We start from the raw sequence: 56,062 nt of genomic DNA, 5'->3' as shown, positions 1-56,062 counted from the left end.
AAGCTCGTGATCACCCTTACCTTGACGATGGAAACTACATCCCTTTTCTCTTAGTAAGTCTTTTAGACTCTTTAGTAAAACTTCCCATTAACAGGCTAGAGCCAGGTGTAAAAGCTCTTTTCTCTTGCTGGAAACCTCAATTGGGATTTCTCTGCCAATGTGAACCCCATTCAATTCTAACAACTCCGGGAGCATCACTCTTAGCTTTTTCATCAGATCCTCTTGGGTATCCGCCTCGGTAACCAGACCAGGCACATCCTCGCTGGTTGCCACCCAAACACAGGCTTCTTCATCCCAAAATACATCTATATGTAATTCTTTACCAATCAACATGTTAGCCTCCGGGGCTGCAATAGAAGCTTCTTAGTAATACTTAATAAGCTTAATATATAAATATATATATTTGCATCCTACTATAAGCAGAAAGCAATATCGGCACCATAATAGCTAACCCAAACAAAGAAGCGGCAGGAAACCGCAATCTCTTACCATTTTGACACCGTCAAATAAGAATAATTCTCAGTTTATCCCTGCACGCTCGGACAGCGGCTAAAGTTTCAGACTTTCTGACATCCGGTAATCCTCTTCAACAGCGCAGGCGTTCGGACGTGTCCAAACAGGTACGGCTTGAAACCCTCCAATCTAGGGTAATGCTTCTCTCTAACTCTGCAGGCTATTGGGACATGTCCCAATAGCTTTTTGACAGCCAAAAAGGGGCTCTTAACTGTTTGATTAAATCTATGATTTTCCCTGAAAATATCAGTTTTTGCCACGCCCTTGACACGCCTAAATCCTCGTGTTTATCATGGCTTCGTGCTCTTGAGCACCGTCCCGACAGGCTGCGGCGAGACGTTAAATGCGCGCAAGAGCCATATAAGACCACGGTTTTAAAGCCTGGCAATGGCAGAGACGGCGCGAACGAACCTATGAGGTTTTCATCGCTTTTACCTCTTCCATTACTCTTCCCATCAACAAAGTCAGTCCCTTGCTTCTAATTCTGCCAGGTAACGCCCCAAACTTAACAACAACCGGCTATAACGGGGAGCCGCCACTACATGACAAACTTCAGCAAAATCCTTACTTTCTTGTAAACTCCTGACAAGCCAGTCTAGGTCCTCTTGAAGGGAAATCTCCACTCCCTGCCCTGCCGCCATCAACCCCCTGTGCAAATTTTCAGCCGCTGCCTGTAAATGGCTGCACCCCTGAGGATCGCGCCTCTCAAGCAATAACCGTTCACCGTATTGCAGGTCAGCAAGCCAATAATCCAATCCCTGGAAATCAGTGGTTGCATCGGCGGGAGCGGGCCCTGGTGCTGCTAGGAGGGAAAACTGTTGGGTGTAGAGTCGATATCCCCGCTCGGCCTTGCTGGCATGTTCCACGGCAAGGGGAAACGTCTCGGCCAACTGCAAAGCCATCCAATAGAGATCCTTATCCTCTCCCTGTTTAAGCTCCAGCTCCAGTTCGGATAAGGGCTCGGTACGATCATTGGAACGAATATGCCCCTCATCCGCAGCCAACTCAATGGTGCTTCCATCCCTTATCCGTAAAATCCAACTGGTACGCCAAAAATCTGTTTCAAATACCGGGACTAACCGGGCGGCGAGCTCCGCCTCTCCAAGCACCCCCACCTTGGCTTCTGCCGCTAACCGTTCCAGGTTGGGGCTATTATTTTCCACCTCACTTTCCCATTCCTGGCGACGATGGAGTCCAGCTCCCCCAGAACTGGCGCCTTTGACGGTCTGGACCCAGCGATGGTCTATCCGGCGCACCCGCAACCCCACCCCTTGTTTTAGGAGCCCTAAATCAGGGGTATCGAAATAGATGCTTTGCAGGTGCTTGCGTATCGGCCCCTGATGGCCATGCCTCCTCACCAGGGAATGTTCACTCACTTTGGGCAGGTACGCTGGGGCCAACCGCAGCTTGATTTCACTCTCTATAGGCATGACTACTTGGCTTTCAGTCGATAACCCGCTGCCTTCACATAGCTGGCTTCCTGAACCAGATCGGCCTCAGTCAGCGGATGTTGAACCAACCACCCTTCAGGAAATTTAAGCTTTAAAGTGTTCTGATCCACCTTGAATATCAAATGAGGCAACGCAGTGGAGGAACGATTACGATTAAGCAACACCGCCAACCGCAACAATAGGCAAAGACGCAGCGTAGGCTGGCGAAGATCTTCGGGAAGCCGCTTTAATTTGGCGGCTGGCAACTTGCGGCGATGCCCCCGCACCAGAAACGCCAAGACCTGTTGCTCCTGTTGGGAAAAACCAGGCAAGTCACTATAGGCCAAGAGATAGGCACCATGCTTATGGTATTGGCCATGGGAAAGGGCCAGCCCCACCTCATGGAGTATCGCCGCCCACTGCAAAGACAAAAAATGCTCTTCTTCTTCAAGCTCCCAGGTGGAAGCCACCCCTTCCAACAACGCCAGGGCAGTCTCTTTAACCCGAGAGGCATGGGACTGATCCACATGATAGCGCTGGGCTAAATCAGCAACAGTGCGGCTACGCACATCCTCATGGCGAATCCGGCCAATGAGATCATACAGCAACCCCTCCCGCAGGGCGCCATCCGATACTGTCATGCGATCAATACCCAGACTCTCAAAAATGCCTTTAAGTATCGCCACGCCACCGGGAAATACGGGTCCTCGCTCCGGGCTTAGCCCCTCCAGCTTTAGCTGTTTAACATGACCCGTCTCCGCCATAAGATGGGCAAGGGCCTTTAGGGAGGCCGCCGTAATCGTTCCACTGCCGCACCACCCTTGGGCCGCCACAACTCGGGCTACGGCCCGGATAGTTCCCGAGGCCCCTATGGCTTCCTCCCACCCTAAATGGCGAAATTGCTGCTCAATGTCTTGCAACATCGTCCGGGCCCCAATCTCAGCTTGTTGCATGGAAGCTTCATTTAAGATTCCCTTGGGGAAAAAACGGCGGCTATAATAGACGCAACCCATTTCAATGCTTTCCCGATAACGCCCCTCCTCAGCACCCTCACCGATAATGAATTCCGTGCTTCCTCCGCCAATATCCACCACCAACCGCCGGGCGTCATCAAAATCCAAGGCGTGGGAAACCCCTAAATAAATCAACCGAGCCTCCTCATCCCCCGCGATAATTTCAATGGGATGGCCCAAGGCGGTACTGGCGCGCTTCAAAAATTCATCGGCATTCCGCGCCTGCCGTAGGGTATTCGTGCCCACGGCCCGAATTGCCCAAGGAGGGAGGTTCCGTAAACGTTGCCCAAAGCGAGCTAAACAACTCAGAGCCCGCTCCTGGGCCGCCTCGCTCAAATGTTTGTCATTATCTAAGCCGGAGGCCAGTTGAACCATCTCCCGCAAGCGGTCTAGTACCTGTAGCTGACCTTCTCTCACTACGCGGGCAATGATCATATGAAAGCTATTGGACCCCAGGTCTATGGCGGCCAGGGTATCGGGATGCCGCTGGCTTAACACAAGTCACACTCCATATTTAGCCCCACCTTACCCCAGGAAAAAAAACGACATTATGGGGCAAGTCTAATCCTTTTGTCTTTCTAGTCCTGAAAGTACGTCTCTAGGCGGCTGGGAGGAGAGGAAATTTATTCCTCGTGGACAATTTGCTCCATACTTTCCAAACTGGTATGGCGTACATCCTTGCCCTTGACCAAATAAATGACATATTCGCAAATATTGCAGGCATGATCGCCAATCCGCTCTAGAGCCCGGGCCACCCAGATAAGTTCCACTGCCCAGGAAATATTGCGGGGATCTTCCATCATGTAGGTAATCAACTGGCGCAGGATACTCTCGTAGCGGGCGTCTACCTGGGTATCTTGCGCCGCCACGCTGAGGGCGGCCTCCGGATCCATACGGGCAAAAGTATCTAAAGAATCCCGCAACATCCCCAGGGCATGATTAGAGAGGGATCTTATCAAACCAAAAGTATTCGCCGGTCTTTCCCGCTCCGATAAACGAATCGTAGTCCGGCCTATGCGCTCGGCCCCATCTCCGATCCGTTCCAAATCAGCAACGGTTTTAATTACCGCCATCACCAACCGCAAATCACCGGCAGTGGGTTGGCGACGGGCTAAAATCTGGGTGCACTCCTCGTCAATGGACACATCCATGGCATTGACCCGGTAGTCCTTACTAATCACTTCTTCGGCCTTTTCCACATCTCCATTCACCAAAGCATCCACGGCTTCGGCGATCTGCCGCTCGACGAGTCCGCCCATAGCCAGGACCCGGTTCCTGATATCTTCAAGCTCCTTATCGTACTGCCGGTAGGTATGGGGCGTAGTGCTATGGGGCATCATTCACTCCTCGTGCCTTAAGAGCGCCGACAATCATTAACCGTAGCGCCCGGTAATATAATCTTCGGTCTGCTTCTTTTTGGGATTAGTAAATAAGGTACTGGTATCGCCAAATTCAATCAATTCCCCCAAATACATAAAAGCCGTATAGTCAGAAACCCGTGCGGCTTGCTGCATATTATGGGTAACGATCACAATGGTATACTCATTCTTCAGTTCATAGATCAATTCTTCGATTTTGAGGGTAGAGATGGGGTCCAGGGCGGAAGCGGGCTCATCCAAAAGCAATACTTCCGGCTCAATGGCGACGGCTCTGGCAATCACCAGCCGTTGCTGTTGCCCCCCGGAGAGGCCCACCGCATTGTCATCTAGACGGTCTTTGACCTCATCCCACAGGGCGGCCCTTTTGAGGGATTTTTCCACCACTTTATCTAAGGTGCGGCGGTTTTTAATCCCCTGCAAGCGCAGCCCATAGGCGACATTCTCATAAATAGATTTGGGGAAGGGATTGGGTTTTTGGAACACCATGCCAACACGGCGCCGCAGATCGGCCACATTGACAATTTTGTCGTAAATATTTTGTTCATGGAGGAATACTCCCCCTTCGATGCGGACCCCATCAATCAGATCGTTCATACGGTTAAAACAGCGCAGCAGAGTAGACTTGCCGCACCCGCTGGGGCCAATAAAAGCGGTCACTCGCCGCTTCGGAATCACGAGATTGATGTGTTTAAGGGCCTGCGTACTTTGATCGTAGTAGAGATTGAATTCTTTGACCTGCAGACAGGGCGTTTCATCCTCTAGTCTAAGCTTTTCAACGCCGCGCTCGATTAACGAGATATCAACCCCATGGGCCTGCGGCGCTTTATCATTAGTCTGCCGGTTCATGATATTAACCTTTTCTTTAACTCTCTGCTGCACGGTATTTTTCTCGAAGTCGGTTGCGAATCATAATGGCGGTGAGATTGAGGCCCACGATAATCAAGACTAACAGCAAGGCCGTGGCATAAACCAGGGGGCGAGCAGCTTCCACATTAGGGCTTTGGAAACCCACATCATAGATATGGAAACCCAAGTGCATAAACTTGCGGTCCAAATGCAAGAATGGAAAATTCCCATCCAAAGGCAAAGAAGGGGCCAATTTCACTACCCCCACCATCATCAGTGGCGCGACTTCGCCGGCAGCCCGCGCCACGGCCAAAATAAGCCCGGTCATCATGGCGGGAGCGGCCATGGGCAACACGGTGCGCCATAAAGTTTCAGCCCGAGTGGCCCCCAATGCCAGACTCCCCTCCCGAATGGAACGGGGAATACGGGATAACCCCTCTTCTGTCGCCACAATAACCACAGGCACTGTGAGGATAGCCAAAGTCAAAGAGGCCCAGAGTAACCCTGGAGTGCCGAAAGTCGGTGCCGGCAATGCTTCTGGAAAGAACCAGCGATCCACGTTCCCTCCCAGAAAATAAACAAAGAATCCCAGGCCAAATACCCCATAGACGATTGAAGGCACCCCTGCCAAATTATTGACTGCAATCCGAATAATGCGTATTAGCGGCCCTTGTTTAGCATACTCCCGTAAATAGACCGCTGCCACCACCCCAAAGGGAGTGACGATGACGGACATAATGAGGACCATCATCACCGTCCCAAAGATGGCAGGAAAGATCCCCCCCTCCGTATTGGCCTCACGGGGATCCTCGGTTACAAACTCACTGAGCTTTGCTAAATAAAAACGACTCTTGTCTCCTATCCCCATGCCGTTAGGACGATAGGCCCGCACCACTTTTGCCAAGGGAATTTCCACTACCCGGCCATCGGCAATCTCCGCTGTCAGGCTATCTCGCCTAATTTGCTGATACAGTTCATTGAGCTTTTTTTGAACAGTGGCGTAGGCTTTTCGGAGTTCTGCCTCCTCGGCCTCCACCTCTGCATAGGACTGGGGATCAGTTACCCCCTCAAGTTCCAACCCCCGACGGCGTAAACGCAATTGCTCCAACTGATAATTGATGGCACCAATGTCATGCTTTTCAATATCCTCAATTTCAACATGAAGCTCATTGGCCCTAGCCAGGCGTTGTTGCAAGACTTCCCAAACATTTTCACCTTCGGCGACCACCCTATCCTGCTCCTTGACGGACTGAAGATAGCCATAAAAATGGCCCCATTCCCGCCGCTCAACCGCCATCAAATCCTTGGGATAGCGCTCATTGTTGACCAATGGCTGCACAATCCATAGAAAATCAAAACCGAAAAAATCCCGATTGCCGATTTTGAGCAGGTTCCGAGTCACAATAGGGGGAGCCTCGGGCAGCGTATAACCCCTATCCAGCAAGCGCTGGCGGGCAACCTGCTCTTGGTTGACCACTTCCCCTATCAAACGTACGACTTCCCCGTCCCGCTGAGTGTACTCAATCTCCGCAATCTGCGCTGGCCAAAAATGCCCCAATCCCTTGACCGCGATAAGAACCAGTAAACCCGCCACCATGACCACACTGGCACTCACTGCTCCCGCACTCAACCACACCCACGGCGTACCCGATTTAAACCACTCTTTCATTCGTTTTAAGCTCTTTGCTTGCCAATTCTTTTCTAACCACTACAAACTACTGTACTTTTTCCGTAACCGCTGGCGCACGATCTCGGCCAGGGTATTAAAAACAAAAGTCGCCATAAATAAAACCAGTGCAGCCAGAAATAAGATACGGTAGTGAGTGCTGTTGACTTCAGACTCCGGCATCTCCACGGCGATATTTGCAGAAAGGGCCCGGAAGCCTTGGAAAAGATTAAAATCCATAATGGGCGTATTACCCGTCGCCATCAATACGATCATAGTCTCGCCAACTGCTCGGCCAAGACCAATCATCACGGCAGAAAAAATACCGGGGCTGGCGGTCAAAAGCACCACCCGCACCAAGGTTTGCCAGGGCGTGGCGCCTAAAGCCAGGGATCCAAAAGTAAGATGCTTGGGGACACTGAAAATGGCATCTTCAGAGATTGAAAAAATCGTCGGGATCACGGCAAACCCCATAGCGAACCCTACCACGAGGGAATTGCGCTGATCATAGGTAATCCCTAAGTGAGTGGTGATCCACTGAGACATGTCGCCGCCGAACAATGCCATTTCCAACGGCTGACTCAACACCATGGCAAGGGCCCCCATGCCCACCACGACGGGGATAAGCAGTGCCGCTTCCCAACCTTCCGGAACCCAATGGCGCACCCGGCTAGGCAGTCGGTGCCATAAATAAGCAGCGATAAAGATACCCACAGGCAATAACAACAAGAGGGCGAAGATCCCGGGGAGATGGCTTTCAACCAGGGGGGCCAACCAGAGACCGGCCAAAAAACCGAGAATGACCGTAGGCAGTGCTTCCATGATCTCAATGGTGGGCTTCACCAACCCTCGCATTTTAGGGCTCATGAAGTAGGCCGTATAAATCGCCCCCATGATGGCCAGCGGAATGGCAAATAACATGGCATAGAAAGCCGCCTTGAAGGTACCAAAAGTCAGGGGAGTCAAACTAAACTTTGGCTCAAAATCATTACTCGCCGATGAGGATTGCCAAATAAATTCAGGCTCTTGCCGACTTTCATACCAGACTTTTCCCCACAGGGCTTGCCAGGAGACCTCCGGGTGCTCATTATCTATCTTCAAGAAATGCACATTGCCCTGGGAATCGCTGGCCAGCATCGCGCTCGCCCTAGGCGAGATCCCCACCGTCGCTAAAGGAGCCTCGCTGAGGCGGGTGACCCGCAATGTCTGGTGTGCCGTGGTGTGGTAAATGCCAACGTGGCCTGAAGTATCCGCCGCTAAAAAGCCTTTACGGGCATGCTCGGAGGCAATGGCCGTAATCGGCGCCTGCTGAGAATCGAAAGTCCGAATTTGCTCCAAGGTATAGTTATTATTTTCATCCCGCACCGGAAACCATTGGGCGATCCGGCCGGAAGAATCTCCTACCAAGAGGGAAATGCCGCCGGTGAGAAAGGACAAGGCAGTGATTTCAACCTCCTCTGGAACCGCCTTCACCCGCTGCACCAAGCGTGGCGCCTCCTTATCCCTCACCTGATAGTAGCTGATATAACCCTCCGAATCAGCCAAATACAATTCCTCTTGCTGCCCATCGAGAACCAGATGAGTCACTTTAAGGGGAGACAGATCCAGCGATGCGGTCACCCGCTCAATGGTCACTTCATCATCAAGAAAGGACTGCTGCAGAACAAAGTTCACCAATACTAGACGCTCATCCCCGGTGACGGCAGCCACAGTGGTCTGGTCCTCATCGGATTGGGCGCTAATGAGGCGTAGGGGTTGCCCCTGGGGATCCACCGCCAACAGCCCTTTATCAAGAGGGTACTCTACCCGAGGGGTAATGGTGCGAACATCGTCGGGATAAGAAATGTCATAGGCATGGCGCAACAGCAGGGCGCGGCCATCAGAAAGACCATAGATGGCTGCTTGACGGGAAGGATCGCCGGCCCCGAAGCTAGTCACGGTGACTCCCTCGGGCAACGGCAGGGGGGATTCCAAAATCACCTTGCCATTATTGGTAGAGAAGAAAATCCCGCGCCCCTGGTCAGTCAAGCGGAAGCCCACGTTATTATATTCATTCAAGGCCAGATGAAGGGTGGTTTCAGTACCCCCTCCCGGGGCTGAATACTGAGCCCCTGGCTCCACATGGGCCGGGCGAAACAGGGGGATAACCACATACAAGAGGTAAAAGAAAATCAGAACAATGGCAATAATAACGCCGATACCACCGGCAGCAATGTAATATCGAGCGAGATGGTCCTTGATTTCACGCCAGCGGCGACGGCGTATGGCCACCGGTGAATTCGGAGGGGGAACGACCTGTTCTTCAATTTCTGGGACTCTGGCAACCATTTCAGTCTATGAAAAAAACAACAAAAATGCGAAAGAAAAAACGCCTCGCTGGGCGAGGCGCTTCCCGTACATAGGGGTGCTTCGGGCACGGCTAATGGGCTTCCCTTACATTCCCCCAATTTTGGCAAGATCTTTAGCGGCCACCCGGGCGGGCAACGGAATATAACCATCTTTAATCACCACGCCTTGGCCCGTCTTAGAAAGCACCATTTTAATAAATTCCCGCTCTAAAGGCGGCAAGGGTTTGTTGGGATGCTTATTAACATAGACGTAAAGAAAGCGCGCCAGAGGATATTGCCCCTTCACGGCATTCTCCGAGGTCGCCTCCACATAAGGGGCATCCTTCTTGGTCGCTAGGGGAACCGCGCGCACCCCGGAAGTCCGGTAACCAATGCCAGAGTAACCGATACCATTAATCGATTTAGTCACTCCCTGAACCACCGAGGCAGAACCCGGTTGCTCATTGACTGTATTTTTGAAATCGCCCTTACAAAGGGCCGCTTTTTTAAAGTAACCATAAGTCCCGGAAACGGAGTTACGGCCAAAGAGCTGGAGACTGCGGTGGGTCCATTCGCCCCCTAGCCCCAGATCGCCCCACGTCGTAATATCTTTAGGATAGCCACATTTGCGAGTAGCAGAAAAAACCGCATCCACTTGCGGGATGGTGATTCCCTCAATGGGGTTGTCCTTGTTGACATAAACCGCCAGCGCATCGATAGCCACTCGAACGGGGGTCGGCTTATAGCCATATTTCTTTTCAAAGGCTTCCACCTCCTTGTCTTTCATTTTCCGGCTCATAGGACCGAGATTAGCGGTGCTCTCGGTCAGTGCGGGTGGCGCCGTTGAGGAACCTGCGGCCTGGATTTGAATATTCACGTTAGGATAGAGTTTTTTAAATTCTTCAGCCCAAAGGGTCATGAGGTTAGCCAAAGTATCAGAGCCAACGCTGGATAGATTGCCCGCGACACCACTGGCCTTGCTGTATTCCTTAAGATCAGGATCCACCTGCTCTGCCGCCACGCTATGGCTAGAAAACAGCGCGACCGAGGCAAACCCTAGAGCCGCAATGATGTATCTAATCTGCATGTACTCAATTCTCCTCAGCGTAGGACGCCTTTATTATTACGATTATTCTATTCATGGGATATGCTTTATTTTATGCAGGGATAAAAACCATCTCACAAATAAATGGTGCACCAAGCTCGTTACCAGTATACGACGATAATATGACATTTATATGACCCGAAAGACCAACTACTAGCCTGCCTCGGATAAATGTATTCTGGGCCGGTGACTTCGCTCAGCAGGAAAAAGGCAGCGAAATACGCTTCCCTTACCCAACTCGCTCTCAACCTCTAACCGGGCCTCATGGTGATTCAGGACATGCTTGACAATGGCCAACCCCAAACCGGTACCGCCCTTCTCCCGTGAGCGCCCTTTATCAACCCGATAGAAACGTTCTGTCAAGCGGGGAAGATGCTCGGCGGCGATTCCCTCGCCGGTGTCCCTTACCTCCAGGCAAGGCTGATCCGCCTGTTTAAACCAGTGAAGGGTAATACTTCCCTGGGCCGGAGTATAGCGAATGGCATTGACGACCAGGTTGGAAAAAGCGCTATGCAATTCCCGCTCATCTCCCCGTAGCCACAAGCTGGTCTCCGCTTTTAGTCGAATCTGATGCTGGCGATCGCCACTCAGCATCCGGGCCTCCCGACAGATTCCTTCCAACATCTCCGGAACCGCAACCGGAACCTCAGCCGGCTTTTTATTCCGGTTTTCCAGTCGGGACAACATCAAGAGATCTTCAATAAGGTGTTGCATGCGCGCAACCTGATCCTGCATGGTTTTAAAGGAACGGACCCAAACTTCGGGGTTGCCATTGCCCCCTCCTTCTAGCACCTCCAGATAACCCCGGAGAACAGTTAAAGGGGTCCGCAACTCATGGGAGACATTGGCCACAAAGTCACGCCGCATTCGCTCTAGCCGATGGAGTCGAGTAATATCCCGCACTACCAACAGACGCTGCCCTTGACCGTAGGGAACCATGCGGATATTGAGATGCAACTCGGGGTTAATAGGCGAAGGCAACTCAACGGTGCTGGCCACGTTGCGGCCAAGCGCCATCAACTCAACAAAATCCGGATGGCGAATCAGATTGGTGATGCGTTGGCCCACATCCCAGGGGGATTTCAGCCCCAAAAGCCGTCGGCTAACCTCGTTAGCCCATTCAATCTCATCGTCTTGGTTAAGGACGATGGTGGCATCGGGGAGCGCGGCCGTCGCCTTCTGAAAGCGCTTGAGATGGTGGGAAAGCTTGCTCTTGCGAGAACGGTGGCGCTGGCGCATAAAATCAATTTCACGGACAATTCCCTCCATTATCCCGACCTCACGGGGAGGCGCTCTCTTCTTTGGTTTTTGCAACCATCGATAAAGACGATAGAGTTGGCGCTGTTGCCATAGGGCATAGCCAAAGGCAAAGAGAAAGAGCCAAAAAAAGACTCGCCCCAAAAGGAGCCCTAAGCACAAGGCCAGTAACAGCCCCCACCCTAAACGCCAAAGATCTGCACGCATGGGTTAGGAGCCTCCTTTAGGAATGAGTAGAAAAGCGGTACCCTACCCCCCGTACGGTTTGGATGAGCCTGTCGTGGCCACTCGGCTCCAAGGACTTGCGTAACCGGCGGATATGCACATCCACCGTACGTTCCTCCACGTAAACATTGTCCCCCCATACATGGTCGATTAATTGGCCTCGGCTATAAACTCTTTCGGGATGAGTAATAAAGAAGTGTAACAGACGAAACTCGGTGGGTCCCATTTCCAAGGGGAGCCCCCCAATGCTTAGCCGATGACTGCTCGGATCAAGCTTTAGCCCATCAACCTCAACCACCTCCCGGCTAAGCAGCGGCGCGCTCCGCCGGAGCACCGCTTTGACCCGGGCTATCAGTTCCGTTGGCGAGAAGGGCTTGGTAATATAATCATCGGCTCCCACATTGAGTCCTCGAACCTTATCCTCCTCATCATCGCGAGCGGTCAGCATGATCAAGGGAAGACTGCGGGTATTGGGTTCTCGTTTAAGACGGCGGGCTAAATCCACTCCACTAATCCCCGGTAACATCCAATCTAGTAAGATGAGATCCGGGTGGGACTCATTGAGCCGTTGCCACGCCTGTTCGGCATCAGCCGCCGCCTGATAATTATAGCCTTCCTGGGTAAGGACGAATCCCAGCATTTCGCGAATTGCAGTTTCGTCATCAACGACCAATATTGTTGCAGGCACTTTTAGTCTCGTTTCTTAACACCGTTCAAAAAAATCCTAACTATCATTTCTTTAATATAAAATTATGACACTTAAATTATGACAACTTTATGACAACCTCAACAGTAAGCTATCTAAATCGTTTCGAGCCCATCAGCATTTTGTACCCCTGATCACACTTACTTTTGCCGCTATCTTCCGGGTCATAGATACGATAGTCAGCTCACAGTGCTCCGCAGAGCTCATCAACATGCGGTTGATCTAACCGACCAGTGGCTATTGGCAATAATTTAGACGTACCACTGCCTCTTTCATGTTATTGATATTAAAAACAATCTAACGAGCCTTAAAGTCGCTTTTGCCCAAATCCCATTAAGTTTATCTTCAGATTAACACCATAAACTCCCGTCATGGTCTCCCCTTTTAATTAAAGGATATTGGTGAGCCCTATAGACGATAGTTCAAGCTATTTCTTACGGGAGAATAGAATTTTGAAACTTCAAACCAAACATCTCCTTATTCATGGCGTTATTCTGGGTTGCATAAGCTTATTATACCCCCCTGCCTATGCCGGCACTGAGGCAATGTTGAAACTGCTTAAGGTATTGCGGGACCGGGGCACCCTCAGTCAAGATGAATTTGAAATGCTCCGCGATGCCGCTAAGGCTGATGAAGAGAGGGAAATCTCCGAACGAAGACAACCCAATGATGATAAAACGGAAATTTCTGGGCGAGAAAAATTCAAGGAAGAAGTGGCAGTAACTCGTCAGGATTCCATTAAAATTAAAACCGATTACAAAGGGTTAACGGTGGAGTCCGCCGACGGTGACTTTAAGTTCAACGTGGGGGGGCGAATTCAAATCGATGCCAATTTTGCTGACGAAGATCAAACCCGCTTAGGAAGCGGCGCGGAAATCCGCCGTGCACGTCTTAAGGTTGAAGGCACCATGTGGAAAATCTGGGGCTACAAGTTCCAGATGGATTTTGGGGAAGAAGAAACTGAAATAAAGGATGCCTATATTAAGTTTAAGGGACTAAAACCGGTCACCTTTACTCTGGGCCAGCAAAAACTGCCCTTTACCCTGCAGTCATGGACCAGCAACAATTGGCAGGTCTTCCAAGAGCGGGCTCTCCTTAATAGTTTTATCGAAGATGATGCGATCGGCCGCCGCCGCCTAGGACTTAAGATAAGCACTCATGGAAATAACTGGACAGCCCTTGCTGGTTTGTTTGGTGAAGGAGCCGATCATGGGGGCCAATTTAACGAAAGCTGGGCACCCATGGGGCGGGTCACCTTCGCTCCTATCGCCAAGGCTACTCGGGTGCTGCATTTAGGGGCTGGGGCCTATTACCGCCATTATGAGCACGATCCTGAGTTGGTTTTCTCAGCCCATCCCGAAGCCCACATAGTACCGAATCTCGTGAGTACCGGCGTGATTTCAGAGACCGAAGACGCCTTATTGCTGGGGGGTGAGCTTTCAACCGTTTGGGGTCCATTCCATGCCCAGGGTGAATATCTCCATGTCAAAGTGGGCCGTAAAAATAGCCTGCCTGAACCTAATTTTAACGGCTGGTATGTCCAGACTGGGTATTTTCTCACCGGGGAGTCCCGCAATTACGAACCTGCAAAAGGCCGTTATGGCCGGATTATCCCTCAAAGGATCGTGAGCCAAGGCGGTTGGGGGGCCTGGGAACTCGCTTTCCGCTATAGCACCATCGATCTGGAAGATAACGGCATTTTAGGCGGAGTAGAGAGTAATTTCACGGCGGGTCTCAACTGGTATGCGACCCCTAGTGTCATGTTCCGCGCCAATTATATCCATGCAGAGACCAACCCTAGCAGCATCGCTGCCGGAGTTGGCATTGCCGAAGATATCAATATCTATACCGTACGAGGCCAAATCGTTTTCTGATATCAATTTTATGTAATTTTGCATTGTATGGACTCAGTGTAAACAAATACTTACAGCTTTTATACATTGCATCCTTTTGCTAAATTGGTATGAACAACCCGCTCTCTTCTAAAAATTATCTCCTTTCCAAGGATTCCCTTCTGCCTTCCTTTCATCCTAGTGTAAATAGCTAACTATTTGATCAAGTTAAAACCCTCTCTCATTGTAATTGTTTTGTAACTTTACTTTCACATCTTCGTCATACCCCCCCGTTAGAGTCTTCTCCCTTTCTAAGGAGATGCGGTTCTTGTTGTAAAGAATAACTCAAGCAACTTGACATACGGGGAGCACAAAAAATTGAAATACGTAATCAAAAACCTGCTTATTCATTGTGCTGTTGTAGGTTGCACTGGCTTACTAGCCAACCCCGTCTACGGAGGCACTGAGGCCCTGCTGGACCTGCTTAAGGTTCTCCGGGACCGGGGCACCATCAGTCAGGACGAATTCGAAATATTACGGAATGCCGCTATGGCTGATGAAGAAAAAGCCGTTGCCAAGCAAAAACAGCTCAAGAAAGAAGTCGCCGAAGCCAATCAGGATTCAGTCAAAGTGAAAACGGACTACAAAGGACTGACGGTGGAGTCCGCTGATGGCGACTTTAAGTTCAATGTGGGGGGGCGTATCCAGGCCGATGCGAATTTCTTTGATGAAGATGAAAGCGACCTGGGAAGCGGCGCAGAAATTCGCCGTATCCGCCTCAAGGCCCAAGGCACCATGTGGAGGGTTTGGGACTACAAACTCCAAGTCGATTTTGCCGAAGGCGAGACTGAAATTAATGATGCTTATATCAAATTCAACGGGCTAAAACCCGTCAGCCTCACTTTGGGCCACCAGAAAGTCCCCATTAGCCTACAATCCATGACCAGTTCTAACTGGCAAGTCTTCCAGGAGCGAGCACTGATTGACGGCTTTCTCGACAATGAAGACATTGGTCGCCGCCGCCTAGGCCTTAATGTGGGTACCCATGGCAATAACTGGACGGTCAATGGCGGATTTTTTGGTGAAGGCACCGATGACGCGGGTAAATCCGATGAAAACTGGGGAGTAGCCGGCCGGGTGACCTTCGCCCCTATCGCCGAAGCCACTCGGGTGGTGCATGTAGGAGGGGCTGCCTACTACCGTAACTTCGAACACGACCCTGAGCTTGCTTTCTCAAACCGTCCCGAAGCCCATATTGCGGGGACTAGACTGGTGAATACCGGTGTCATTTCTGAGGCCGATGAGCTCCTATTGCTGGGGGGAGAACTTTCTACCGTTTGGGGTCCCTTCCATGCCCAGGGAGAATATCTTCGGGCCGAAGTCGGTCGGGAAAATGGACTGCCTGAACCTGACTTTGACGGCTGGTATCTCCAGGCGGGGTATTTTCTCACCGGCGAATCCCGCAATTACGAAGTGAATAAAGGCCGCTATAACCGGGTTATCCCCAAAGGCATTGTAGGGCAAGGGGGCTGGGGTGCTTGGGAAATTGCTTTCCGCTATAGCACCATCGATCTGGAAGATAACGGCTTTTTGGGGGGAGAGGAAGATAACTTTACCGTAGGCCTCAACTGGTGGGCCACCCCCAGCCTCTTATTCCGCGCCAACTACGTCCGTGCTGAGCCGGATCCCAACAGCGAAGCAACCGGACTAGGAGGCATAGATGAAGGCGTCAATATCTATACTTTACGAGCCCAACTCGTCTTCTAATCCTATTTTGCAGTTCACTGACGCACTCAGCTTTAAAAAAATCGCCTCCTTCGGCCCCATCTCCCTTTTTGATGGGGCTTTCTTTTTTACTATTACTCCGGATAATTGATGAGATCACCACAAAGGCACGAAGGACACAAAGAAACCAAAAACTTAAAATGGTTTGTTTCATTAGAAGCGAGCACCTCCCTCAGTTTCTCCCAACTGACTGAGATTCCTTCACCTTCGTGTCCTTTGTGTCTTGGTGGTAAAAAATCAGGCTAATACTCTCGCACCCTCCTCCTTTCCTAAGAAAAAGGAGGGAAAAGCACGTTAATTTCCGGAATTGGAATCCGATTTTACTGACTCAGGAATAAACTGTTCCCAGTGGCCCGCAGGATCGGCAATCACTAAAAAATAGGGATTGAGCAACGATTCCTTGGCATTATATCGAAGCGGCGCTCTACTAAAGTCAACGAGCATCCCCCCCGCTTCTTCTACCACGCACTGGGCCGCCGCCGTATCCCATTCCGAGGTTAATCCAAAGCGGGGATAAACATCGGCCTTCCCTTCCGCGACCAAGCAAATCTTCAACGAACTCCCCATGGAGACCAACTCATAATCCCCCACCTTATCTAGAAAAGCTTTAAGGTGTTCACCGGCATGGGAGCGGCTACCCACTACCCGAGCGGTGCCTCCCCTCCAAGGACGCACTTTGAGTGGGGTCGAAGCCCTATCCGTTTCCTTCTGGTAAGCCCCCTGACCCCTGGAAGCGTAATACAACACTTTCATTACGGGCACATAAACTACCCCCAAAACCGGTTGGTGATCCTCAATGAGGGCGATATTGACCGTAAACTCCCCATTACGCTTGACGAACTCCCGGGTTCCATCCAAGGGATCGACCAACCAGTAACGTTGCCAGGTATGACGTTCCGCAAAGGATATTTCCTTGGACTCTTCCGACAGCACTGGTATTCCGGGGGTTAAGGTTGCCAATCCCTGCAGGATGGTCTTATGGGAAGCGAGATCCGCTTCAGTCAGGGGCGAACAATCTTCCTTATGCTCTACCACAAATGCCGTATTATAGACAGCCAGGATCTGCTCTCCTGCTTCCACGGCAATCTCCATCACTGGCGCTAGCAATGCTCCTGGATCACTTCCTCGTGGCATTGATGTTTTCCTCTTGGGTTAGTTTTTCTTTCACCATAAACAAGGCTGCAATACTGCGGGCCTCGGTACAGTCTTCCCGGGCAAGCAGCGCGGATAATTCCGTCAAGCGCCACGGCACGACCTCGATCTCCTCGGGCTCATCCCCCAGGCGGCGCTCTTCATAGAGGTCCTCAGCCACTATCACATGGGTGGTGTGCCCCATATAGCCTGGCGCCACAGTCAAAGAAGTGAGATAAGTAAGGCGACCGGCGCCATAACCCACCTCTTCCATCATCTCCCGATTAGCTGCTGCGAGCAGCTCTTCTCCCGCTTCGACCCGCCCCTTGGGCAGGGCTAATTCATATCGATCAGTGCCCACTGCGTATTCTCGGATAAGCAGCACCGTATTCCGGTCAAGCAGGGGCACCACTAAAACCGCACCATGCTTCCCCGTTTTGAGACGTTCATAACGGGTTTCAACGCCATTGGAAAAATACAAATCGACGCTCTCCACCCGAAATAATCGCGTCTTGGCGATTGTCTCGGTGGCTACAATTTGCGGCTTATGACGTTCTTTATCAACCACGAAGCTAAATAATGAGACAGTTTTTTAAAAAAATACCACAACCCAAGGTTACATTAAGTATCTCGGCAAAATTTTGAGAAAAATGCGGTCGGTTTCGTGCTGTTCAACCCCGCCTCCGAGCCCACAAGTACAAGTAGCGTGCGCTGTGCGCACGAAGAGGCTGGAGTACTGAGTCACTTCTCCGGCACTTTAGCTTATTTAAAAGCACCGATAAATATTAGATGAGCCCCCCCTCAGGAGGATGAAGTTATTACAATATCAATCCAGACATTTCCAGAAACCAATCCCCCCCTTTCCATCATCATAGATGATCGAGAAGCCAATTACGGGCCGGCGACCGCCCTAACAGCAATGGAGGGGGTGTCCATCCAATTCCAGCGCCTCCCACTGGGAGATTATCTGATTGATAATCGTTTACTGGCGGAGCGTAAGACCTTGACCGATCTCATCGCCTCCATTCAGGATGGCCGTCTATTTCGCCAAGGGTGCCGGCTTGCGGCATCTCAATATCGAACCGTTATCCTTCTGGAAGGAACCACAGCCAATTTAGCTGGCAACAAGATGAGCCGGGAGGCCATTCAAGGCGCGATCATCACTTTGACTTTGATTTTAGGCATTCCCCTGCTTCGCTCCCGCCACGCTGAAGAGAGCGCCAAGTTACTGATTTACGCCGCCCAGCAAATGCGCCGCATCGCCACGGGAGCGCTGCCGCGGAAGGGGCGCCGTCCCAAAGGGAAACGACGCACCCAGCTTACCCTGTTACAGGGACTCCCTGGGATAGGTCCGGAACGGGCCCGGCAGTTACTCGCTCACTTTGGCAGCGTAGAAGCCGTCCTCAATGCCCATCTTGAAGAGCTGATGACCGTACCCGGGATTGGCAAAGAAGTAGCCCGTGGCATCCGCTGGGCCGTCAATGAGAGAGAAACCGAGTATTCCGTTCTCGATGATCCCGTGCTTTAAATATACTTGCTCAAGGCTTATTTCAAGCTTCAGGCCAAAAATTATCATCCATAGCCTGTTTAAAAGTCCAGGGACACTCAGCGGGAAAAGTGGTCTCAGGCAGGTTAGTTTCGATAACGGCCCAGTCTACGCCTTTAGGATAAGATTCCAGAAAACGTGCTTGCAGGTTGGCTTGAAGTCCCGGGTTTTTTCTCAAAAGATCCCGGACCTCCCGCCGTGCGTTCCTGATAGTCGCACGCCAACTGTTTTCAGACTGTTGTCTTTGGCGAGGTTGATACTGCCATTTGAGTAAATGGGCCAGCAACCGTATCAACTGGCTTTCCAACGCCCTAGCCTCACTTCGACCCATGTCCTCCAGCTCCTCGGCTATCGCATCCCAGTCTATCCCTGCGAAACGCCGTGTTCGAATAGCTCGGGCGGTCTCCAGCGCCCAACTATAAAAATCCTGGTCGTGCCGTGGCGTCGTCATCGGGGTATTTCCCGTTTTAAGCATTTAAATACAACTTTCTCTCACCGGGTTTGAATTTGGCGCCGCACCCGCCAACGCTGCCGCAATCCCGTACCTAGGGTAGAAAGGAGATAAGCAGCGCCTGTCACCAGTACAATGGTAGACCCTGCCGGTAAATCCGGCTCATAAGACATCACTAAACCGGTGCTGGTAAATGCGCTCCCTAGGATAGCGGCTAACAGCATCATACCCGCCAGGGATCCCATGTATTGGCCCGCAATGGCTGCCGGCAACACCAACAAGGCAATCACCAAAACCAAACCAACCACTTGAATTAAAAGGACTACGGTAAGCGCCACCATACAGAGCAACAACAAATAGAAAAACGTTACCGGGACTCCCCTAAGGCGAGCAAACTCTTCATCAAAACTAAGGGCCAGGAATTGCTTATAAAACAATATCACAGTGAGGACAATGACCCCATCCACAGCCCCCATCAGATACAGTTTTTCCCGGGATACCATGAGGATATTGCCAAATAAGTAGCTCATGAGATCCACATTGTAACCCGGGGTCTGGGAAATAAAGATCATGCCCACCGCCATCCCCATGGACCAAAGCGCGCTAATTAAGGTATCCTCCCGCTCCCGCCACCGCAGGCTCACCCAACCAATAAGCAAGGCCGCTAGCAAAGCAGCGACCAAAGCCCCGGCAAAAGGGTTTTTATCCAAATAATAGGCGATCCCCATACCCCCCAGTACCGTATGGGCAATGCCTCCCGCCAGAAAACCAATCCGCTTGACCACCACAAAACTGCCGACGATACCACAGCCTAGGCTGGCCAAAATTCCGGCGACCAAGGCATTCTGCAGAAAGACCGCGTGGGTTAATGTTTCCCAGAATTCCATTTAATGCGAGTGGGTATGGTCAATCATACGCACGCTGGCGCCATAGAGTTGCTCAATGACTTCCCCACTAACAGCCGCCGTCTCATGGCATATTAAAGTCTGGTTAAGACAAGCAACCCGATTGACATAATGGGAAATAAAGCCTATATCATGGGAAACCACGATAATCGTCATTTGCTTATTCAATTGCTTAAGCAAGTGAAAAAAATTCTCTTCTAAACGCAAATCCACGTGGGCGGTAGGCTCGTCCAGAATCAAAATTTCGGGTTCCACAGCTAAAGCCCGCGCAATCAACACCCGTTGACGTTGCCCTCCCGAGAGGGCGGCTAGGGGGCGAGTACTGAGTTCTAGAATTTCCACTTGCTCCATGGCGCGCCGGGCTAGGATTCGATCCTCTCGAGTGTAGCTGCCAATCACTCGGGTTTTACCTAAACGTCCTTGGAGGACAGCAGCCTCTACTGAGATGGGAAAATCTTCCGCAAAAGCCGTATGCTGGGGCACATAACCAATCCCCGCCCGCCCTCGCTCTGGCGGTAAACCGAGCACGGAGACTTGACCGGATAAGGGCTTCAACAGCCCTAACATAATCTTCAGCAAGGTGCTCTTCCCTCCCCCATTGGGGCCCACCAGGCCTAGAAACTCTCCGCGGAACACCTCGAGGTTAATATGCTCCAGCACCATAGGGCCAATGTAGGAAAAGCAAACCTCTTTAATGGAGATAACCAACTCCTGCTTCACCGTAGCACCCTCGCCAACACGGTGGCCACATAACGCAGGTTGTTAACATAGTCTTCCGCAAGGGGATCAAGGGTGATGATTTCGGCGCCAATGGCGCGAGCCACCACCTCCGCACTCGCCCGACTAGACTGCTTCTGCACAAAAATGGCCCGGACCCCTTCCCTGCGTCCCCATTCAATCAGCGCAGCAAGGGATTTGGCGCCAGGTTCCTTGCCTGCTTGCTCAATGGCAATCTCTTCCAGTCCATAAGCATGGGCAAAGTAACGCCAAGCGGGATGAAAGACCATAAAACGGTGGTGAGTGACTTCGGCCAAGGTTTGGCGGATAAATCGGTCGAGTTGCTCCAGCTCTTGGACAAATGCCTGGTAATTTGCCTCGAATTGGTGGCTATAGGCCGGATCTACTGCGGCTAGGGCATTCCGAATATGGACGGCCATCTTCTTCACCAGAACTGGACTGGTCCAAAGGTGGGGATCTGTCGCCCCGTGCCCCTCATCTTCTCCACCAGTCCCATGAGCCTCCCCTGTAGACAGGAGAGAGATACCCTCTCGGCAATCCACCACTTCCATATTTGGGTTAGCGGCAATAATCCGCTTCAACCAGATATTCTCAAAGGGGACACCGATACGAAAATAAAGATTGGCCTGAGATAGCTTTACCATTTGCCGGGGGGTGGGCTCGTAGGTTTCCGGGCTCTGGCCCGGTCCCACCATTACCAATACCTGCACTCGGTTACCGCCAATCCGCTCGACAAAATATTTCTGGGGCAAGATGCTGACGAATACGGAAAGGGGATCTGCGGCATGAGCATAGCTGCTCCACCACCCCATCATCATGGCCAAAAGACTGGCAAGATAAGCGGGAACACCCCGGCGACCGAATTTCATCACCCTAGCCCGGATAATTCATGAGATCACCACAAAGGCACGAAGAACACAACAGCTAAATACCGTTGCATTGAGGACACAACCCTCTAATTTCTACGGTCTGGCGATCCACCCGAAAGCCTAAATTTCTCGCTTCTCTGCTTAGAATCCCGGTAATCTCAGGAGCATCCAATTCGGCGACCGTACCGCACTGTCGGCATAATAAAAATTGTCCGATATGGGGGCGATCGGGATCGCCGCAACCGACATAGGCATTGAGGGTTTCTAAGCGATGGATCAGGCCCGCCTGAAGCAGAAAATCCAGGGCTCGATAAACGGTGGGAGGGGCAGCCCCTCGATGCTCTTGGCGCAACTGCTCGAGAATATCGTAGGCTTTCACCGGCGCATGGCGTTCCCACACTAACTCTAAAACCCGGCGCCGCAGCTTGGTCAGTCGTAGGCCCCGGTTAGCGCAGTTTTTTTCCGCCACTGCCAAAGCATCGCGGATACAGCGCCAGTGATTGTGGCTGGCCCCCCTGAAGGGGAGAAGAATATTGGTATGGGACACTAAAAAAAACCCCGACTGGACCTAGCAATTGTAACTTTATAACATAATTTTTGAAGCTAGGGAAAACAGCCGGAAAAAGAACAAGCGTCCATGCGCCGGAGACACCCAACGCCGCACGGGCAGTAGCTCAATCGCGGCTACTTTGACAAGTCAGTTGAAGTTCGCCTTCGGCCATATCGACCACCACGTGCCCCCCGTTGGCCAGCTTGCCAAATAGCAGCTCATCCGCCAAAGGCCTTTTAATCTTCTCCTGTATGAGGCGAGCCATGGGTCGCGCACCCATTTTTTCATCATAGCCATGCTCAGCCAACCAAGCCCGAGCCATCTCGCTCACCTCTAGAGTTACATTTTTATCCTGCAGGAGGAGCTCCAACTCCAGCACAAACTTGTCGACGACTCGACCAATGGAAGGTCCATCCAGGGCGCTGAATTGGATAACCGCATCCAGTCGGTTGCGAAACTCGGGACTAAATGTCCGCCGAATGACTTCCATGGCATCAGTAGAATGGTCTTGTGGGGTAAAACCTATAGAGGTTCGACTGATCTCTTGGGCCCCCGCATTGGAGGTCATGACCAGGATAACATTGCGAAAATCCGCCTTGCGCCCGTTATTATCCGTCAGCGTACCATGGTCCATCACTTGCAAGAGCAAATTGAACACATCAGGGTGAGCCTTTTCAATCTCGTCCAGTAACAAAACCGCATGGGGAGTTTTGCAGACAGCTTCGGTAAGCAAGCCGCCTTGATCGTAACCCACATAGCCCGGCGGAGCCCCAATTAGGCGAGAGACCGTGTGGCGCTCCATGTACTCGGACATATCAAAACGGATGAGTTCAATACCCAGGACATACGCCAATTGACGAGTCACTTCCGTCTTGCCGACACCGGTAGGACCCGCGAAAAGGAACGAGCCCACCGGCCGGCCGGTATCCCCTAAGCCGGAACGAGACATTTTGATGGCCGAACTCAGCACCTCAATGGCTTCATCCTGCCCAAAAATCACCTGCTTAAGATTGGCTTCCAACTTAGCCAGGCTTTCCTTATCGGAAGTCGAGACGTGCTTAGGTGGAATACGGGCCATCTTAGCGACCACCGTTTGCACATCCTGTACCCCAATGACCTTTTTGCGCCTGGAGGGCGCTAACAGCTGTTGGCTGGCGCCACATTCATCAAGCACATCAATGGCCTTATCCGGGAGATGGCGATCGTTAATATAACGGGCTGAAAGCTCAGCCGCCGTCCGGAGCGCGGCCTGGGAGAATCGAACCTTATGATGCTCTTCCAAGCGGGATTTCAACCCCCGCAAGATCTGCACTGTTTCCTCTACCGAGGGCTCAGGGATATCGATTTTCTGAAATCGGCGCGCCAAGGCCCGATCCTTCTCAAAAATACCCCGGTATTCCTGATAGGTGGTGGAACCAATACACTTAAGCTCACCGGAGGCCAGCACGGGCTTGATGAGATTGGAAGCATCCATCACTCCACCAGAAGCCGAACCCGCGCCAATCACCGTATGGATCTCGTCGATAAAAAGGATAGCGCCTTTTTCCTTTTTAAGCTGGGCCAAGATGCCCTTTAAACGCTTTTCAAAGTCGCCCCGGTACTTGGTGCCGGCCAGCAAGGCGCCCATATCCAAGCTGTAAATGGTGCAATCTTGCAACACATCGGGGATATCCCCTTCAACAATTTTCCGCGCCAGCCCTTCGGCCAAGGCAGTTTTACCTACCCCCGCCTCGCCGACAAACAAGGGGTTGTTCTTACGCCGCCGGCACAAAATCTGAATCGTTCTCTCCAATTCAATACGGCGACCAATCAGGGGGTCGATTCTTCCCTGTGCCGCCAACCGGTTAAGATTGGTGGCATAGGTTTCCAGGGGGCTCTGCCCAGGGGTTTCAACACCGGTGGCCTCCGCTTCTTCCGAGGCCCCAGCCGATTCTCCGCTACTGCCCTGGGGATCAACCTTGCTAATCCCATGGGAGATGTAATTGACCACATCCAGGCGAGTCACATGCTGGCGTTTCAGGAAGTAGACCGCTTGAGACTGCTGCTCGCCATAAATCGCAACCAGAACATTAGCGCCGGTGACCTCTTTCTGCCCCGAGGACTGAACCTGAAGCACCGCCCGCTGCAATACCCGCTGAAATCCGAGGGTCGGCTGGGTATCTCGACCATCTTTGGTCGACAATAACGGCGTAGTTTCATTGAGAAAAACAGTTATTTCTTCCTTCAATTGCTCCAGATTCGCGCCACAGGCACGTAACACAGTCGCCGCTGCCGGGTTGTCCAGCATGGCAAGTAAGAGGTGCTCCACGGTGAGAAACTCATGCATTTTCTCCCGCGCATCTTTAAAGGCCTGGTTTAGGCTTGTTTCCAGGTCCCTGCTCAACATGGCCAATCACCTCACTTCAGGCGGGGCTATACCAACAGACAAAAAACTCATCAAAAACCTTAAATCTTCCTTAGGACGCTACCGCAACCCGCCAAGACCTGCAAGACCCTACCGATAAAATTAAGCCCTACAGACTCCATTACGCTTTTTCTAAAACACACTTTAGCGGATGCTGGTGGTTCAGAGAATACTCGTTCACCTGAGCCACCTTTGTTTCTGCGATCTCATAGGTAAATACACCGCAAATGCCTTTCCCCTCGGTATGGACCTGCCACATAATCCGTGTCGCCTTTTCCCTATCCATAGCGAAAAAAGTCTGCAACACCTCCACGACGAACTCCATAGGGGTGTAATCGTCATTGAGCATCACCACTTTATACATTGGTGGTCGCTTGAGCTTTGGCTTTGCCGTATCAACGGCAAAGCCACCCTCATTCTCTTCATCTGGATCTATCTTACCCATAAACCAACCCGATTCCTCTTGACCATCTCTTTCGATAAAGAGAAAACCGGTACCCTAACAATTATAGAATTTCTTGTCGCTATAGTAAGGAGGCCATGATGCCGGTTCAAGGGCGGAAAACGCGCAAAGCGCTTACCTAAGCGCGCCGCGCGCTACCCGCCGGGCTGTAAAAACTACCCTTCCGAGGGATGAGGAGCAGCTTCCTGCACCATTTTTTGCAGTTCCCCGCTTTCAAACAGCTCTAAGGTAATATCACATCCCCCTACCAATTCACCATTAATATACAGTTGAGGGAAAGTGGGCCAATTGGCGTACCGGGGTAGATTGGCACGGACTTCTGGGTTAGCAAGCACATCCACGTAAGCAAATTCCGCGCCACAAGCCTGTAGTGCTTGGGCTACCCGGCTAGAAAAACCGCACTGGGGTAATTCAGGCGAGCCCTTCATAAACAAAATGATCCGATTAGATTCCACGGCTTCTTTAATCTGTTCCATTACATCCACAGCATATACCTCCGAGATGTCATATACTTAAACAAACTTGACTAGACTTGACTAGACTTCACTTGTCACGCAAAGGTTCCTTGCTAAAGCAAGGTGACTAGGGCCCGAATCGCGCTAACTACTGCCCTTGCAATCACGACTAAGAGCCCCTTAGACTATTCTTGATATTTTTAGTCAGTCATTCCATTTTATACCACACCTAACCAACGACACGACAAAGGAGATTGGGCATGAGTCATCGCTTACCAGAACTCCCTTACGCTATGAACGCCCTGGAACCCCATATTTCCCAGGAAACCCTCGAATACCATTATGGCAAGCACCACCAAACCTACGTGGACAAACTCAATGGGCTTGTGCCTGGAACCGAGTTTGAAAATGCATCTTTAGAGGAAATTATTACCAAAGCCTCTGGTGCAATCTTCAATAATGGCGCTCAAATATGGAACCACACCTTTTATTGGAACTGCCTAGCGCCCCAGGGAGGGGAGGAACCTAATGGTGCCCTGATGGACGCTATCCGGGAAAATTTTGGCTCTTTCGCCGATTTTAAAGAGAAATTCAGTCAGTCAGCCATAACCCTATTTGGTTCCGGTTGGGCCTGGTTGGTCAAAAATCCCGATGGCTCCTTGGATATCGTCGGCACCAGTAACGCCGGTAACCCTCTGACAGAGGGCAAAACTCCCTTACTGACCTGCGATGTCTGGGAACATGCTTACTATATTGATTACCGTAATGCCCGGCCCAAATACCTGGAAGCCTTCTGGAATCTGGCAAACTGGGATTTTGTCGCCAAAAACTTGGCGAGCTAAGACGAGTTAACCCCATCGGAAGCAGGGGGCACCCCTCCTTTCTTACTCCTTGACGTTCTCCCTGGATGGTAAACGGCCCTCTAGCCAGGTCGCGAAGTGAAACGGCGCGCCGAGGGAGAGGGCCGGTTAACTGTTGTTTCAGCGCCGAATTGGCGCTATGATTTTCTCGCTCACGGAGCCTAGGGTCGAGGGGACCCGAAGTCAAAGCGCGTGGAGCGGTAAAGACCCCGAGGGCTGCTGCCTGAGGGCCGCTGAGAAACGCGAATTTGTCGGACTGATGGAAATTAGTCACGATGAAACTCCTATTAGCCTATGGCAGCCTCTAGGGGGGCTGCCATTTTTTCATTCAAAACTCACCGTTAAGTTTGATCGCACCATAATGAACGAACCGTTAATGTCTGCCTATGCCCGCCTTCCCGTGGCCTTTGAACGGGGAGAAGGCGCCCGGCTGTGGGATACCGCTGGCAATGAATATCTGGATGCCCTAGCCGGTATTGCGGTTTGTGGCCTTGGCCATGCCCACCCCGCCATTACCGAGGCGATTAGGGAACAGGCAGGGCGTCTACTGCATACCTCCAACCTTTACCAGATTCCCCTCCAGGAAGCCTTAGCCACCCGGCTCAATACCTTGGCTGGAATGGAGCGAGTCTTTTTTGCTAATTCCGGGGCCGAGGCCAATGAAGCCGCCCTTAAGATCGCGCGCCGCTATGGGCATGAGCAGGGCATCGATAATCCTCAGGTTATCGTGATGACGGGCAGTTTCCACGGACGCACCCTGGCCACCTTAAGCGCCACCGGCAATGCCAAGATTCAGGCAGGCTTCGAACCCCTGGTTCAAAATTTTATTCGGGTGCCTTATAACGATGCTTCCGCCTTGGAAAAACTACCCGAGCCCACCCGTAAAGAAGTCGTCGCCGTCCTGGTGGAACCTATCCAGGGCGAGGGGGGTATCGTAGTTCCAGGAAGTACCTATCTCGACCAGATCCGGGCAATTTGCGATACCCAAGGCTGGTTGATGATGCTGGATGAGGTGCAAACCGGGCTTTGCCGTACCGGCCGCTGGTTTGCCTTCCAGCACAGCCAATCCCAACCAGACGTGATCACCCTTGCCAAAAGCCTAGGTAACGGCATTCCCATTGGTGCCTGCCTCGCCCAGGGCAAAGCCGCCCAAGTATTGCAGCCCGGCAGTCACGGTTCCACCTGTGGCGGCAACCCCCTGGCCTGTCGGGCCGCCCTAACGGTATTGGAAACCTTAGAGCAGCAGCAGCTGGCGGCACGAGCAGCTCAATTAGGACAGCGAATGCTCGAGGCCTTCCGGGAAACATTACGCGACCTACCTGAAGTCAAGGCTATTCGAGGGCAAGGGTTGATGATAGGAATCGCACTGGATCGCCCCTGTGGTAAGCTGATGCAGCAAGCCCTAGCGGAAAGGCTACTGCTTAATGTCACCGCAGGCAATGTCATACGGTTGCTTCCCCCCCTTATTATTAGCGATAGGGAAGCCGATATCATTGTGGCAAAGATTGACAAACTGATCAGAACATTTCTCAAAGAGGGCTGAGACCCATGGATAATAAGGGAGATAGGGATGGCAGTACAACATTTTCTGACGTTACTCGACCTACCGGCTGACGAGCTCAGGCAGTTAGTACTGCGGGCCATGGATCTCAAAACCCTACAACGGCAGGGGAAAATCTACGAGCCCCTGAAAAACAAAGTACTTGGGATGCTGTTCGAGAAATCCTCCACCCGTACCCGCGTCTCCTTTGAGGCAGGCATGGCCCAATTGGGTGGCAGTGCCATCTTCCTCTCACCCCAGGATACCCAACTCGGACGGGGAGAACCCATAGAAGATACGGCCCGGGTCCTCTCCCGGATGGTGGATTGTTTGATGGTCCGCACCTTTTCCCACTCGATGTTGGAGCGCTTCGCGGCCTACTCCCGGGTACCCGTAATCAATGCCCTCACAGATGGCTATCATCCCTGCCAGTTACTGGCGGACATTCAAACCTACCTCGAGCACCGGGGAGGTATCCAGGGCCGAACCATCGCCTGGATAGGGGATGGTAACAACATGTGCCAATCCTACATTAATGCGGCCTGCCAATTCGATTTCCAGCTGCGGATCGCTACCCCGGTAGGCTATGAACCCGACCCCACTATTTTGCAAACGGCGGGGGAACGGGCGCAAATCATGATAGACCCACGGGAGGCGGCCAAAGGAGCTGACCTGGTGGTTACCGATGTTTGGACCAGTATGGGGCAAGAAAAAGAAAAGCTACGCCGGCTTCAGGACTTTGCAGACTACCAAATCAATAGCAAACTGATGGCCCTGGCTCAGGAGGATGCCCTTTTCATGCACTGTCTCCCTGCCCACCGGGGTGAGGAAGTCACCGCAGAGGTGATTGATGGCCCGCAAAGCGTGGTCTGGGACGAAGCGGAAAATCGCCTCCATGCCCAAAAGGCCTTGCTAGAAAAATTGCTAGTAGGTGGACCGCAATAATCCTAGAAACGGTAGGGGCACGGCGCGCGCCTACTAGCTTGCAACCACTGCTCTAAATGCTGCAAGCGTGCTGGGGTGCCAACATCCCACCACTGCCCCCGGTAATATTCCCCGCTCACCGAACCTTGACCCATCGCCTCTCGCAGCAAGGGGGCCAGGGGAAATCGACCAGGATGGCAATGGGCAAACAGCTCCGGACGGTAAATCCCCATGCCACTAAAAGTCAGCCTGGGGGCTCCTTCCGCGGCCACCCGCTCTCCTCGCAAAGCAAAGTCTCCTTGGGGATAGTAAGGGGGATTGTCCACCAAAATCAGGTGGGCTAGCCCTGTCGGTGCCCGCCGCGCCCTAGCAAAGGGATAATCAGTCCAAATATCCCCATTAAGCACTAAAAAAGGCTCCTCCCCGAGCAGGGGAAGGGCCTGAAAAATACCGCCCCCCGTCTCCAACCCCTCCTCGCCCTCGGGAGAATAGCGGATTTGAATGCCATAATGCTCGCCATCACCCAGCATTTGCTCCACCTGTTCCCCCAAATAGGCATGATTAATCACCAGCTCGGTAAACCCGGCCGTCGCCAGGGACTCAATAAGATACTCAATCAAACGTTTGGAACCGGCCCGAAGCAAGGGCTTAGGAGTATTATCAGTCAGCGGCCGCATCCGCTCTCCCCGTCCAGCGGCGAGTATCATGGCCTTCACGGTGAGTTCACCGGCTCGGGCAAATCTCTCAGCACTTGGGCCAATTCCGCCAGTTCGCCATACTGGCAGGCCACAGTGCGGAGGTAATTCAAGGTCCGGGGAATGTCCTTAAGATAGCCTGGCTTCCCATCCCGGTAATTCAAACGGGCAAAAATCCCACTGGCCTTCAAGTGGCGTTGCACTCCCATCCAATCGAACCAGCGTAGAAACTCCCCTTCGCTAGCGCCTACCGGAATTTCTACCTGGGCCGCCTTCCGCCGATAATCATAGAGCCAGGTGAGCACCCTGTCCCGCGGCCAAGCCCGATAACAATCCCGCAACAAAGACACTAAATCGTAGGTCACCGGACCCTTCACCGCATCTTGGAAATCCAAAATCCCAGGATTGGCTTGTTCCGTCATCATGAGATTGCGTGAATGGTAATCCCGATGTACCGGTACCTGGGGTTGCTCCAGAGCCGAAGCAACAAGCAACCCAAAAGTCTTATTTAAAGCCGCTCCTATGTCAATCCCTAAGTAGCGCCCCAGATACCACTCCCGGAATAGTTCCATCTCTTTCATCAACAAATCCTGGTCATAGGGTGGCAGCCCCAATACTTCGGCATCCCCCCCCTGAAGCAACCGTAAGGCCGCCAAAGCATCCCCATAGAGCACCGGGGCATTATGGGAGTTCAAGATCTTCAGGTACTGGCGCTCGCCCAGATCGGTGAGCAAGAGGAAGCCCTGTTCCAAGTTTTGCTCCAGTACCTCAGGCACATTCAACCCTAAGCTGCGAAACCCCTGGGCAATATGGATAAAAGGTCGGCAATCCTCCCGCGCCGGCGGAGCATCCATCGCAATTAGACTCTCCCCATTCCGGTGCACCCGGAAATAGCGCCGGAAACTGGCATCCCCCGAGGCCGGCACCAGGTGGTAATTCATTATGCCAAGATCCCGGCTCAACCATTGTTGCAAGGCTTCAAAACGCGGATCGGGCATCCCCTTCCCCTCTATAAAGTTGTCATTGACCCCGAAAGAGTCTGGCCGTAAAATTGCACCTCACTTAGGGCGATTAGCTCAGCGGGAGAGCACTGCCTTCACACGGCAGGGGTCACTGGTTCAATCCCAGTATCGCCCACCATTTAAAACTTTATAAACAAATACTTAAAGCTGTATTTTCTTGGGTGCTTAGTATCGTTGTTTGTCCCTTCTAAAATCAAGTCCCCAACAAGTCCTATAGATGAAAAAAACAGCCGGGGGTAAGTATCAATAATATGCCCCCGGAATATCCTTATAGGCATCCTGCACCTGCTGCGACGTTATTTTGACACGCCAAAATCAAACGGATTTGAAATGTAGCCAGTTGCAGCGGTTGCACTAGAAGCGATAGTGTTTAATTGTGTGAAAGGCGTTCCGCTTTGATGCTCACCTCTTGCCCTAGCCAATCTTCCTTCGCACAAAGTTTCTAATGCCCCAGGACACCTAGCGTATACCTCAGCTTCGCTTAATGGGGTGATTTGTTCAGTTATGCTCATAGCGATTGGGATTGCCAGAGTCAGTGTCACTTTCTTCATAATTCAGTTTCCTCAAAATACTCAAGGATAAGACATTTTACCGGCACAAGCTCTCGCATGGCACCCCGTCACCATGTTTTAATCTATAAATAGGGTGCGCACCCTTATGGAGTAAGACGGATTTGGCCACAGTGGAAGCCTGCAACGCTTAGCCTTTAATTAACAATACCTTACAAGATATTTATCCGCTCCAAAAAAGCCTCGGGTAGCAAATGGGGTAGCATTTAGGCGGGTCAATTCGGTTTTTGGCTCTTTTATAGACTCCGCTATCTCTGTTTTTATAGGTACCGCAAAACTCCCCTTTTAGGGGACGAAAAAATTCATGCTCTCCCTTTTTATGGTCTCGCTTACCTCTCAATTCATTCTCCACCGGCACGGGGGAGCCTTTTTTAGGGACTCCGAAAATTCGGGGTAACCAATTTCTTCGCCACCCACACAGGGTATTGGGAGCACGCTAAACAAAAACCCCGCCAGCCGGGGGTTAGGGGCTAACAGGGTTTTGTATTTTATTAGCTAGAAATTGACTATTTAATTTGACTAGGCAGAGAAATATCTGCTGAATGAATAATTACTTCTTCTAAGAAGTTCCTCATGTCTTGAGAGACTAACGTGTCTTGGGTGCTCAAAGAGCTTAGATTAGAGGATTTTTGGTTTGCCCTGCTTCCTGGCGTCATGCGATACCCGATGAATAGAACCCCATTACGTTCTAATTCATCAAGACCTTCTGATGCTGTCGCATCTTCGTCAATGATGGCGAACAACCCTCCTACTCTATTAAGAGCGGAGAACCCAAAATAAATTATTGCCTCGAAACCATTTCTAAGCGCGATAAGTCCGATATATTTTCCGTCATCAGTGGAAATTACAGTACTTGGTTGGCTTCCATTCATTAACCTTACACCTTCCACGAATTTACCATCTATTGAGTCATAACTGATGAAATCCCCAAAACCAAGACCGAAAACCCCATCATCTACGATCATTAAACTCCATCTTCCTAATAACTTCTGGAGATCACCGCCATAGTTGAAGTTACGTCGCTCTATCGGTTTCTCCTTTCCGTCTATGATTACCTTTCCCTGACCTCTACTTTGGAAGCTTAGCGTTATTTGGAAGCCGCTATCGCTGGATGAAATACTGGTAGACTTGCATCCCAAACACTGCCCGACTTCAGAGTTCGAAAGGTTAATAGTGGCCATATTATTTCTGTTAAGCTGCCCTGAACCTGAGTACCATACAGGATTACCGGACCCGCCATCGACGAATGTGGAGACAAATAGCGTTCCGTTCTGCGTCTCGATGTTGTATCCTGTGCCCGGCTCGGCAGGGTTCCACCACCAGCCGTTCTCGGGGGCGGCTAAGGTGGCGGTTGAGGCGAATAGAGCAGTTACTAAGGCTAGGCTTTTTCTCATTTTTTCTCCCATTTTCAATACTTTCAACAACAGTTATCGTTTAGTCACATTAATCTTTAACCCTACCAGTTTGGAAGGAATACTTACCAGGGTGTTCTAGTACCGTCTTACTACCGACAAAGCGCCTCACAAGGCACCCCATCCCCCTCCCCGTCAAGCCTAGACAGCTCGCAAGCTAGATAACTCATTAAGCTCGCACCCCCTCGCATATGTGGCCGCAATGTAAGGTTTTCTGCCCAGTCAACATTTAGCTAACAGGAAGGACATCCTAGAAAAATTTTGCTGTGTAGCTTTTTCCCGTGGTTCCCTGCACCCGCATGAGATAAAATCCCAGAAAGGACCCCCCCACTTAATAATTTTGCGGATGCAAAAAATGGGCTGCCCATCCGGTTTTGGTGCATGAAGTTATAGAAATTTAGGGTGGGCGGGTACCCGTATGAATTTTGTGGATATAAAAAATAGGCTACCTGCCCGGTCTAGAATCTGAAACCTCCAGAGATGGAGAACAGGGGGTATTACATAAAATCCAACACCACTCAGTGTGACTCGATGCGCTTAAGCGCGATTTACCAAATATCTGCCGATGCTAGCGCGCCACATCTGGGCTTTTATAATATGCCTCCTTTAAATATGGCATCAAACGACTGGTAATCGCGATGCCTTTTCAAAGACTGCTCCTTGCCAACAAGCCCTCCATAGTTCGCCAACGCGGCTAACAGGTGATTCCCTTCCTCTGGTGTGATCTCCCCCTTACTGACTGCCTTTAAAATTTCTTGGCCTTTCTCAAGTAATGACTCGCCATTAAACTGAATGGATACCGGCTCTGCCTGGGGTCTGAGGTTGGGGATTAGTTTATCTAGACACAACTTTAGCGCGGTGGCATCCCCCTCTAAAGCCATCTCTACCGCCTTCTTAATTAAATCCGGCGCATGGGGGCGCAACAGCTCCCTAAACTCAGTCCGTTTGTCTTTGGTCCCTTTCGGCCTCCCTGCTGGGTTGCCGCTTTGCCCAGGCTTAAAACTCATTTGATTTCCCCTTGAAAATATCAGTAGATAATAAACTAAACCACTCGGCCAGCTCTGCGCCTCCGTGCGCCTCGATGATGGCCTTAGCTCGGGTTAGCCGCTCGATGCTCAAACCTTCAAACTCCCGTCACGCTTAAAAACCGCTTTCCTCCAATTGTTACGATATAACATAACGTATTGTACCCCCGTACCCTAGTAATGGGTACCCCTAATACCAATTTGACAAAAGAATGCAATTTATTAAGGTTGTAAGTGTTTGTTTAAATTAGACCTATACAGTGCAAAATTACATGAAATTGGTATAAGGCCCCCGGTTTCGCGAATGTTTATGGGGGTTAGCCCGTGGGTGTGGGGAGGAATTGGAAGATAGAAAAAGCTTTTAAAAGCCGATAAGAACAAAAGAGAGGTAGTAGAATATACTCTTGTGGAAGAATATACTAAGTAAAATTGTCATACATTTGAGCACCCAAACAAGAGAGGTGATGCGAGATGCGTCCACAAGCTCTTTTTTTACGCTGCTTTGTTGAACGCCGGGATGACCAGTGGCAAGGGTTTTGTATTGACCTTAACTTAGCTGCTCAGGGTGATTCGTTAGAAGAAGTAAAGCGCAAGCTAGAGGCGATGATCGCTGATTACGTCTATGATGCACTTGCCGGTGAAGATCGCGAATATGCTATGCAACTCATGCAGCGCAAAGCCCCGCTCAGCATCCGCTGGCGCTACTGCTGTTATGCATCGATTTCCCGTGTTGTTCATTGGAAGAGAGAAATTTATCGGGTTTTCCAGGAGCAGGTTCCTCTCTTTCCTCGCGATCCACACCATCATCCTATGAACCATGCATAATGGGTTGGCGCTGGCGACCGCTGGAATGCCGGGAGGTAAAACAGATCCTTAAGAACCTTGGTTTTGAACCGCGCCCACGGAAAGGCACCTCACACGAGCAATGGGTAAAATACTCCGAGAAAGTTTTACATAAGGTCACTGTTGATTGCCCGAAAGCCCCTTTCGGGCCTGACCTCATCAAATCCATGGCATCCCAAGCGGGCGTTAGCAAGCGTGAGTTCTATAGGGCATTGAATAAGAAAAAAAAGAAAACGGTGGGGTTAAATAAGGGGTAACCCCCCCCTCAAATAAGAATAATTCTTAGTGGTGGAGGGTGTCTAAACCGCGTTCTTAGATAGCCCCTTCGCCCGTTTCAAGCTGAGAATTGGCCGCTTTGGTGGTGTTTCCCTCTGGATAGGAGTCACCTTCGCGGTATTGCTTTTCTTTGGTGGCTCATTGGCGCGTTTCTGCTTCCTTGCCTCAAACCTCGCCTTTAGCTTCTGCCGTGCATGTTCCGCGTGTTCCTCTGTCGGCTTCTCGACTTCCTCCCCATCCAGAGACACACGGCCCCGGCGCTCTGCCAGGGCATATAGGTAGGGCGTGCAGTTCATGTGCATTCCCAATGCTCGCCTAAGCGCAAGTTTGCTAAATCCTCGCTCGGTGGCGAACGGGATAAGCTCTTGGTGTACGCCGACGGCTAAGGGTCTCATACCAATTTAATCAAAGAATGCAATTTATTAAGGCTTCAAGTGCTTGTTTAGACTGCATCTATACAATGCAAAATTACATGAAATTGGTATTAGACAACAGGCCCGCCTTGCAAATAGCCTAGGTTTTAGCATTGATTTCCTGATTGCCTCTTCCAATCCCCTACTTAAGTACCTATGAATAAAATATGAGGCGTTTTAGGAGCGAGCTGGTGGTGTTCCGCAAATCCGTTTTTCTTCCCTGAAAAGAGGGTTTGCGGGGGCTTCCCTGTCCCCTGGCTCCACGCCACCGGCTCGCTCCAGGAATACTTAAAAACTTTTACTGAGATACTTACAGATCCCCCCATGGGAACATTTTTCAGCTTGTTTTCAGCTTTAATTTTTAAACTAGTTCTATCTGATAAACGATAACCTGAAATAGACGAGGAAATCGCAGGCAATGGAACAAAGAAGCAAATTAATTGACGCCAGAAAGATATTTAAAAATGCCCGCCCGAGGCGGCAATTTGAAGTCTCCGCTTCAGAAGACATGAAAACCGGCGCCTCGCCACTGAATTTTCTATTGGTGGTTTTTTACGTACTGTTGGCCCTCAATCTGCTTGGCATAGGCTCTGCTTAAGCTATCGAGGGATTGCTTTGCTTATCAGCTTGGCAACGGGCGCCCCTGTGGGGTAAGCCGTCCGTATGTGGGCTCTCTTGATTACCATAAATGACCGCTTCTTTTGGGGTTGGGTCTGAAAAAGCCACCTGCTTTAGCAGGTCGGTCGTTTACTTTCTGCTCTCTAATAAGCAAGGGTATCTTATATTTGGGGTACCCTTGCTTTTATTTTTTGGTAGTCCTGCATTATGAGTGATAATCAGGATCGGGTTGTTGGGCAAAGGGTCGCATTATAATGGTGGACAAAATACCAAATAGCGCCGACATGGTTTTCTAATTTCTTGGAGAAAGAGAGTGCTTTTCTGACTAAACGCGAAACACGCTGTCTGAGCGTACAATTAAAGCGTTCAATGTGGCTTGTTTGTCCCGTTTCTTTGCCCACGCTGCGATGGCGTGGCCCTGGGAAGATAGCCTCATAGGCTTCCCAAAAATCGGTGTAACTTACGGCCCGCTGCCGATAAACGGCGGGTAAGGACTGCCATAATCCTTGTGCCCCTGTTTGACTCCGATCGCCGATATAAACCCCCACAACTTCTTGGGTGTCCCTATCGAACGCTAACCACACCCATTGTTTATTGCCCTTTCTGGCGACAAACGACCAAAGCTCATCGCACTCAAGGGTTAAACGAGCTCTGGACTTTTTTTTATCTCCACTCGCCGCGGTGTATGCGCATATTTATCGTTCACATAATATTGCAACCAGCGCTCTGAAACGCCCGTGACTCGGACAATCCCTGCCAGCGGAATTCTCTCTAAGAGCAATTTATCAATCAGCTCTTTCGTCTCTTGAGTAATGGAGCAATTCTTGGGGTCCTCCACGAATTGCCGACCGCAGACTTTGCATAAAAATTTGGGTGTCCCGACCCCATTACTCCCATTTTTGACAATATGAGTACCACCGCATCGGGGACAGTTCATGGCTATCTCCTTGAGAAATCTATACATACATAATATAAATATAGCGCATAATCACTCAATATGCAGCACTACCTATTTTTTTACAGCGGGCCTTAAGTCAATAACCCGGTGAAGCAACAGGGGCTCCAGGACATTCTTGCCGATGTCCCCACTCCTAGCATGAATTTTATGAACGCTTTAACCGACGCCACCAAGAACTAACACCCCGGTTTTTCTCTGACTGCTTTTCTGCCTCTACTTCCGTTTCTACAACCTCCGCTTCCGAAGTTTCCATTTCTTCTTCCTCAGCAAGTTTTTCGAGAAAGTTCTTAAACCATTTCTCATTTCTGACATTATCCAGATCCTTGTCCACCTTAAGATGTTTTAGAGGAGGAAGGCTATTTGCCTGGTGCCCCTGTTCTAAATATTTTTGGCATGCTTTCTGTTCTCCACGCAAACTATGGATGCAAGCTAGATTATAAGCCCCCACCCCTGGCTCTAAGGCCTCCGCAGCAGCAATTTTCTCTTTTGCTTCCCCATACAAGGCTTCGGCACGTTTATCAGGTTTATTCTTGGCCTGCTCAATTAAGGCCGCGCCCCAGTCATTCATGACCTTTGCGCTGTCCGGCTCAAGTCTAAGGGCCGTTTCAAATTTTTCACATGCTGTTTTATAAAGCTCCTTAGCTTCCTTACCCTGTTTCCGTTGGGCTTGGTCATAAAGCACTAATCCCCAATAATGGAAAATTTCAGCATTACTAGCATCCAGTAAAGCCGCCGAGGAAAGCTTCTTATAGGCGGCTTCAAATAAATCATCCGCCTTGGAATCTAAGGTTTTTCTTGCTTTCTCAGCTTGTAATTTCCCCCGCGCTAACTCATTTTTTGCTAATCGCCGCTTAATTCTTTTCATTGATAAGGATCCCTTAAAATGTGGTTTAAACTTATCTTCCGCGTTTCTCTATGAAAAGCACATCCTAACACCGATTTCCCTGCCGCCTGGGATAGGGTTAAGGATTTCCCCTAAATGGACTCCCTAAGTCTTGTAATATTGGTATTTTATCCAACAACATAGGCGAGTGTCTTCCTTTTTCCTGTTAAACCCTGAATACCGCTCTAGCAGTCTCCCAGAAAATACAGTACCAGACTAGCGGTAAAAAAAGGCAAGCGGGGATTCCCCCAAGGAGGAATTCAGCGCTTTCAAAAATACTGAACTAAATTTCAATCAATCTATCTCATTACAGGGAAATTCCAATACCACTTTCCCTTACTGATAGATTATTTAATGGCTACCCATTGCAAACGCCCCCTACTGCAAGGGGAATTCCCAGGGTCGCTACCTCTTGCCACCATGCCATCTCAACCATGACAAATAATGCTACAGAGCGCTCCGACGACATCAGCCAAGTCTTAGGCCTGGGGTCACACTCTACTGGCCGGAAGCGTTGGAAGTGGCTGCTCGCCGCCATGGCGGTACTGGCCCTCACCGGTATCGTTGTCACCTACCAAAGCGCCGGCAATAGCCCTAAGACTCAATTTAAAACAGCCCAGGCACAATGGGGTAATCTCACCGTTACGGTAACCGCCACGGGAACACTGGAACCGGTTAATCAAGTCGATGTGGGCAGCGAGCTCTCCGGAACCATTGAAACCGTAGAGGTGGATTACAACCACCAGATCGAGCGGGGGCAGGTTTTGGCGCGGCTGGATACTGACCGTCTGGAAGCAGAAGTGATTCAAGCGCGGGCCTCCCTCGATTCAGCTAAAGCGAAGGAACAAGAAGCAAAAGCCACCGTCCTGGAAACCCGGTTGCGTTTTGAACGCTGTCAAAAGTTAGCGCAACGGCAGTTATGCTCCCAAGAAGAATTAGACACCACCCGGGCCGCTTATGCCCGGGCCCAGGCAGCAGAAGCCAGCGCCAAGGCCCAAGTTGCCGTAGCCCGCGCCACCTTGGACACCCATGAGACCGATCTAGCAAAAGCCGTCATCCGCTCCCCTATCAGCGGCATCGTCCTGGTGCGCGCAGTGGAACCAGGCCAGACCGTAGCCGCCTCTTTCCAGACTCCCGTACTATTCACCCTGGCTGAAGATCTCACTCAGATGGAACTCCACGTGGATGTGGACGAGGCCGATGTGGGTCAGGTAAAAGAAGGCCAAAGGGCCACCTTTACCGTGGACGCCTATCCAGGCCGAATCTTTTCAGCCCAGATTACTCAGGTCCGCTACGGCGCCCAAGAAATAGATGGCGTGATTACCTATGAAACCGTGCTGAGGGTAAATAACTCCGATCTGTCCCTGCGACCGGGGATGACCGCCACCGCAGACATCGTCGTGGAACAGGTGGAAAATGCGCTGCTGATCCCCAACAGAGCGCTGCGCTTTACCCCTCCCGTCCAAGATAAGCCCTCCACCTCTAACCGGGGCTTAATTGGCTATCTCTTTCCCCACCCCTCCCGTTCTCCTTCCAAACAACGCCCGGAGGTCAACGGCAACCCCCAACAACAGCGGGTATGGAGTTTACAGGAAGGACGGCCTACAGCCCTCCCTATCACCATCGGCGCCACAGACGGCATCATGACCCAAGTGCTGGAAGGGGAAATCGAACCCGGGACAGTACTTGTCACTGACACCCTCCCCCGTCCCTCGTGATGGCAATGACCCGAAAGCAGCTCAAACCGCCGTTGATTGCGCTTCGAGAGGTGACCAAAATCTATGGTACCGGCAGGGCTGCTATGGAGGCACTGCGCGGCGTTAATCTTTCCATTGAGGCAGGGGATTTCGTGGCGGTGATGGGACCCAGTGGTTCCGGAAAATCCACCTGTTTGAATATTCTTGGCTGTCTGGATACCCCCAGCAGGGGGGCTTATTTTTTCCAAGGGATCGAGGTGGGCAGGCTATCCCGCAACCAGCGTGCCCGGTTGCGCCGTCACTATCTGGGATTCGTGTTTCAGGGCTTCAACTTGCTGAACCGCACCTCAGCCCTAGAAAATGTGGAGCTGCCCCTCATCTACCGAGGCATCCCGGCGGCAGTGCGCCATGCTTGGGCCCGGAACGCCCTGGCGGCAGTGGGCTTAAATGGCTGGGAACACCACACCCCAGGCGAGCTTTCCGGTGGACAACAGCAGCGGGTGGCCATTGCCCGAGCCATCGTGACCCAACCCCATGTGTTATTCGCCGATGAGCCCACCGGCAACCTGGACACAACCCGTAGCCGGGAAATCATGGAACTGCTGACCACTTTCAATCGGGACCAGGGCATTACCATCGTCATGGTCACCCATGAAGCGGATATGGCCGCCTATGCCAAGCGCATCGTGCACTTTGTGGACGGGCGAGTGGCCTCTGACCAACGCCAAACGGAGGTGGCCTAAGGTCAAAATCGATCCGGAGTTGCTCAAAGAGCATATAGAGAAAGTGAAAACAGGCGTGCCCGGCATCGCCTATGTACGCCTAGACCTCAATACTCCGTGGCCTGACAGCCTCCGAGTAAAATTACCCCAATGATCACCGAGCAACCTTTGGTAGCGGAGGTCGCGGGCCTCACTCATCGCTATGGCGAAACGGTTGCGGTGAATAATCTTCATCTGGCGCTTCCTGCCGGCGGCATGGTGGGCTTCATCGGCCCAGACGGAGTCGGCAAGTCCACCCTGTTGGCCCTGATAGCTGGGGCCCGCCAGATCCAGAGCGGTCAGGTAACGGTATTTGGAGGCAACATGGGCCATAGCCATTATCGCACGGCTATACTGCCGCGCCTTGCCTATATGCCCCAGGGGTTGGGAAAAAATCTCTACGCTACTCTAACGGTATGGGAAAATGTGGATTTTTTCGGCCGCCTATTCGGCCAGGGCCGGGAGGAACGGGAGCAACGCATCCACCAACTGCTGCACGGTACCGGTCTCGCCCCCTTCAAGCACCGTCCCGCCGCCAAATTGTCGGGGGGCATGAAACAAAAACTTGGACTATGCTGTGCCCTGATCCACGACCCGGATCTGCTGATCCTGGACGAGCCTACCACCGGCGTTGACCCCCTCTCCCGGCGGCAATTTTGGGAGCTCATTGACGGTATCCGAAAGCGCCGACCTGAAATGAGCGTGTTGGTGGCCACCTCCTATATGGAAGAAGCGGAACGCTTTGATTGGCTGGCAGCCATGGACGAAGGCAAAATTTTAGCCACGGGCCACCCTGCAGCACTCAAATCCCGGACCGGAACGGAGGATCTAGATACCGCGTTTATCCAGCTACTGCCCGAGAAAAAGCGCTCTAACCATAGAACCTTAGTCGTCCCGCCCGCCACCTTTGGGGCCGAAGGCACGCCCGCCATTGAAGCTCAAGCCCTCACCAAGCGATTCGGTGACTTTACCGCCGTCGACCGGGTTAATTTTCGTATCCAACAGGGCGAAATCTTTGGCTTCCTGGGTTCCAACGGCTGCGGTAAAACCACGACGATGAAGATGCTCACCGGCTTGCTGCCGCCCACGGACGGCAAAGCCTGGTTATTTGGCCACCCCATAGCGGCCCAAGATCTGGAGATCCGCAAGCGAGTGGGCTACATGTCCCAATTTTTCTCCCTCTACGGGGAATTAACGGTACGCCAAAACCTGGAACTCCACGCCCAACTATTCCATCTGCCGAAAGAACGCCTCCCGGAACGACTGACCACGCTAATCGCCCGCTTCGATTTGGCCCCCTATCTAGACGAACTCCCCCTAGCACTCCCCCTCGGTATCCAACAGCGTCTCTCCTTGGCCGTGGCCATTGCCCATGAACCGGAACTGAACCCACCTCCGGAGTAGACCCTGTCGCCCGGGACCAATTCTGGGAGCTGCTGCTGGATCTCTCCCGCAATCAAGGGGTCACCATTTTTATTTCCACTCACTTTATGAACGAGGCCGAGCGTTGCGACCGTATTTCACTGATGCACGCCGGCCAAGTGCTCGCCAGCGATAGCCCTTCGGCGCTCAAGCAAAGGCGCGGTGTCGAAACCCTGGAAGAAGCCTTCATCGTCTACCTGGAGGAAGCGACTGGCTTGGCTGAAAACCTTAAGGACAATACAATGGCGGGGGTAATACCCCAATCGCCCCCTAAAAAACCTCCCCGCGCCACGGCCTTCAGCCTACGGCGTCTACTAGGTTACGCCCGCCGGGAGAGCCTCGAAATCAAACGGGACCCCATTCGCCTACTGTTTGCCCTAGTGGGTTCCGTACTACTCATGTTCACCCTCGGCTATGGCATGACCTTCGATGTGGAAGACCTCAAATTTGCCGCCCTAGACTGGGACCAAACGCCGGCAAGCCGCGATTATCTACACAATGTGGCAGGCTCCCGTTATTTTATTAAACGCCCCCCCATCCATGATTACACCGAGTTGGAGCAGCGGATGAAAAGCGGGGAACTAAGCCTGGCTATCGAGATTCCGCCCAATTTCGGAAAGGATCTAAAACGGGGGCGAGCACCAGAAATCGGGGTCTGGATCGATGGGGCCATGCCATTTCGCGGCGAGACCATCCGCGGCTATGTGGAAGGGCTGCACTATCAATACCTGACTGATCTCGCCATTCGTACCTACGGTATCGAACCCCGACCGATACCTGCGGATCTGGAGATCCGTTACCGCTACAACCAAGACTTCAAAAGCCTCTATGCCATGATGCCAGCAATGATCCCGGTTCTCTTGGTCTTCATTCCCGCCATGCTGGTCGCGCTCGGAGTCGTGCGGGAAAAAGAACTCGGCTCTATCACCAATCTCTATGTCACCCCCGTGACCCGCCTGGAATTTCTGCTAGGCAAACAGCTTCCCTATATCGGTGTGAGCATGATCAGTTTTTTTGGCTTGGTTGTTCTGGCGGTTTTCTTGTTTGAGGTCCCCCTTAAGGGAAGCTTTGCAGCATTGACCGCGGGCGCGTTGCTCTATGTCACTGCCACTACCGGATTCGGCCTGCTCATGTCTACTTTTGCCCAAACTCAAATTGCGGCACTGGCGGGTACGGCCATTGTATCGCTGCTGGCTGCGGTCAATTTCTCTGGGCTCACCGATCCCGTGTCATCCCTGGAAGGTGTAGGCGCTTGGATTGGCCAACTTTTTCCAACCACCTATTTTCTGATCATCAGCCGTGGTACTTTCACTAAAGCCTTGGATTTCAGCGATCTCTACCCCTATTTCATTGCTCTTGCGGCCTTCATCCCGGTATTCACCCTGCTAAGCCTGATATTCTTAAGAAAACAGGAAAAATGAAGCGACAGCAACTGACCAATAGCTACCGTCTGGGACTCAAGGAACTGCGCAGCCTATGGCATGACAAAGTCCTCCTGCTCTTTATCATTTGGGCCTTCTCCGGCGGTATTTACAGTGCGGCCACCGCAACCTCGCTGGAACTGCACAACAGCCCCATCGCCATTGTCGACGAAGACCGCTCGCCGCTGTCAAAGCGCCTTATCAACGCCTTTTATCCGCCTTATTTCAAAACCCCGGAACTTATTACCATCGCGGACATCGACGCGGGGATGGATTCTGGCCAATATACTTTTGTCATAGACATTCCACCCCATTTTGAACGGGACGTGCTGGCCGGCAAGCAACCCGAAATCCAGCTCAATGTCGATGCGACCCGGATGAGCCAGGCCTTTATTGGCGCAGGCTACGTCCAGAATATCTTGGCGGGAGAAATCACCGAGTTTGTACAAGGTTTCCGGGCTGAGGCCCCATACCCCATCCAATTGACTCCCCGGATAAAATTCAACCCTAATTTGAGCAGTAGTTAGTTTGGCAGCGTCATGGAAATCATCAATAACATTACCATGCTCTCTATTCTCCTTACGGGGGCCGCCCTCATCCGGGAGCGGGAACATGGGATCCTTGAACACCTGCTGGTGATGCCTTTGACTCCCCTTGAGATTATGGTGGCCAAAGTCTGGGCCAACGGCCTGGTGGTGCTCCTAGCCACGGCCCTCTCCCTATGGCTGGTCGTCCAAGGGCTGCTGGCCGTGCCGATTGCCGGCTCCATCCCTCTATTCCTGCTCGGTACCCTCTTGCACCTATTTGCCACCACGGCAATGGGCATTTTTATGGGGACTATCGCCCGTTCCATGCCCCAGCTAGGACTGCTTGCAATCCTGATCATTTTGCCCTTGCACTTGCTTTCCGGGGGCATCACTCCCCGGGAGAGCATGCCAGAAGCCGTGCAGGACATCATGCTGCTTGCACCCACTACCCATTTTGTCAACCTGGCCCAGGCCATCCTCTACCGGGGCGCGGGATTTGAAATCGTTTGGCCCAGCTTTATGGCCATTTTCGGGATTGGCTTCCTCTTTTTTATCGCCGCCTTGTCACGCTTTCGGAGGACAGTGGAAACCACTCAAACATAGTCGTTATAGGTATCATTTTAACGGTGTTTGAGAATCCAAGGACGGCTGCCTGAGCATGAGACCCCTGCGCTCTTGCTTAAACTGAAATTGTTGCTCTTGATGCTCCCGCCGAAAACGCTGTCTCAGCTCTGGCCCACCCCGGCGAGTTGGGTCCAACCGATGGCCTTGCTGCTGCCGTAAGAGGTTTTGCTCCAGGATTTGTTGGCGTTGCAAATCCCTTTGGCGTATTCCCTGTTGCTGGAGTCGCAGATTAAGCCCGCGCTGCTTTGCCAGCGGAAGTCGGTCGCTTTGTAAACGATGACGAAAACGCTGTTGCTCCATGCGAAGGTCAAAAGCTCGTTCGTTATGACGGGCGCGTAGTTCACTAACGGTACCCGCCGAATAGGCTTCGGTGAATAAAGCCGACACCATCAATAAGCCGCCAAGAAGAACCCAGCGAAAAGGTAAATGAATGGTGATAGACATTAGCCAGCAAACGCAAATTTAAAATGGCGATATTAAATAAATAGACCACTCTCGTTTATGGGAACCGCTATATCTAGCGATTTGGCTCTCCAACCTCAATTAGGGCTATTCAGGCAAGCACACCTTAGTCCATAATAACCACAAAGTTGGTATACCTTTGCCAACCCCTACCTAAAGCCTATATTGAGGTAGTGGGGTATAACTACTGTAACCATTGCTCATGTTAAGAGGTAAAAAAGGTGAAAAAGTCCCTAAAATACCTTTGGATTTTTCTTCCTATCTTGGTGGTAGGAATAGCCGCAGCCAAAACTAATTGGCTAGATTCAAACAAGATTACTCTGCCCAATGGAGAAAAAATCAGCCCGGAAGAGCTACAATCTCAAGCGGCCCTTAAAATTATCGCCGCACAGATCAATAAGGCGCTCCCTAAGAAGGTTGACAGAGAGACAGAGCTTCGCAGCGTCGAGGGACGAGACGGAGAACTTAGGTATAATTACGTTAAAATAAATGCTTCCTCCGATCAGTTCGATAACAACCAATTTGTAGAGGAAACAAGTCCGAAAGCACTTGAACTGGCTTGTAACAGCCCGGATCTACATGTTTTCTTAGAACACGGAGTCAGCGCTCGCTACTCTTTTCATGGCAAGGATCTTAAACCTATCGGCGAAATTGTCGTGACCCCCGGCCAATGCGGCTATCAATAACTATTTTTCCGCTTCTGCCGAGCCGGGATGTCCTAAAAACTATTGGCCTGACCTAGGTTTTCCCTAGCAAGGGAATGAGAACCGCTCATTCCCTTGCCGCCGTCGGCATCGGAGCGACCAAGAGCTGAGGATCAAGCCGAGTTTGAAAAAGGTTGATTCTCCAATCCAAGTGAGCGCCGGTAACCCGTCCCGTGGCACCCACCTCAGCGATGATCTCTCCCTGGGTTACCCGCTCACCTTCTTTGACTAAAATCCGCCGCAAATGCAAAAATGCGGATGAAAGCCCATGCCCGTGATCGAGAATAAGCGTTCCTCCTGAAAAAAACATATCGGGATGGACCAAGGTAACGAATCCATCCGAGGGAGCCCGTACAGGCGTTCCAGTAGGTGCCGCAATATCAATTCCATAATGGGGACGCCGAGGCTGGCCATTCAGGATTCGCTGACTCCCATAAACGCCAGAGATAGCACCTTGCACAGGCCAAATAAACCCGCTTAAAAAATCAGTACGGGGATCATCTCGTTTCCGTGCCTTTCTAACCAGGGCCGCCTCTTTGCGGATACGCACTAAATCTTCGGTGCGGGGGGTCACCTTACGGGGAGGCAAGCCCTCAATACGCTGGATTTGATACTGGCGCTGGGCGATCTCAAGTTCTCGGACTTCATGTGCGCCATCGGGGAAAACAAGCTTAAGAGTCGCCTCCGGCTTGGCATCACGGCCAAAGCCCATCAAAAACAATCCATCCTCGGAAATCCGCAGCTGGCGCCCATCCAGAAAGACCTCTACCCCCGGTTCCGTTTGCCCGATGACCAAGCTTCCTTGCTGTAAGGGTCCGTGAAACTCCAGGGCCAATTCCGCCGCCCACCCAGGGCTCAGGAGTAACCACCCAAACCCCAGCAATCCAATTAGTCCATGCACAAACCTACCGCTCACTTGCTCCACTTATTCTCATCCTGAGAGAAGTGCTCCAACAGCTTGTTATAACAGTGCCGCCTAGACCCGCACGCCTTATCTAACGCGGCTTGGCTGATAGAGGGCCGCAACTCAATTTTGTGTGCTAGTAACATGCTTTAGCGCCTCTATCGTCTGCTGGTGCTTTCTGCTTCGGCTTCCATATAACCGGGCTGAAAGTACCGTGATGATTTCTAAAACATCTTGGGCAAGCTCTTCCTCAAAACTGGGTGGCTCACCTTTATGGATAATCACAATCTCAATGCCTTGAATTTCGCAGAGGGTAAAAATCAACTCCGCGCCAAACCTCAATAGCCGGTCTTTGTGAGTAATCACTAGCCGCCGCATCCTCCCCCGTAAAATTAGCTCAAGCAGCCTGTTTAAGCCTTTTTTCCGGTAATTCATCCCTGAACCGAGATCTTTAATAATCTCGGATTTCCATCCTTTGGCCGCACAGTAAGCCTCTAGCATGGCATGCTGACGCCCAAGCTCTTCCTTTTGCTCATCGCTGCTGACACGGGCATAGCAAACCGTTGGGCTGCTCTCATTCGCCAGCTCTAGCAAATCCGCTACAGCGTAATAACGGGTTCCGCCTTTGGTTTTTCTGGCCGGTAGCAGCTCCCCGGATGCTTCCCATTTTCTGAGCGTATCCGGGGTAGTGCCTAGCAGCTTGGCGGCTTCGCCAATTTTTACTAACCTCTTTTGCATTTTTATAAATTAGCAGAGATTAGCGTAAATTTCAACGCTCAGCTAAAAGCCCCCTCTTTGATTTGAGTACAGGAAAACTTTTCTCCCCCCAGGGAATCAAGGTTTCGATCGCCATTGAGGGATATCAGGTACCGGATCAACGCCACCCGGATGAAAGGGATGGCAACGCAAAAGGCGTTTTAACCCGAGCCAGCTTCCCCGAACTCCACCATAGCACTGGATGGCCTCCTGAGTATACGCTGAACAGGAGGGATAGTAACGGCAGTGGTTGCCCATTAGGGGGCTAATGCCATAGCGATAAACGGCAATTAAAGACAACAGGATAGTTTTCATTGTGGATACGGCCTATTGACTAAGCTTAACATCCCTGCCCAAACAGCTCCTTAAGTCGAGGATAAGCGGGTCTCTTCCCGCTTACCGCTGTCAAACAGCGTCAATTCCCAACGCCCTGATGCCACATCGTGGCGCAGGATATATATACTCCCATCTCCACTCCGGATTTTAAAATAACGGTAATCCGGTGCCAGCCAACGATCAACGACTTCTAATACCTCTACTGACCTCCTACCGAGAAAGAAACGGCGGGGAGTTTCTTCCCCCTGATAGCCAGCATAACACTCAACCCGCACACTTAGATCAGCCTGGCCCATAGCTATTTCCTCTTCTACTTATATAATACCTTGAATATTATATTTAGCCTTTTGTTCCCCAACTTCCGCCCCAATATCTGCTCTCCAAATTCTTTAAAAGTTCATAAATACTAGTCTATGCTGGCTTGTGGCATGATTTACTGCAATCCCTAGGAGATATGACAATGACAACTGAGATAGAACCCATCCCAGGCGAGTGGTACGAAAATATCGAGACACACCAAATCTTTCGAGTTATCGATATAGATGAAACCAGTGGCATCATCGAAATCCAATATGTAGACGGCGATATTGGGGAAATGGATATGGTGGCCTGGGAAGCATCGGACTTGGAGTGGATTGAGCCGCCGGAAAATTGGACCACCCCCTATGATGATATCGAACAGGATGATCTAGGATATACGGATACGGATACGGATACCCACCCGGAGGAGGAACCGAAAATCATCAAAAGATATGGGAATGAAGGTGAGTAAACGCCCCTTTCGGAATAGATTTTCTAGCCGGCGAGGACTGTGGACCACTCGAGTCTAATGCAAGCACCACCTTGGCAGCCCTTTACTGGAACACGAGGGGTAGTCAAAATTTCTTAATAGCTGACGATAAGGAGGCCTCCCCAATGTGGAAAAGACAAAACCCAACCTTGACGCCTGGCTATGGGCCTTTTCCTGCTGGGATGATGGAAAACGAGGGAAAAAGGCTACAGCAAGAACCTGAGATTCCACCAGAATTCCCCCCGGAAATGCCTCCAGAGGAGGTACCCCAAGAAATTCCACCCGAGGCTCCTCCTGAAGAACCTCCCCCACCGGAGGAGGTACCGGAAGAAATTCCACCAGAAATCCCTGAACAGCCCCCCCAGAGAGAAATCGATTCCTCTAGCCTTCTTCTCCCATCGGATCGGCTACTCAGGGATTGTCCGGATCACAAGGCCCTACCCGCACCCAAACCCCATAGTCACAACGAAGCAAAACACCGCTACTACAAACATGGGTGCCACTTTTATAGCTTTGATTATTAAAGTAGCAGACGGCCTCACCAGGCACTTCTAACCGCAGGACTTCAGTTTCTTCGTCGGTTTCCAAAGCGATAGGAGAGTTTCTTAATTCCGGGTCGGGTGCGCCAACATTAGGGACATCGCTGCTATCTGACATGCTAATCTCACTTTAAATTTAGTTGACAGTACCTTAGCTAACTTTCTTAATAAGTTTTCCAATTATTGACGCTGTTCTCTAAATTGTAATTTACTCTGCTGCCCTCTTTTCTTTTCTATCATGGATGGTCTATAAATCAAGTAAGGATTGCAAAACTGGCTTCTTTAGTTCAGCCAGAATGTGTCCGATTAGAAATAACTTATCACCCAATAAGCTCATATCTTTGAACCATTCTCATCTTGTATTCAAAAAATCAAAAAATCCAGGCCAGAAGGGCTGGATAATCCATCCACATCAATATCTTATTGAATTTTTGAAGCCCAACCTTGTCGGAGAGGCACCCGTATGCAATTACCTATACAAATTAGCTTTCGTCATATGGAGCCGTCCATCGCCGTAGAGGACAGGATTCGTGAAAAAGCCGCTAAGCTAGAGCAGTTCTATGATCGTATCATGGGCTGCCGAGTGGTCGTTGAGGCCCCTCATCGGCACCGCCACCAGGGCAAGCTTTATCATGTCCGCATCGACTTAACGGTGCCAGGCGGAGAACTTGTGGTCAGTCGTGAGCACCATGGGAAAAAAGCTCACGAAGACGTTTATGTTGCGCTCCGAGACGCCTTTAATGCAGCCCAACGTCAGCTTGAAAGCTACTCCCAGCGGCAAAGGGGCAACGTCAAGCATCATGAACCGCCACCCTCTGGCCGTATATCACTGCTAGTCCCTGAGCAAGACTATGGTAAGATTGAAACCGTTGATGGTCGGGAAATTTATTTTCACCGAAACAGTGTCTTAAATGAGGACTTCAAGGACTTACAAGTGGGCCGGGAAGTGCGCTTCACTGAAGAAGAGGGGGATTTAGGTCCTCAGGCAAGCACCGTCCACCTCAAAGGTTAATAAAAACTATTCTCAGGGCGGCGTTACAATTTATGGTAAAAACGCCGCCCTTCTCGCATCTTTAATGTGCCGCAACCTTCCCCTTCCTTGGTTAACAGAGATACTATTTTGATTTGGGCAATTAATCTCCTACGCTATTTTTCTGATCTCCTGCGAGACCCTTCCCTGTTGCTCCCTGCGGAGAATTACCATCTCGTCAAGGTAGCGCTGGCACATTTCTTCGGCTTCCCGCCGAGTATCGAAAGGACCGATACGGCCTTCCCGAGTCAGAAAATACCACCCTCTTTGGGCAACGCAACGGAATCGGGTCTTTCTTCTAACCATGATCACTCCTTAGAACAATGCCATAAGCATAACCCGTTAAAGTTTCAGCTTTCTTAAACGGGCTCACACAAAAAATAAGCTTTAGAAAATCGCGAACTAGACTTGATGTCCGGGAAAACAAATAGAGGTACTGCAAAAAAATCATATTCCCAATACCATCATCCACTCAAAAAATGGCAATCTTTTGCCTATTTCAATAAGCCAATATTTACTAAAAATTATAGGACCTCGGATAAGCAGATAATATTAGGAGTTCTACCTATTTTTATCCCTTAACTGCTCGGCGATTCATGGCTTCACATAAGGACGGGAAACATGATGGTCACAACCCTAAAAGATTCCCTTCACATTATTCTTAACATCCCATAAAAATTTTTGTTGTCCTTAAAATAATAAGGAACCCCAGCATCACCTGAATAAACTCCATGGACAATTCTAAAATCACTAACGCTCCCCCAGAACAACCTATCGGTTTCATTACCGAGGCCCAGGGCCCCGTCGTAGTCATTTCCTGCCACCGTCTTCCCCCCCTGCATCAAGCGGTAAAAGCACGCCTTGACGGAGAAACCTACCTGTTTGAGGTTCATCAGCATCTGGATAAAAACCATATACGCGCTATCACTCTGCACCGCAGTGCCGGTTTGCGGCGGGGATTGCCAGTCTATGATACCGGGACCCCCGTCCATGTGCCGGTCACCCCCGATTGCTTGAGCCGGGTGCTGAACATATTCGGCGAACCCCTGGACGGTAGTCCCCCTCTGGCTCCCCAAAGTTACCGCAATATTCACGGAAAACCCCTCGCTCTTCATCAGGCGCGAGGGATCAACGAAATCTTGGAAACCGGCATCAAAGTCATTGACTTGTTATGCCCTTTTATCCGAGGAGGGAAAACCGGTCTCTTTGGTGGCGCGGGAGTCGGAAAAACCGTGTTAATCATGGAATTTATGCATGCCATTGCCCACATCCACAAAGGTGTCTCGGTTTTCGCCGGCGTTGGCGAGCGTATCCGCGAGGGACATGAACTTTGGCACGATCTGCAAGACGCAGCCGTCATGTCCCAATCCTTACTCGTATTTGGAGAAATGGATGAATCTCCAGGAGTCCGTTTTCGGATAGGATTGACTGCCTTGACCTATGCGGAATACCTGCGTGACACTCTGCACAAGGAAGTTTTATTCCTGATGGATAATGTCTTTCGCTTTGTCCAAGCGGGAAGTGAAATCTCCAGCCTGTTAGGGCGTATGCCGGCAACAGCCGGATACCAGCCCACCCTAGCGACAGAGGTGGCAGAGATGGAAGAACGCATCGTGTCTACCGACAAGGGAGCCATTACTGCCGTCCAGGCCGTGTATGTCCCCGCCGACGATATGACCGACCCGGCGGTAAGCACCATTTTGAGCCACTTGGATACTACCGTCATCTTATCTCGCGCCCAGGCGGGAAAAGGCATCTATCCAGCAGTTGATCCCTTACGCTCAGGCAGTAAGCTCATGGATCGTCACATCCTAGGTGACCGACACTATGCCATTGCCGAGGGTGTACGGGAGCATTTGGCCCGTTATCACGAATTGGAAGATATTATGACCATGCTAGGAATGGAAGAACTCTCTGAAAGAGATCGGCGCATAGTTCTCCGGGCCCGGAAGTTGCAACGTTATCTTTCCCAACCTTTTTTTGTGGTCACCAGCCATACGGGTATTCCTGGAGCCTCGGTCCCCCTTCATGCAGTTTTAGATGACTGTGAGGCCTTCCTCCGAGGGGACTATGACTCCATTCCAGAAGACCAGTGTTATATGCGCGGCACTATTAAAAAAGCCCGCTCATGAAAACCTTTGTACTTTATCTCCAAGATTCTACCCGCTCCCAACGGATCCCGGAGGTGGTTTCATTTGTGGGGGAAGATGCCTCAGGAAGCTTTGGGATCCGGGCAGGACATGCCCGCTTTATGACCTCTCTCGTCTTTGGTCTAGCGCGATTTCGCCGGGGTAACGATCCCTGGCAATTCTTGGCATTACCGGGAGCGCTGCTCTATTTTGTGAATAATGAACTCTTTATTAGTACCCGTCGTTACTTACAGGGTGAAAATTACGAACAAATCAGCCAGGCGCTCCAAGAACAACTTCTGGCGGAGGAAGAACGACTCCATGAGATGAAACAGAGCCTGCATCGACTGGAAGAGGAAATGCGCCGACGCCTTTGGGAACTGCACCGGTTGAAAGCATGAAATATACCCATCAGCTTCGAGAGAAAGTCGAGCGCCAAGCCCGTCGCCTTAAAAAGGCGGAGCAGGAACGCCCCACCCTCTTGGCTCAAACAGCCTATCTCGGTACCCTAGGACTATTATTTGTGGCGCCGGTAGTCGCTGGAGCTTACCTGGGACAGTGGTTGGATGAGCGCGCCCCCGACTACTCGGTAGTATGGACGGTAAGCCTGCTTCTCCTAGGGGTTTTCCTAGGTGCCGTCAATGTCTACTTATTCATCCGCAGCAGAGAGTAAATAATGGAAGGTTCGGCAATGCTTAATGGAGTGCAGTGGCAAATAGGGCCGCTCATCATTACCGAGACTGTCAACACCACCTGGGGATTGATGATCGCGCTGGCACTCACTGTGGTACTTACCAGCCGAAACCTACAGCTTGATCCCGGTCCCCTTCAGACCGCCTTGGAAGGGATCGTCAGTGTCTTTGAAAAAAGCGTGCACGGAGTCCTGCCTCAATACACGCGAGAAGTATTACCTTTCATTGGCACCCTATGGCTGTTTTTATTACTGGCCAATCTCAGTAGCCTCATTCCCGGTCTCCATGCCCCGACCCGGGATTTATCCGCCACTTCGGCACTGGCATTTCTGGTCTTTTTATCGGTTCACTGGTACGGCATCCGCACCCAAGGGTTAAGGAACTATCTGCACCACTACCTCAGCCCTAACCCCATTCTATTGCCTTTTCATATCATTGGCGAAATCACCCGTACCGTCGCCTTGGCAGTACGCCTGTTCGGCAACATGATGAGCTTGGAAATGGCAGCCCTTTTGATCCTCTTGGTCGCCGGATTCTTGGTGCCCATTCCCATCCTCATGTTGCACATCATTGAGGCTTTAGTCCAAACCTATATCTTCGGCATGCTTGCTCTGGTTTACATTGCCGGCGGCATTCAATCCCAACAAATGAGACAAAAAAAGAATAGAAGGAATTGACGCATGTCAGAAATATCAGACATAACGTGGTTCGTCCTCGTTTCCACAATAATGGCCATTTTAGGTATTGTATTAGGCACCATGTTGCCTGCAATAGCCATGGGCCGTTCCATCAGCCACGCTCTAGAGGCCTTATCCCGTCAGCCGGAGGCGGAAGGTTCTATTACCCGAACCCTATTCATTGGCCTTGCCATGATCGAATCCCTGGCTATCTATTGTTTGGTCATCGTGCTCATTGTGTTGTTTAGAAATCCCTTGCTGGAATACCTTATTCAGTAAACGGGGAGGCGATGATAGCCTGGTTTGAGTCCCATCCATCAAGCATCCTGTCAGGGAGATTTCTTTGGAACTGAACTGGTCCACCTTTATCCTGGAGATTATCAATTTCCTCATTCTGGTCTGGTTCCTCAAACATTTTTTCTACCGTCCCATTTTGGGAGTAATCGAGCGGCGCCGCAGCACCATCCAGCAAACCCTTGAGGAAGCCAAGACCATCCGCAGCAAGGCCGAAGCTATGGAGCAGCAATACCAAAATCGGCTCAGAGAATGGGAAAAAGAAAAAGCGGCGGCCCTGGAAAAATTGCACCGCGAGCTTAATGCCGAACAGGAACGGCAAGTGGCAGCCCTGCGGAATTCCCTAGAAGCAGAGCGGGAACGGGCTCAAGTCTTGCTCGAACGGAACCAAAATCAGGCCCGACGCAAAGACCAAGAGGCGGCCCTAGAACGAACTGTCCGCTTTGCCTCCCAATTGCTCTCCCGTCTCGCCGGTCCTGAACTAGAAGCCAAACTAGTGGCTCTGGTCCTGGAGGATCTGACCACCCTACCCCTGGAACAACAAGAGAACTTGCGGGAGACCCTAACCAATACCACCGAACCCATTAAAGTCGCCAGCGCCTACCCCCTAGAGGAATCTAAGCGGCAAACCTTGCAAGCTGCCTTTCACCGTTTAGCAGGGAAAAACCCAAATGTTTTGGATTTCCGCCAAGATCCAGAGCTTATCGCCGGGCTGCGCATCAGCATCGGCCCTTGGGTATTACGGGCCAACTTGCAGGATGAATTGAGCTATTTCGCTGAAGCTATCCATGGACGACTTGAATAAAGCCGGTAGCCCCGGGCCCCTAACCGCACTAGACACTTGGTTTGAGGAATACCATTTTAGGCTCCGGATTACTGAACAGGGCAATGTCATCTCGGTAGGAGATGGCATTACTTGGATTCAAGGATTGCCCTCCGCCAAACTCGAAGAGCTTCTCGTCTTTGAGGAGGGGAGTCTAGGCGTCGTCTTTCATCTGACCCAAGAATTGCTGGGGGCTATTTTACTCCTGGACACCGATGCGCTCACTAGCGGCACTGGTGTGCATCTGACGGGCCAGCAACTGAGTATCCCCGTGGGGGATAATCTTCTCGGGCGGGTCATCGATCCCCTGGGGACGCCCCTTGATGGCATGGAATCACCTCAGTGCTCAGAAAGGCGGAATTTGGAACATCCTTCGCCCCCTATGGTCACCCGGGATTTCGTTCATGCGCCCCTCTATACGGGTATCAAAATCATCGACACCATGATTCCCATGGGGCGAGGTCAACGCCAACTCATCATAGGCGATGAAGGGCTGGGCAAAAGCGCCATCGCTGTCGACACCATCATCAACCAGAAAGGACAAGGGGTCTATTGCGTGTATGTGCTCATTGGCCAGAAGCGCTCAACGGTACTCAGAACCCTAGACACCTTGCGCCAGTACGGGGCCTTGGACTACACCACAGTCGTGGTCGGCGAAGCCAATGCCCTGCCGGGCCTGCAATATTTAGCACCTTTCGCCGGTTGCACTCTCGCTGAAGCTTGGATGGCCCAGGGCAAGGACACCCTTGTGATCTATGATGACCTGAGCACCCATGCCCGGATTTATCGCGAACTCTCCCTCCTGCTGCGTCGCCCTCCAGGGCGGGAAGCTTACCCAGGGGATATTTTTCACCTCCATGCCCGTCTCCTAGAGCGGGCGACCTGCTTAACTTCCCGCTATGGTGGCGGCAGCATGGCGGCCATGCCCATTGTTGAAACCCAACAGGGAGAAATTGCCGCTTATATCCCCACCAATCTCATCTCGATTACAGACGGACAAATCTATTTGGATGCAGACTTGTTTGCCAGCGGTTTTCGGCCCGCTATCGATGTGGCCAAATCAGTATCCCGTATCGGAGGCAAGGCCCAACACTTCCGTATCCGAGAAGAAGCGGGTCGCATGAAACTCGATTATTTACAATTTTTGGAATTGGAAATCTTTACCCGCTTCGGCGCCCATCTCGAGCCCTCAATGCAGGCCAAAATCCGGCACGGTCGTGTATTACGCAAGTTGCTTACTCAGAATCGCCTCAGCCCCCTCTCCATTAAGTGCCAGCTCGCCTGGTTGATTGCCTTCAATGAAGGACGGTTCGACCCGTTTGAATTAGAGGCTATTCCAAGGCAATTAAATAGGCTGGTGGAACACATCCAGAACAGTTCGCTCACCTTGGATAGGGATCGGAACGAATGGCTGCAAACCTTGGAAACATGGCTATCGGCCATCCCCGAAGATAAAGAATGAGCCGACGCCGGGAAACCGAGCAACACCTTCGCTCCCTCCAGGAGATCAGCAGCATTATGGACAGCATGAAAATGCTTGCGCTGCTGGAGACCCGCAAGCTCGGGCGTCTGCTCCCCGCCCAACAACAGGTAGTGGACAGCATTAAGGCCGTTGCCGCTGACTTTCATCACTTCTATCCTCCACGCCAGCCCCTTACCCAAGATTCCCGGCACATCTATCTGTTGATGGGCTCACAACGGGGGTTCTGCGGGGATTTTAACGAAACGGTGCTTAAAGCCCTAGAGACCGCATTAAAATCAAATCCCTCCCCTTCGCCCTTTCTTATTGCGGTGGGACGCAAACTCTGCCTTAAACTGGAAGGTGACCCCAGAGCAGTGG

Annotated in this window: 61 protein-coding genes, 1 tRNA gene and 1 pseudogene (1 of these 63 only partly in view); 27 read left to right on the top strand and 36 right to left on the bottom strand. The window is 51.3% G+C overall.

Annotated elements, in window-relative coordinates; translation table 11 throughout:
* Positions 1-87: 87 nt before the first annotated feature.
* The 10 genes from NHAL_RS11160 to phoB all read right to left on the bottom strand — a co-directional run bounded on the left by NHAL_RS11160 (position 88) and on the right by phoB (position 12,449).
* Positions 88-333, bottom strand: a complete 246-nt coding sequence (locus NHAL_RS11160; protein ID WP_013033246.1) for a DUF1902 domain-containing protein — start codon at positions 331-333, stop codon at positions 88-90.
* Positions 334-977: 644 nt separating this feature from the next.
* Positions 978-1,943 carry a CYTH domain-containing protein gene (locus NHAL_RS11155; protein ID WP_013033245.1) on the bottom strand — a complete coding sequence of 322 codons (966 nt, stop codon included), beginning with the start codon at positions 1,941-1,943 and terminating at the stop codon, positions 978-980.
* A 2-nt stretch (positions 1,944-1,945) separates the two neighbouring features.
* Positions 1,946-3,454 carry an exopolyphosphatase gene (gene ppx / locus NHAL_RS11150; RefSeq protein ID WP_013033244.1) on the bottom strand — a complete coding sequence of 503 codons (1,509 nt, stop codon included), beginning with the start codon at positions 3,452-3,454 and terminating at the stop codon, positions 1,946-1,948.
* 125 nt (positions 3,455-3,579) lie between these two features.
* Positions 3,580-4,293 carry a phosphate signaling complex protein PhoU gene (phoU, locus tag NHAL_RS11145; protein ID WP_013033243.1) on the bottom strand — a complete coding sequence of 238 codons (714 nt, stop codon included), beginning with the start codon at positions 4,291-4,293 and terminating at the stop codon, positions 3,580-3,582.
* 36 nt (positions 4,294-4,329) lie between these two features.
* Entirely contained in the window at positions 4,330-5,181 is an 852-nt protein-coding gene (pstB, locus tag NHAL_RS11140) for a phosphate ABC transporter ATP-binding protein PstB (protein WP_013033242.1), read from the bottom strand.
* A 16-nt stretch (positions 5,182-5,197) separates the two neighbouring features.
* Positions 5,198-6,850 (bottom strand): phosphate ABC transporter permease PstA, encoded by a 1,653-nt coding sequence (pstA, locus tag NHAL_RS11135; protein ID WP_013033241.1) that lies wholly within the window; start codon positions 6,848-6,850, stop codon positions 5,198-5,200.
* A 39-nt stretch (positions 6,851-6,889) separates the two neighbouring features.
* Positions 6,890-9,175, bottom strand: a complete 2,286-nt coding sequence (locus tag NHAL_RS11130) for an ABC transporter permease subunit (protein ID WP_013033240.1) — start codon at positions 9,173-9,175, stop codon at positions 6,890-6,892.
* Between the two features lie 105 nt (positions 9,176-9,280).
* On the bottom strand, positions 9,281-10,261 hold the full coding sequence (locus NHAL_RS11125) for a PstS family phosphate ABC transporter substrate-binding protein (protein ID WP_013033239.1): 981 nt from the start codon (positions 10,259-10,261) through the stop codon (positions 9,281-9,283).
* Between the two features lie 171 nt (positions 10,262-10,432).
* Positions 10,433-11,743: a phosphate regulon sensor histidine kinase PhoR gene (phoR, locus tag NHAL_RS11120; protein WP_013033238.1), complete on the bottom strand. Its 1,311-nt coding sequence runs from the start codon at positions 11,741-11,743 to the stop codon at positions 10,433-10,435.
* Between the two features lie 16 nt (positions 11,744-11,759).
* Entirely contained in the window at positions 11,760-12,449 is a 690-nt protein-coding gene (gene phoB, locus NHAL_RS11115; RefSeq protein ID WP_013033237.1) for a phosphate regulon transcriptional regulator PhoB, read from the bottom strand.
* 470 nt (positions 12,450-12,919) lie between these two features.
* Between phoB and NHAL_RS11110 the strand changes: the two genes are divergently transcribed.
* Both NHAL_RS11110 and NHAL_RS11105 read left to right on the top strand, forming a co-directional pair.
* Positions 12,920-14,341, top strand: coding sequence for an OprO/OprP family phosphate-selective porin (locus NHAL_RS11110; protein WP_041355673.1), 1,422 nt, complete (start codon positions 12,920-12,922; stop codon positions 14,339-14,341).
* Positions 14,342-14,677: 336 nt separating this feature from the next.
* A complete protein-coding gene (locus tag NHAL_RS11105; RefSeq protein ID WP_013033235.1) occupies positions 14,678-16,066 on the top strand; it encodes an OprO/OprP family phosphate-selective porin in 1,389 nt (462 codons plus the stop codon).
* Between the two features lie 312 nt (positions 16,067-16,378).
* Here the strand turns inward: NHAL_RS11105 and cysQ are convergent, their stop codons facing one another.
* Both cysQ and nudE read right to left on the bottom strand, forming a co-directional pair.
* The gene (gene cysQ, locus NHAL_RS11100) at positions 16,379-17,218 is read right to left on the bottom strand and encodes a 3'(2'),5'-bisphosphate nucleotidase CysQ (protein ID WP_013033233.1); all 840 of its coding nucleotides are present in this window, start codon (positions 17,216-17,218) and stop codon (positions 16,379-16,381) included.
* The gene (gene nudE / locus NHAL_RS11095) at positions 17,202-17,783 is read right to left on the bottom strand and encodes an ADP compounds hydrolase NudE (RefSeq protein ID WP_013033232.1); all 582 of its coding nucleotides are present in this window, start codon (positions 17,781-17,783) and stop codon (positions 17,202-17,204) included. Before nudE ends, cysQ begins: the two co-directional genes overlap by 17 nt.
* A 249-nt stretch (positions 17,784-18,032) precedes the next feature.
* On the opposite strand from nudE, the gene NHAL_RS11090 reads away from it, so the two are divergent.
* The gene (locus NHAL_RS11090) at positions 18,033-18,743 is read left to right on the top strand and encodes an ERCC4 domain-containing protein (RefSeq protein WP_013033231.1); all 711 of its coding nucleotides are present in this window, start codon (positions 18,033-18,035) and stop codon (positions 18,741-18,743) included.
* Positions 18,744-18,765: 22 nt separating this feature from the next.
* Here the strand turns inward: NHAL_RS11090 and NHAL_RS11085 are convergent, their stop codons facing one another.
* The 8 genes from NHAL_RS11085 to grxD all read right to left on the bottom strand — a co-directional run bounded on the left by NHAL_RS11085 (position 18,766) and on the right by grxD (position 25,626).
* The gene (locus NHAL_RS11085) at positions 18,766-19,212 is read right to left on the bottom strand and encodes a DUF29 domain-containing protein (RefSeq protein ID WP_013033230.1); all 447 of its coding nucleotides are present in this window, start codon (positions 19,210-19,212) and stop codon (positions 18,766-18,768) included.
* Between the two features lie 41 nt (positions 19,213-19,253).
* On the bottom strand, positions 19,254-20,099 hold the full coding sequence (locus NHAL_RS11080; RefSeq protein ID WP_013033229.1) for a metal ABC transporter permease: 846 nt from the start codon (positions 20,097-20,099) through the stop codon (positions 19,254-19,256).
* Positions 20,100-20,837, bottom strand: coding sequence for a metal ABC transporter ATP-binding protein (locus NHAL_RS11075; RefSeq protein ID WP_013033228.1), 738 nt, complete (start codon positions 20,835-20,837; stop codon positions 20,100-20,102). It abuts the gene before it with no gap.
* Positions 20,834-21,724, bottom strand: coding sequence for a metal ABC transporter solute-binding protein, Zn/Mn family (locus NHAL_RS11070; protein WP_013033227.1), 891 nt, complete (start codon positions 21,722-21,724; stop codon positions 20,834-20,836). The genes NHAL_RS11075 and NHAL_RS11070 overlap by 4 nt, the downstream gene beginning before the upstream one ends.
* 55 nt (positions 21,725-21,779) lie before the next feature.
* The gene (locus NHAL_RS11065; RefSeq protein WP_013033226.1) at positions 21,780-22,271 is read right to left on the bottom strand and encodes a Fur family transcriptional regulator; all 492 of its coding nucleotides are present in this window, start codon (positions 22,269-22,271) and stop codon (positions 21,780-21,782) included.
* A 127-nt stretch (positions 22,272-22,398) separates the two neighbouring features.
* Complete coding sequence (clpA, locus tag NHAL_RS11060; RefSeq protein ID WP_013033225.1) at positions 22,399-24,660, bottom strand: ATP-dependent Clp protease ATP-binding subunit ClpA; 2,262 nt, start codon at positions 24,658-24,660, stop codon at positions 22,399-22,401.
* A gap of 139 nt (positions 24,661-24,799) precedes the next feature.
* The gene (clpS, locus tag NHAL_RS11055; protein ID WP_013033224.1) at positions 24,800-25,123 is read right to left on the bottom strand and encodes an ATP-dependent Clp protease adapter ClpS; all 324 of its coding nucleotides are present in this window, start codon (positions 25,121-25,123) and stop codon (positions 24,800-24,802) included.
* A 173-nt stretch (positions 25,124-25,296) separates the two neighbouring features.
* Positions 25,297-25,626, bottom strand: a complete 330-nt coding sequence (gene grxD, locus NHAL_RS11050) for a Grx4 family monothiol glutaredoxin (RefSeq protein WP_013033223.1) — start codon at positions 25,624-25,626, stop codon at positions 25,297-25,299.
* A gap of 230 nt (positions 25,627-25,856) precedes the next feature.
* Here grxD and NHAL_RS11045 point away from each other — a divergent pair, with 230 nt between their 5' ends.
* The 3 genes from NHAL_RS11045 to argF all read left to right on the top strand — a co-directional run bounded on the left by NHAL_RS11045 (position 25,857) and on the right by argF (position 28,941).
* Entirely contained in the window at positions 25,857-26,438 is a 582-nt protein-coding gene (locus tag NHAL_RS11045) for a superoxide dismutase (protein ID WP_013033222.1), read from the top strand.
* A 379-nt stretch (positions 26,439-26,817) separates the two neighbouring features.
* Positions 26,818-27,999 carry an aspartate aminotransferase family protein gene (locus tag NHAL_RS11040; RefSeq protein ID WP_041355671.1) on the top strand — a complete coding sequence of 394 codons (1,182 nt, stop codon included), beginning with the start codon at positions 26,818-26,820 and terminating at the stop codon, positions 27,997-27,999.
* Between the two features lie 27 nt (positions 28,000-28,026).
* The gene (gene argF, locus NHAL_RS11035; protein ID WP_013033220.1) at positions 28,027-28,941 is read left to right on the top strand and encodes an ornithine carbamoyltransferase; all 915 of its coding nucleotides are present in this window, start codon (positions 28,027-28,029) and stop codon (positions 28,939-28,941) included.
* A 2-nt stretch (positions 28,942-28,943) separates the two neighbouring features.
* On the opposite strand, the gene murU is transcribed toward argF, so the two are convergent.
* Both murU and NHAL_RS11025 read right to left on the bottom strand, forming a co-directional pair.
* Positions 28,944-29,636, bottom strand: a complete 693-nt coding sequence (murU, locus tag NHAL_RS11030) for an N-acetylmuramate alpha-1-phosphate uridylyltransferase MurU (protein ID WP_013033219.1) — start codon at positions 29,634-29,636, stop codon at positions 28,944-28,946.
* Entirely contained in the window at positions 29,633-30,613 is a 981-nt protein-coding gene (locus NHAL_RS11025; RefSeq protein ID WP_013033218.1) for an aminoglycoside phosphotransferase family protein, read from the bottom strand. The genes murU and NHAL_RS11025 overlap by 4 nt, the downstream gene beginning before the upstream one ends.
* Positions 30,614-30,680: 67 nt before the next feature.
* On the opposite strand from NHAL_RS11025, the gene NHAL_RS11020 reads away from it, so the two are divergent.
* A tRNA-Val gene (locus NHAL_RS11020) sits at positions 30,681-30,755 on the top strand.
* Positions 30,756-30,933: 178 nt separating this feature from the next.
* Here the strand turns inward: NHAL_RS11020 and NHAL_RS21175 are convergent.
* The 3 genes from NHAL_RS21175 to NHAL_RS11010 all read right to left on the bottom strand — a co-directional run bounded on the left by NHAL_RS21175 (position 30,934) and on the right by NHAL_RS11010 (position 33,625).
* Complete coding sequence (locus tag NHAL_RS21175; RefSeq protein WP_013033217.1) at positions 30,934-31,188, bottom strand: hypothetical protein; 255 nt, start codon at positions 31,186-31,188, stop codon at positions 30,934-30,936.
* Positions 31,189-31,712: 524 nt separating this feature from the next.
* A complete protein-coding gene (locus tag NHAL_RS21620; RefSeq protein WP_203434316.1) occupies positions 31,713-32,627 on the bottom strand; it encodes a hypothetical protein in 915 nt (304 codons plus the stop codon).
* A gap of 581 nt (positions 32,628-33,208) precedes the next feature.
* Positions 33,209-33,625, bottom strand: coding sequence for a DUF5681 domain-containing protein (locus tag NHAL_RS11010; RefSeq protein WP_013033215.1), 417 nt, complete (start codon positions 33,623-33,625; stop codon positions 33,209-33,211).
* A gap of 489 nt (positions 33,626-34,114) precedes the next feature.
* Here NHAL_RS11010 and NHAL_RS11005 point away from each other — a divergent pair, with 489 nt between their 5' ends.
* Both NHAL_RS11005 and NHAL_RS22485 read left to right on the top strand, forming a co-directional pair.
* Positions 34,115-34,468: a hypothetical protein gene (locus NHAL_RS11005; RefSeq protein WP_013033214.1), complete on the top strand. Its 354-nt coding sequence runs from the start codon at positions 34,115-34,117 to the stop codon at positions 34,466-34,468.
* The gene (locus NHAL_RS22485; protein ID WP_013033213.1) at positions 34,468-34,743 is read left to right on the top strand and encodes a type II toxin-antitoxin system HicA family toxin; all 276 of its coding nucleotides are present in this window, start codon (positions 34,468-34,470) and stop codon (positions 34,741-34,743) included. Before NHAL_RS11005 ends, NHAL_RS22485 begins: the two co-directional genes overlap by 1 nt.
* Positions 34,744-34,785: 42 nt before the next feature.
* Here the strand turns inward: NHAL_RS22485 and NHAL_RS10995 are convergent, their stop codons facing one another.
* Positions 34,786-35,157, bottom strand: a complete 372-nt coding sequence (locus NHAL_RS10995) for a ProQ/FINO family protein (RefSeq protein WP_013033212.1) — start codon at positions 35,155-35,157, stop codon at positions 34,786-34,788.
* Positions 35,158-35,593: 436 nt separating this feature from the next.
* Here NHAL_RS10995 and NHAL_RS10990 point away from each other — a divergent pair, with 436 nt between their 5' ends.
* Positions 35,594-35,773 (top strand): hypothetical protein, encoded by a 180-nt coding sequence (locus tag NHAL_RS10990; protein ID WP_013033211.1) that lies wholly within the window; start codon positions 35,594-35,596, stop codon positions 35,771-35,773.
* A 238-nt stretch (positions 35,774-36,011) separates the two neighbouring features.
* On the opposite strand, the gene NHAL_RS20475 is transcribed toward NHAL_RS10990, so the two are convergent.
* Positions 36,012-36,730 (bottom strand): IS1 family transposase gene (locus NHAL_RS20475; protein ID WP_420804776.1). Its coding sequence is split into 2 segments (ribosomal slippage): positions 36,012-36,460 and positions 36,460-36,730, totalling 720 coding nucleotides; the frame shifts between segments, so codons are not numbered across the junction.
* A 166-nt stretch (positions 36,731-36,896) separates the two neighbouring features.
* On the bottom strand, positions 36,897-37,616 hold the full coding sequence (locus tag NHAL_RS10975) for a TPR end-of-group domain-containing protein (protein WP_013033210.1): 720 nt from the start codon (positions 37,614-37,616) through the stop codon (positions 36,897-36,899).
* Between the two features lie 452 nt (positions 37,617-38,068).
* Here NHAL_RS10975 and NHAL_RS10970 point away from each other — a divergent pair, with 452 nt between their 5' ends.
* From NHAL_RS10970 to NHAL_RS10955, 5 genes and pseudogenes are all read left to right on the top strand, one after another.
* A complete protein-coding gene (locus tag NHAL_RS10970; protein ID WP_013033209.1) occupies positions 38,069-39,352 on the top strand; it encodes an efflux RND transporter periplasmic adaptor subunit in 1,284 nt (427 codons plus the stop codon).
* 5 nt (positions 39,353-39,357) lie between these two features.
* The gene (locus NHAL_RS10965; protein WP_157862552.1) at positions 39,358-40,074 is read left to right on the top strand and encodes an ABC transporter ATP-binding protein; all 717 of its coding nucleotides are present in this window, start codon (positions 39,358-39,360) and stop codon (positions 40,072-40,074) included.
* 129 nt (positions 40,075-40,203) lie between these two features.
* Entirely contained in the window at positions 40,204-41,496 is a 1,293-nt protein-coding gene (locus NHAL_RS22480; protein WP_203434315.1) for an ATP-binding cassette domain-containing protein, read from the top strand.
* Positions 41,497-41,582: 86 nt separating this feature from the next.
* Complete coding sequence (locus NHAL_RS22475; protein ID WP_203434314.1) at positions 41,583-42,935, top strand: ABC transporter permease; 1,353 nt, start codon at positions 41,583-41,585, stop codon at positions 42,933-42,935.
* A pseudogene (locus NHAL_RS10955) lies at positions 42,932-44,065 on the top strand (ABC transporter permease). Before NHAL_RS22475 ends, NHAL_RS10955 begins: the two are co-directional and overlap by 4 nt.
* A gap of 12 nt (positions 44,066-44,077) precedes the next feature.
* Here NHAL_RS10955 and NHAL_RS10950 read toward each other — a convergent pair.
* Complete coding sequence (locus tag NHAL_RS10950; RefSeq protein ID WP_013033207.1) at positions 44,078-44,530, bottom strand: hypothetical protein; 453 nt, start codon at positions 44,528-44,530, stop codon at positions 44,078-44,080.
* 239 nt (positions 44,531-44,769) lie between these two features.
* Between NHAL_RS10950 and NHAL_RS10945 the strand changes: the two genes are divergently transcribed.
* The gene (locus NHAL_RS10945) at positions 44,770-45,234 is read left to right on the top strand and encodes a hypothetical protein (protein ID WP_013033206.1); all 465 of its coding nucleotides are present in this window, start codon (positions 44,770-44,772) and stop codon (positions 45,232-45,234) included.
* Positions 45,235-45,319: 85 nt separating this feature from the next.
* Here the strand turns inward: NHAL_RS10945 and NHAL_RS10940 are convergent, their stop codons facing one another.
* The 5 genes from NHAL_RS10940 to NHAL_RS10930 form a co-directional block, all read right to left on the bottom strand.
* Positions 45,320-46,177, bottom strand: coding sequence for a M23 family metallopeptidase (locus tag NHAL_RS10940; RefSeq protein ID WP_013033205.1), 858 nt, complete (start codon positions 46,175-46,177; stop codon positions 45,320-45,322).
* Positions 46,165-46,302 (bottom strand): helix-turn-helix domain-containing protein, encoded by a 138-nt coding sequence (locus NHAL_RS20470; protein ID WP_013033204.1) that lies wholly within the window; start codon positions 46,300-46,302, stop codon positions 46,165-46,167. The genes NHAL_RS10940 and NHAL_RS20470 overlap by 13 nt, the downstream gene beginning before the upstream one ends.
* Positions 46,280-46,894 carry an IS607 family transposase gene (locus NHAL_RS10935; protein ID WP_013033203.1) on the bottom strand — a complete coding sequence of 205 codons (615 nt, stop codon included), beginning with the start codon at positions 46,892-46,894 and terminating at the stop codon, positions 46,280-46,282. Before NHAL_RS10935 ends, NHAL_RS20470 begins: the two co-directional genes overlap by 23 nt.
* A gap of 96 nt (positions 46,895-46,990) precedes the next feature.
* A complete protein-coding gene (gene yidD, locus NHAL_RS20465) occupies positions 46,991-47,227 on the bottom strand; it encodes a membrane protein insertion efficiency factor YidD (RefSeq protein ID WP_013033202.1) in 237 nt (78 codons plus the stop codon).
* Positions 47,228-47,277: 50 nt separating this feature from the next.
* Positions 47,278-47,544, bottom strand: a complete 267-nt coding sequence (locus NHAL_RS10930) for a hypothetical protein (protein ID WP_013033201.1) — start codon at positions 47,542-47,544, stop codon at positions 47,278-47,280.
* A 164-nt stretch (positions 47,545-47,708) separates the two neighbouring features.
* Here NHAL_RS10930 and NHAL_RS10925 point away from each other — a divergent pair, with 164 nt between their 5' ends.
* A complete protein-coding gene (locus NHAL_RS10925) occupies positions 47,709-48,020 on the top strand; it encodes a DUF6763 family protein (protein WP_013033200.1) in 312 nt (103 codons plus the stop codon).
* 143 nt (positions 48,021-48,163) lie between these two features.
* The gene (locus NHAL_RS21390; RefSeq protein WP_041354890.1) at positions 48,164-48,562 is read left to right on the top strand and encodes a hypothetical protein; all 399 of its coding nucleotides are present in this window, start codon (positions 48,164-48,166) and stop codon (positions 48,560-48,562) included.
* Here the strand turns inward: NHAL_RS21390 and NHAL_RS20460 are convergent.
* The gene (locus NHAL_RS20460) at positions 48,450-48,695 is read right to left on the bottom strand and encodes a DUF1496 domain-containing protein (RefSeq protein ID WP_013033199.1); all 246 of its coding nucleotides are present in this window, start codon (positions 48,693-48,695) and stop codon (positions 48,450-48,452) included. The two genes, NHAL_RS21390 and NHAL_RS20460, sit on opposite strands and share 113 nt — an antisense overlap.
* Before the next feature lie 345 nt (positions 48,696-49,040).
* Here NHAL_RS20460 and NHAL_RS10915 point away from each other — a divergent pair, with 345 nt between their 5' ends.
* Positions 49,041-49,589, top strand: a complete 549-nt coding sequence (locus NHAL_RS10915; RefSeq protein WP_013033198.1) for an HPF/RaiA family ribosome-associated protein — start codon at positions 49,041-49,043, stop codon at positions 49,587-49,589.
* 129 nt (positions 49,590-49,718) lie between these two features.
* Here the strand turns inward: NHAL_RS10915 and NHAL_RS10910 are convergent, their stop codons facing one another.
* Complete coding sequence (locus NHAL_RS10910) at positions 49,719-49,913, bottom strand: DUF6316 family protein (RefSeq protein ID WP_013033197.1); 195 nt, start codon at positions 49,911-49,913, stop codon at positions 49,719-49,721.
* A gap of 425 nt (positions 49,914-50,338) precedes the next feature.
* Here NHAL_RS10910 and atpD point away from each other — a divergent pair, with 425 nt between their 5' ends.
* The 8 genes from atpD to NHAL_RS10870 all read left to right on the top strand — a co-directional run.
* Complete coding sequence (gene atpD, locus NHAL_RS10905) at positions 50,339-51,739, top strand: F0F1 ATP synthase subunit beta (protein WP_013033196.1); 1,401 nt, start codon at positions 50,339-50,341, stop codon at positions 51,737-51,739.
* Positions 51,736-52,137 (top strand): F0F1 ATP synthase subunit delta/epsilon, encoded by a 402-nt coding sequence (locus tag NHAL_RS10900; RefSeq protein WP_013033195.1) that lies wholly within the window; start codon positions 51,736-51,738, stop codon positions 52,135-52,137. The genes atpD and NHAL_RS10900 overlap by 4 nt, the downstream gene beginning before the upstream one ends.
* Complete coding sequence (locus NHAL_RS10895) at positions 52,134-52,409, top strand: AtpZ/AtpI family protein (RefSeq protein WP_013033194.1); 276 nt, start codon at positions 52,134-52,136, stop codon at positions 52,407-52,409. Before NHAL_RS10900 ends, NHAL_RS10895 begins: the two co-directional genes overlap by 4 nt.
* A 3-nt stretch (positions 52,410-52,412) precedes the next feature.
* The gene (locus NHAL_RS10890) at positions 52,413-53,105 is read left to right on the top strand and encodes a F0F1 ATP synthase subunit A (RefSeq protein WP_013033193.1); all 693 of its coding nucleotides are present in this window, start codon (positions 52,413-52,415) and stop codon (positions 53,103-53,105) included.
* Between the two features lie 3 nt (positions 53,106-53,108).
* On the top strand, positions 53,109-53,384 hold the full coding sequence (atpE, locus tag NHAL_RS10885; protein ID WP_013033192.1) for an ATP synthase F0 subunit C: 276 nt from the start codon (positions 53,109-53,111) through the stop codon (positions 53,382-53,384).
* A gap of 64 nt (positions 53,385-53,448) precedes the next feature.
* Positions 53,449-54,204: a F0F1 ATP synthase subunit delta gene (locus NHAL_RS10880; protein ID WP_013033191.1), complete on the top strand. Its 756-nt coding sequence runs from the start codon at positions 53,449-53,451 to the stop codon at positions 54,202-54,204.
* Positions 54,188-55,684: a F0F1 ATP synthase subunit alpha gene (locus NHAL_RS10875; RefSeq protein WP_013033190.1), complete on the top strand. Its 1,497-nt coding sequence runs from the start codon at positions 54,188-54,190 to the stop codon at positions 55,682-55,684. The genes NHAL_RS10880 and NHAL_RS10875 overlap by 17 nt, the downstream gene beginning before the upstream one ends.
* Positions 55,681-56,062, top strand: partial view of a F0F1 ATP synthase subunit gamma gene (locus tag NHAL_RS10870; protein WP_013033189.1) — the start only. 530 nt of this gene lie beyond the right edge of the window; 382 of the gene's 912 nt are visible here — the first part of the coding sequence; its start codon is at positions 55,681-55,683; its stop codon lies off the right edge, out of view. Before NHAL_RS10875 ends, NHAL_RS10870 begins: the two co-directional genes overlap by 4 nt.

Origin of the sequence: Nitrosococcus halophilus Nc 4 (assembly GCF_000024725.1) — a bacterium.
Taxonomy (GTDB): domain Bacteria; phylum Pseudomonadota; class Gammaproteobacteria; order Nitrosococcales; family Nitrosococcaceae; genus Nitrosococcus; species Nitrosococcus halophilus.
Note: the sequence above shows the minus strand (reverse complement) of the source record. Positions and strands in the feature narration are given on the sequence as shown.

Excerpts from the sequence above, each read along its gene's own strand:
- NHAL_RS11160 (WP_013033246.1), bottom strand. The coding sequence starts at position 333 with ATGTTGATTGGTAAAGAATTACATATAGATGTATTTTGGGATGAAGAA.
- NHAL_RS11155 (WP_013033245.1), bottom strand. The coding sequence starts at position 1,943 with ATGCCTATAGAGAGTGAAATCAAGCTGCGGTTGGCCCCAGCGTACCTG.
- phoU (WP_013033243.1), bottom strand. The coding sequence starts at position 4,293 with ATGCCCCATAGCACTACGCCCCATACCTACCGGCAGTACGATAAGGAG.
- pstB (WP_013033242.1), bottom strand. The coding sequence starts at position 5,181 with ATGAACCGGCAGACTAATGATAAAGCGCCGCAGGCCCATGGGGTTGAT.
- pstA (WP_013033241.1), bottom strand. The coding sequence starts at position 6,850 with ATGAAAGAGTGGTTTAAATCGGGTACGCCGTGGGTGTGGTTGAGTGCG.
- NHAL_RS11130 (WP_013033240.1), bottom strand. The coding sequence starts at position 9,175 with ATGGTTGCCAGAGTCCCAGAAATTGAAGAACAGGTCGTTCCCCCTCCG.
- NHAL_RS11125 (WP_013033239.1), bottom strand. The coding sequence starts at position 10,261 with ATGCAGATTAGATACATCATTGCGGCTCTAGGGTTTGCCTCGGTCGCG.
- phoR (WP_013033238.1), bottom strand. The coding sequence starts at position 11,743 with ATGCGTGCAGATCTTTGGCGTTTAGGGTGGGGGCTGTTACTGGCCTTG.
- cysQ (WP_013033233.1), bottom strand. The coding sequence starts at position 17,218 with ATGCCACGAGGAAGTGATCCAGGAGCATTGCTAGCGCCAGTGATGGAG.
- NHAL_RS11085 (WP_013033230.1), bottom strand. The coding sequence starts at position 19,212 with ATGACGACGCCACGGCACGACCAGGATTTTTATAGTTGGGCGCTGGAG.
- NHAL_RS11080 (WP_013033229.1), bottom strand. The coding sequence starts at position 20,099 with ATGGAATTCTGGGAAACATTAACCCACGCGGTCTTTCTGCAGAATGCC.
- NHAL_RS11070 (WP_013033227.1), bottom strand. The coding sequence starts at position 21,724 with ATGAAATTCGGTCGCCGGGGTGTTCCCGCTTATCTTGCCAGTCTTTTG.
- clpA (WP_013033225.1), bottom strand. The coding sequence starts at position 24,660 with ATGTTGAGCAGGGACCTGGAAACAAGCCTAAACCAGGCCTTTAAAGAT.
- clpS (WP_013033224.1), bottom strand. The coding sequence starts at position 25,123 with ATGGGTAAGATAGATCCAGATGAAGAGAATGAGGGTGGCTTTGCCGTT.
- NHAL_RS11045 (WP_013033222.1), top strand. The coding sequence starts at position 25,857 with ATGAGTCATCGCTTACCAGAACTCCCTTACGCTATGAACGCCCTGGAA.
- NHAL_RS11040 (WP_041355671.1), top strand. The coding sequence starts at position 26,818 with ATGAACGAACCGTTAATGTCTGCCTATGCCCGCCTTCCCGTGGCCTTT.
- argF (WP_013033220.1), top strand. The coding sequence starts at position 28,027 with ATGGCAGTACAACATTTTCTGACGTTACTCGACCTACCGGCTGACGAG.
- NHAL_RS11025 (WP_013033218.1), bottom strand. The coding sequence starts at position 30,613 with ATGCCCGATCCGCGTTTTGAAGCCTTGCAACAATGGTTGAGCCGGGAT.
- NHAL_RS21175 (WP_013033217.1), bottom strand. The coding sequence starts at position 31,188 with ATGAAGAAAGTGACACTGACTCTGGCAATCCCAATCGCTATGAGCATA.
- NHAL_RS11010 (WP_013033215.1), bottom strand. The coding sequence starts at position 33,625 with ATGAGTTTTAAGCCTGGGCAAAGCGGCAACCCAGCAGGGAGGCCGAAA.
- NHAL_RS11005 (WP_013033214.1), top strand. The coding sequence starts at position 34,115 with ATGCGTCCACAAGCTCTTTTTTTACGCTGCTTTGTTGAACGCCGGGAT.
- NHAL_RS22485 (WP_013033213.1), top strand. The coding sequence starts at position 34,468 with ATGGGTTGGCGCTGGCGACCGCTGGAATGCCGGGAGGTAAAACAGATC.
- NHAL_RS10995 (WP_013033212.1), bottom strand. The coding sequence starts at position 35,157 with ATGAGACCCTTAGCCGTCGGCGTACACCAAGAGCTTATCCCGTTCGCC.
- NHAL_RS10990 (WP_013033211.1), top strand. The coding sequence starts at position 35,594 with ATGGAACAAAGAAGCAAATTAATTGACGCCAGAAAGATATTTAAAAAT.
- NHAL_RS10975 (WP_013033210.1), bottom strand. The coding sequence starts at position 37,616 with ATGAAAAGAATTAAGCGGCGATTAGCAAAAAATGAGTTAGCGCGGGGG.
- NHAL_RS10970 (WP_013033209.1), top strand. The coding sequence starts at position 38,069 with ATGACAAATAATGCTACAGAGCGCTCCGACGACATCAGCCAAGTCTTA.
- NHAL_RS10965 (WP_157862552.1), top strand. The coding sequence starts at position 39,358 with ATGACCCGAAAGCAGCTCAAACCGCCGTTGATTGCGCTTCGAGAGGTG.
- NHAL_RS22480 (WP_203434315.1), top strand. The coding sequence starts at position 40,204 with ATGATCACCGAGCAACCTTTGGTAGCGGAGGTCGCGGGCCTCACTCAT.
- NHAL_RS22475 (WP_203434314.1), top strand. The coding sequence starts at position 41,583 with ATGAACGAGGCCGAGCGTTGCGACCGTATTTCACTGATGCACGCCGGC.
- NHAL_RS10950 (WP_013033207.1), bottom strand. The coding sequence starts at position 44,530 with ATGTCTATCACCATTCATTTACCTTTTCGCTGGGTTCTTCTTGGCGGC.
- NHAL_RS20470 (WP_013033204.1), bottom strand. The coding sequence starts at position 46,302 with ATGTTACTAGCACACAAAATTGAGTTGCGGCCCTCTATCAGCCAAGCC.
- NHAL_RS10935 (WP_013033203.1), bottom strand. The coding sequence starts at position 46,894 with ATGCAAAAGAGGTTAGTAAAAATTGGCGAAGCCGCCAAGCTGCTAGGC.
- yidD (WP_013033202.1), bottom strand. The coding sequence starts at position 47,227 with ATGAAAACTATCCTGTTGTCTTTAATTGCCGTTTATCGCTATGGCATT.
- NHAL_RS10930 (WP_013033201.1), bottom strand. The coding sequence starts at position 47,544 with ATGGGCCAGGCTGATCTAAGTGTGCGGGTTGAGTGTTATGCTGGCTAT.
- NHAL_RS10925 (WP_013033200.1), top strand. The coding sequence starts at position 47,709 with ATGACAACTGAGATAGAACCCATCCCAGGCGAGTGGTACGAAAATATC.
- NHAL_RS21390 (WP_041354890.1), top strand. The coding sequence starts at position 48,164 with ATGTGGAAAAGACAAAACCCAACCTTGACGCCTGGCTATGGGCCTTTT.
- NHAL_RS20460 (WP_013033199.1), bottom strand. The coding sequence starts at position 48,695 with ATGTCAGATAGCAGCGATGTCCCTAATGTTGGCGCACCCGACCCGGAA.
- NHAL_RS10915 (WP_013033198.1), top strand. The coding sequence starts at position 49,041 with ATGCAATTACCTATACAAATTAGCTTTCGTCATATGGAGCCGTCCATC.
- NHAL_RS10910 (WP_013033197.1), bottom strand. The coding sequence starts at position 49,913 with ATGGTTAGAAGAAAGACCCGATTCCGTTGCGTTGCCCAAAGAGGGTGG.
- atpD (WP_013033196.1), top strand. The coding sequence starts at position 50,339 with ATGGACAATTCTAAAATCACTAACGCTCCCCCAGAACAACCTATCGGT.
- NHAL_RS10900 (WP_013033195.1), top strand. The coding sequence starts at position 51,736 with ATGAAAACCTTTGTACTTTATCTCCAAGATTCTACCCGCTCCCAACGG.
- NHAL_RS10895 (WP_013033194.1), top strand. The coding sequence starts at position 52,134 with ATGAAATATACCCATCAGCTTCGAGAGAAAGTCGAGCGCCAAGCCCGT.
- NHAL_RS10890 (WP_013033193.1), top strand. The coding sequence starts at position 52,413 with ATGGAAGGTTCGGCAATGCTTAATGGAGTGCAGTGGCAAATAGGGCCG.
- atpE (WP_013033192.1), top strand. The coding sequence starts at position 53,109 with ATGTCAGAAATATCAGACATAACGTGGTTCGTCCTCGTTTCCACAATA.
- NHAL_RS10875 (WP_013033190.1), top strand. The coding sequence starts at position 54,188 with ATGGACGACTTGAATAAAGCCGGTAGCCCCGGGCCCCTAACCGCACTA.